The 43,134-nt window shown below is 69.1% G+C and carries 37 protein-coding genes and 2 tRNA genes (1 of these 39 cut by a window edge); 15 read left to right on the top strand and 24 right to left on the bottom strand.

Going from position 1 to position 43,134, the window contains the following annotated elements:
* Nucleotides 1-388 precede the first annotated feature (388 nt).
* Nucleotides 389-461 (bottom strand) — tRNA-Asn (locus BJEO58_RS11145).
* 176 nt (nucleotides 462-637) lie between these two features.
* Between BJEO58_RS11145 and BJEO58_RS11140 the strand changes: the two genes are divergently transcribed.
* Together BJEO58_RS11140 and BJEO58_RS11135 are read left to right on the top strand one after the other, a co-directional pair.
* Entirely contained in the window at nucleotides 638-1,585 is a 948-nt protein-coding gene (locus BJEO58_RS11140; protein ID WP_101589545.1) for a DMT family transporter, read from the top strand.
* The gene (locus BJEO58_RS11135; RefSeq protein ID WP_246075989.1) at nucleotides 1,572-2,753 is read left to right on the top strand and encodes a glycosyltransferase; all 1,182 of its coding nucleotides are present in this window, start codon (nucleotides 1,572-1,574) and stop codon (nucleotides 2,751-2,753) included. The genes BJEO58_RS11140 and BJEO58_RS11135 overlap by 14 nt, the downstream gene beginning before the upstream one ends.
* On the opposite strand, the gene gluQRS is transcribed toward BJEO58_RS11135, so the two are convergent.
* Nucleotides 2,737-3,648, bottom strand: a complete 912-nt coding sequence (gluQRS, locus tag BJEO58_RS11130; protein WP_101589560.1) for a tRNA glutamyl-Q(34) synthetase GluQRS — start codon at nucleotides 3,646-3,648, stop codon at nucleotides 2,737-2,739. The two genes, BJEO58_RS11135 and gluQRS, sit on opposite strands and share 17 nt — an antisense overlap.
* 58 nt (nucleotides 3,649-3,706) lie before the next feature.
* Here gluQRS and BJEO58_RS11125 point away from each other — a divergent pair, with 58 nt between their 5' ends.
* Both BJEO58_RS11125 and BJEO58_RS11120 read left to right on the top strand, forming a co-directional pair.
* Entirely contained in the window at nucleotides 3,707-5,251 is a 1,545-nt protein-coding gene (locus BJEO58_RS11125; protein ID WP_101589543.1) for an MFS transporter, read from the top strand.
* 93 nt (nucleotides 5,252-5,344) lie between these two features.
* Entirely contained in the window at nucleotides 5,345-6,604 is a 1,260-nt protein-coding gene (locus BJEO58_RS11120; protein WP_101589542.1) for an EAL domain-containing protein, read from the top strand.
* A gap of 3 nt (nucleotides 6,605-6,607) precedes the next feature.
* Here the strand turns inward: BJEO58_RS11120 and BJEO58_RS11115 are convergent, their stop codons facing one another.
* Complete coding sequence (locus tag BJEO58_RS11115) at nucleotides 6,608-7,570, bottom strand: Fpg/Nei family DNA glycosylase (RefSeq protein ID WP_101589541.1); 963 nt, start codon at nucleotides 7,568-7,570, stop codon at nucleotides 6,608-6,610.
* A 157-nt stretch (nucleotides 7,571-7,727) separates the two neighbouring features.
* Between BJEO58_RS11115 and BJEO58_RS11110 the strand changes: the two genes are divergently transcribed.
* Nucleotides 7,728-8,525 (top strand): thioesterase family protein, encoded by a 798-nt coding sequence (locus BJEO58_RS11110; RefSeq protein WP_101589559.1) that lies wholly within the window; start codon nucleotides 7,728-7,730, stop codon nucleotides 8,523-8,525.
* 10 nt (nucleotides 8,526-8,535) lie between these two features.
* Here the strand turns inward: BJEO58_RS11110 and BJEO58_RS11105 are convergent, their stop codons facing one another.
* The 3 genes from BJEO58_RS11105 to BJEO58_RS11095 all read right to left on the bottom strand — a co-directional run bounded on the left by BJEO58_RS11105 (nucleotide 8,536) and on the right by BJEO58_RS11095 (nucleotide 11,278).
* On the bottom strand, nucleotides 8,536-10,008 hold the full coding sequence (locus BJEO58_RS11105) for a hypothetical protein (RefSeq protein WP_101589540.1): 1,473 nt from the start codon (nucleotides 10,006-10,008) through the stop codon (nucleotides 8,536-8,538).
* Nucleotides 10,005-10,673 carry an ABC transporter ATP-binding protein gene (locus BJEO58_RS11100; RefSeq protein WP_246075988.1) on the bottom strand — a complete coding sequence of 223 codons (669 nt, stop codon included), beginning with the start codon at nucleotides 10,671-10,673 and terminating at the stop codon, nucleotides 10,005-10,007. Before BJEO58_RS11100 ends, BJEO58_RS11105 begins: the two co-directional genes overlap by 4 nt.
* 113 nt (nucleotides 10,674-10,786) lie before the next feature.
* Nucleotides 10,787-11,278, bottom strand: coding sequence for a DUF3145 domain-containing protein (locus BJEO58_RS11095; protein ID WP_180951922.1), 492 nt, complete (start codon nucleotides 11,276-11,278; stop codon nucleotides 10,787-10,789).
* Nucleotides 11,279-11,424: 146 nt separating this feature from the next.
* Here BJEO58_RS11095 and BJEO58_RS11090 point away from each other — a divergent pair.
* A tRNA-Ile gene (locus BJEO58_RS11090) sits at nucleotides 11,425-11,498 on the top strand.
* A gap of 56 nt (nucleotides 11,499-11,554) precedes the next feature.
* Here BJEO58_RS11090 and BJEO58_RS11085 read toward each other — a convergent pair.
* The 4 genes from BJEO58_RS11085 to BJEO58_RS11070 form a co-directional block, all read right to left on the bottom strand.
* Nucleotides 11,555-12,337, bottom strand: coding sequence for an isoprenyl transferase (locus BJEO58_RS11085; RefSeq protein WP_101589538.1), 783 nt, complete (start codon nucleotides 12,335-12,337; stop codon nucleotides 11,555-11,557).
* Entirely contained in the window at nucleotides 12,334-13,062 is a 729-nt protein-coding gene (recO, locus tag BJEO58_RS11080; protein ID WP_101589537.1) for a DNA repair protein RecO, read from the bottom strand. Before recO ends, BJEO58_RS11085 begins: the two co-directional genes overlap by 4 nt.
* 123 nt (nucleotides 13,063-13,185) lie before the next feature.
* On the bottom strand, nucleotides 13,186-14,946 hold the full coding sequence (gene leuA / locus BJEO58_RS11075) for a 2-isopropylmalate synthase (RefSeq protein ID WP_101589536.1): 1,761 nt from the start codon (nucleotides 14,944-14,946) through the stop codon (nucleotides 13,186-13,188).
* Between the two features lie 190 nt (nucleotides 14,947-15,136).
* Nucleotides 15,137-16,339 (bottom strand): hypothetical protein, encoded by a 1,203-nt coding sequence (locus BJEO58_RS11070; protein WP_101589535.1) that lies wholly within the window; start codon nucleotides 16,337-16,339, stop codon nucleotides 15,137-15,139.
* Between the two features lie 91 nt (nucleotides 16,340-16,430).
* Between BJEO58_RS11070 and BJEO58_RS11065 the strand changes: the two genes are divergently transcribed.
* Together BJEO58_RS11065 and BJEO58_RS11060 are read left to right on the top strand one after the other, a co-directional pair.
* A complete protein-coding gene (locus BJEO58_RS11065) occupies nucleotides 16,431-17,339 on the top strand; it encodes a L,D-transpeptidase family protein (protein WP_101589534.1) in 909 nt (302 codons plus the stop codon).
* A complete protein-coding gene (locus BJEO58_RS11060; protein WP_101589533.1) occupies nucleotides 17,336-18,196 on the top strand; it encodes a dihydrofolate reductase family protein in 861 nt (286 codons plus the stop codon). The genes BJEO58_RS11065 and BJEO58_RS11060 overlap by 4 nt, the downstream gene beginning before the upstream one ends.
* Nucleotides 18,197-18,244: 48 nt before the next feature.
* Here BJEO58_RS11060 and BJEO58_RS11055 read toward each other — a convergent pair whose 3' ends face one another.
* Nucleotides 18,245-19,459, bottom strand: a complete 1,215-nt coding sequence (locus BJEO58_RS11055) for an alpha/beta hydrolase family protein (RefSeq protein WP_101589532.1) — start codon at nucleotides 19,457-19,459, stop codon at nucleotides 18,245-18,247.
* Between the two features lie 192 nt (nucleotides 19,460-19,651).
* Here BJEO58_RS11055 and msrB point away from each other — a divergent pair, with 192 nt between their 5' ends.
* A complete protein-coding gene (gene msrB / locus BJEO58_RS11050; protein ID WP_101589531.1) occupies nucleotides 19,652-20,077 on the top strand; it encodes a peptide-methionine (R)-S-oxide reductase MsrB in 426 nt (141 codons plus the stop codon).
* Complete coding sequence (locus BJEO58_RS11045; RefSeq protein WP_246075987.1) at nucleotides 20,074-20,667, top strand: GNAT family N-acetyltransferase; 594 nt, start codon at nucleotides 20,074-20,076, stop codon at nucleotides 20,665-20,667. Before msrB ends, BJEO58_RS11045 begins: the two co-directional genes overlap by 4 nt.
* Nucleotides 20,668-20,734: 67 nt before the next feature.
* On the opposite strand, the gene hemQ is transcribed toward BJEO58_RS11045, so the two are convergent.
* The 4 genes from hemQ to BJEO58_RS11025 form a co-directional block, all read right to left on the bottom strand.
* Complete coding sequence (gene hemQ, locus BJEO58_RS11040) at nucleotides 20,735-21,445, bottom strand: hydrogen peroxide-dependent heme synthase (RefSeq protein ID WP_101589530.1); 711 nt, start codon at nucleotides 21,443-21,445, stop codon at nucleotides 20,735-20,737.
* Between the two features lie 42 nt (nucleotides 21,446-21,487).
* Nucleotides 21,488-22,930, bottom strand: coding sequence for a protoporphyrinogen oxidase (hemG, locus tag BJEO58_RS11035; protein ID WP_101589529.1), 1,443 nt, complete (start codon nucleotides 22,928-22,930; stop codon nucleotides 21,488-21,490).
* A gap of 5 nt (nucleotides 22,931-22,935) precedes the next feature.
* Nucleotides 22,936-23,985, bottom strand: coding sequence for a uroporphyrinogen decarboxylase (gene hemE / locus BJEO58_RS11030; RefSeq protein ID WP_101589528.1), 1,050 nt, complete (start codon nucleotides 23,983-23,985; stop codon nucleotides 22,936-22,938).
* A 64-nt stretch (nucleotides 23,986-24,049) separates the two neighbouring features.
* A complete protein-coding gene (locus BJEO58_RS11025) occupies nucleotides 24,050-24,484 on the bottom strand; it encodes a flavin reductase family protein (RefSeq protein ID WP_425456996.1) in 435 nt (144 codons plus the stop codon).
* 246 nt (nucleotides 24,485-24,730) lie between these two features.
* Between BJEO58_RS11025 and BJEO58_RS11020 the strand changes: the two genes are divergently transcribed.
* Together BJEO58_RS11020 and BJEO58_RS11015 are read left to right on the top strand one after the other, a co-directional pair.
* Nucleotides 24,731-25,345 (top strand): DUF3000 domain-containing protein, encoded by a 615-nt coding sequence (locus BJEO58_RS11020; protein WP_101589556.1) that lies wholly within the window; start codon nucleotides 24,731-24,733, stop codon nucleotides 25,343-25,345.
* Nucleotides 25,342-26,541, top strand: coding sequence for an HRDC domain-containing protein (locus BJEO58_RS11015; protein WP_101589526.1), 1,200 nt, complete (start codon nucleotides 25,342-25,344; stop codon nucleotides 26,539-26,541). Before BJEO58_RS11020 ends, BJEO58_RS11015 begins: the two co-directional genes overlap by 4 nt.
* Before the next feature lie 45 nt (nucleotides 26,542-26,586).
* Here BJEO58_RS11015 and dxs read toward each other — a convergent pair whose 3' ends face one another.
* The 5 genes from dxs to dut all read right to left on the bottom strand — a co-directional run bounded on the left by dxs (nucleotide 26,587) and on the right by dut (nucleotide 34,338).
* Nucleotides 26,587-28,491 (bottom strand): 1-deoxy-D-xylulose-5-phosphate synthase, encoded by a 1,905-nt coding sequence (gene dxs, locus BJEO58_RS11010; protein ID WP_101589525.1) that lies wholly within the window; start codon nucleotides 28,489-28,491, stop codon nucleotides 26,587-26,589.
* A 262-nt stretch (nucleotides 28,492-28,753) separates the two neighbouring features.
* Nucleotides 28,754-31,438, bottom strand: a complete 2,685-nt coding sequence (acnA, locus tag BJEO58_RS11005) for an aconitate hydratase AcnA (RefSeq protein WP_101589524.1) — start codon at nucleotides 31,436-31,438, stop codon at nucleotides 28,754-28,756.
* Between the two features lie 162 nt (nucleotides 31,439-31,600).
* Nucleotides 31,601-32,944: a class I SAM-dependent RNA methyltransferase gene (locus BJEO58_RS11000; RefSeq protein WP_101589523.1), complete on the bottom strand. Its 1,344-nt coding sequence runs from the start codon at nucleotides 32,942-32,944 to the stop codon at nucleotides 31,601-31,603.
* Nucleotides 32,945-32,967: 23 nt separating this feature from the next.
* Complete coding sequence (locus BJEO58_RS10995) at nucleotides 32,968-33,780, bottom strand: DUF3710 domain-containing protein (protein ID WP_101589522.1); 813 nt, start codon at nucleotides 33,778-33,780, stop codon at nucleotides 32,968-32,970.
* Between the two features lie 78 nt (nucleotides 33,781-33,858).
* Nucleotides 33,859-34,338, bottom strand: coding sequence for a dUTP diphosphatase (gene dut, locus BJEO58_RS10990; protein WP_180951917.1), 480 nt, complete (start codon nucleotides 34,336-34,338; stop codon nucleotides 33,859-33,861).
* A gap of 54 nt (nucleotides 34,339-34,392) precedes the next feature.
* Here dut and BJEO58_RS10985 point away from each other — a divergent pair, with 54 nt between their 5' ends.
* Nucleotides 34,393-34,854 (top strand): DUF3093 domain-containing protein, encoded by a 462-nt coding sequence (locus tag BJEO58_RS10985; protein ID WP_101589521.1) that lies wholly within the window; start codon nucleotides 34,393-34,395, stop codon nucleotides 34,852-34,854.
* A 145-nt stretch (nucleotides 34,855-34,999) separates the two neighbouring features.
* Here BJEO58_RS10985 and BJEO58_RS10980 read toward each other — a convergent pair whose 3' ends face one another.
* The gene (locus BJEO58_RS10980; RefSeq protein ID WP_101589520.1) at nucleotides 35,000-35,293 is read right to left on the bottom strand and encodes a DUF4193 domain-containing protein; all 294 of its coding nucleotides are present in this window, start codon (nucleotides 35,291-35,293) and stop codon (nucleotides 35,000-35,002) included.
* 282 nt (nucleotides 35,294-35,575) lie between these two features.
* On the opposite strand from BJEO58_RS10980, the gene BJEO58_RS10975 reads away from it, so the two are divergent.
* On the top strand, nucleotides 35,576-35,809 hold the full coding sequence (locus tag BJEO58_RS10975; protein WP_101589519.1) for a hypothetical protein: 234 nt from the start codon (nucleotides 35,576-35,578) through the stop codon (nucleotides 35,807-35,809).
* A 69-nt stretch (nucleotides 35,810-35,878) separates the two neighbouring features.
* On the opposite strand, the gene BJEO58_RS10970 is transcribed toward BJEO58_RS10975, so the two are convergent.
* Nucleotides 35,879-36,994, bottom strand: a complete 1,116-nt coding sequence (locus BJEO58_RS10970; protein WP_101589518.1) for a ferrochelatase — start codon at nucleotides 36,992-36,994, stop codon at nucleotides 35,879-35,881.
* Between the two features lie 168 nt (nucleotides 36,995-37,162).
* Here BJEO58_RS10970 and sepH point away from each other — a divergent pair, with 168 nt between their 5' ends.
* Nucleotides 37,163-38,629, top strand: a complete 1,467-nt coding sequence (sepH, locus tag BJEO58_RS10965; RefSeq protein WP_101589517.1) for a septation protein SepH — start codon at nucleotides 37,163-37,165, stop codon at nucleotides 38,627-38,629.
* Here the strand turns inward: sepH and cydC are convergent.
* Together cydC and cydB are read right to left on the bottom strand one after the other, a co-directional pair.
* Nucleotides 38,601-42,146: a thiol reductant ABC exporter subunit CydC gene (gene cydC, locus BJEO58_RS10960; RefSeq protein WP_246075985.1), complete on the bottom strand. Its 3,546-nt coding sequence runs from the start codon at nucleotides 42,144-42,146 to the stop codon at nucleotides 38,601-38,603. The genes sepH and cydC overlap by 29 nt on opposite strands.
* An 18-nt stretch (nucleotides 42,147-42,164) precedes the next feature.
* Nucleotides 42,165-43,134 carry the 3' portion of a cytochrome d ubiquinol oxidase subunit II gene (cydB, locus tag BJEO58_RS10955; protein WP_101589516.1) on the bottom strand. The gene runs 86 nt beyond the window's last position, so only the last 970 of its 1,056 coding nucleotides appear in the window; the start codon falls outside the window, past its right edge; the stop codon is at nucleotides 42,165-42,167.

Raw genomic sequence — 43,134 nt, 5'->3', positions numbered from 1 at the left:
TGAGGAGCGGTCATCGTTGTGACTCCGTTCGAGGATTCTTGGAAGGTTGACTCGAAGGATCACACGGTGGCCGCGTCCACATCCTGACGGATAGGCCGGACCTCCGTGCGCTACACCACTCTATGGGGCTCTACTCATCGCCGAGGAACAAATCGGGCCAGCTGCCTATGACACCGCGTTCAGCCCGGAAGACGGCAACGGGATCCAGCAAGGATTGGGAGGAAGATCCCGGTAGACACGCCCAAGCCAGACACACTTTTTGGCCTTTAACCCACAGCCTCCGAGCACAGCCACGACTGCAGACTCCTCATTGCCTCAGAGCCGAGTGTGGACGGAAAAGAGCCCCACCCCCGCGCTCGTGACGCGGTGGTGGGGCTCTGACCTTCGGCTCCCCCGGCTGGGCTCGAACCAGCGACCCTTCGATTAACAGTCGAATGCTCTGCCAACTGAGCTACGGAGGAATGGTATTCACGCTTGTGAACACGAGATGAAACAATAGCACCCGTGTTCGCGACGACGCAAAACGGGCTGCGCCCCGCTGTCGCGCAAGCAGGCCCGCACGCCGTGCCGGACATCACACACCACTCCGCGCCGGTTCATCAGCAACGCCACAGGGGAGATCAGTATCGTAGAGCCGATGACCATCCTCGCCATCGGCCTGGCGTTCCTGTCGGCCGTGTCTCTCGCGTACGGGGCCCTCCTGCAGCATCGGGGGGTCTCCGGCCTGCGCGCATCCGAAGGAGCTCTGCGGCTGCGCACCCTGGTGCGCCTGTTCCGCTCGTCGCACTGGGTGCTGGGTCTGCTGGTCATGGGCGCGGGCATCGTCGCCAACGTCATCGCCCTGTCCCTCGCTCCGGTGATGGTCGTGCAGCCGGTGGGGGCGTTCTCCCTGGTCATCTCGATACTGCTCGGCATGTTCCACCGGAGCCTCGCCGTCCATCGCTCCATCGTCATCACGGTCATCCTCTGCGTCGTGGGAGTCGCGGGGTTCGTCACAGTATCGGCCCTGGTCGCGACGACATCACCCACGAGACCGGCGGAGGCGCACCTGCTGGCCGCCCTCGCCCTCGCCTTCACAGTGGCGGGCCTGATCATCATCCTCGTCGTCTCCCACCCCCGGCAGCTGCTCCTCATCACCGGCGGCGGAGTCCTGTTCGCGTTCGTCGCGACGAACATGCACGTCGTCAGCTCCCACATCGTCGATGTGGGGCTCGCCGAGGGCCTCGCATCGCTGCCCTGGTCCAACCTGATCGCGCTCGGCGCATCCGGACTGGTCGGCTCGTGGTTCGTGCAGTCGTCGTACGCTTCCGGACCGCCTGAGATGGTGATCGCCGGTCTCACCGTCATCGACCCGATCGTCGCCGTCCTGCTCGGTGCACTGATCCTCGGCGAGGCGGCGGACTCCGGGGTCGTCTCGATCGTGGGCATGGCTGCGTTCGGCGTCCTGGCGTGCGCCTCCGTCGTCCTCCTGTCCCGCCACCACCCGGATGCCGTCGCAGCGGAGCGCCGACGCTCCCATAAGAAGTACGGCGACGCGTCCGGGCCACCGTCGATCGAAGAGGTCTCCGACCGTGTCATCCCCTGATCCGCTGCGAATCCTCATCGCGTCAGAGACCTATCCCCCGGAGATCAACGGCGCCGCCGCGTTCACCACTCGCCTCGCCACCGGCCTGGCCGCTGCGGGTCACGAGGTCCACGTCGTCGCCCCCTCCGCCTCCGGCATCCCCCGCCACGAATGGGAGGACGGAGTGCGCGTGCACCGGCTGCGCTCCCACCACTGGCCGCTGCATCCCACGTGGATGATCTGCATGCCGTGGGAGGTCAAGCCCGATCTGTCCCGGCTGCTCGACGACATCCGTCCCGACGTCGTCCACACCCAGGCTCACTTCGTCATCGGCCGGTACGCGTTCTCACTCTCGAAGTCGCGCGACATCCCGGTCGTCGCGACGAACCATTTCATGCCGGACAACGTGCGCCCCTATGTCCGTGCGCCGCGGCCGCTGCTGAACATCGCCGCTGACACTGCGTGGCGCGATCTGCGCAGTCGCTTCCAGCAGGCGGACCACATCACCGTACCGACCCAGCTCGCGAGCGATCTGCTGACGGAGAACGGCTTCGACCATCCGGTCGAGGCTGTGAGCTGCGGGATCGACCTCGCCCGATTCGATGACCCGGCCCCCGTCGCCGAAGACGGGGCCAGAACTGCGCCCTCCGTCCTCTTCGTCGGAAGACTGTCGCAGGAGAAGCGCCCCCAGGACATCGTGCAGGCTCTCGCCCGGACAGACCCGGCGCTCGGCCTCGAGGCGCGGATCGTGGGCGCCGGCGATCAGGAGACAGCGCTTCCGGCACTGGCGCGGGACCTCGGCGTCGGGGACCGCGTCCACGTGCTGGGGAAGATCGACGACGATCAGTTGGACGCGGAGTACCGGCGCGCGACGTTCTTCTGCATGCCGTCCACCGCCGAACTCCAGTCGATCGCGACCCTCGAAGCACTGGCCTCGGGGCTCCCCGTCGTCCTCGCGGATGCGGTCGCCCTCCCGCACCTGGTCCGCGACGGTGCGAACGGCCATCTGTTCCGTCCGCGCGACGTCGATGATCTGGCACGCGCATTCACGAGCGTCCTCACGGCTTCGGACGCACAGCGGCATGCCATGGGCGAGGAGTCGAGGGACCTCGTCCAGGTCCACGACATCCGCAGGACGATCGCCCGCTTCGACGAGATCTATCGGTCGGTCATCACGCGCCGTCGCTGATCGGGGGCGCGTCGAACACCGCTGCGTCGCGGGTCATACCGGCCGGGTCGAAGCCTGCCACTGCGTCCTCGAGGCTCGTCCACGGGCCGAATCCCAGTGACTCCCCCATCCACCGCCACAGATCGAAGTCGTGCTGCGCCAACTGACTGATCGTCACGGCGCCGTCCCTCTTCGCAAGCCTCGCACCTGTGGGACTCAGCACCAGCGGCACGTGGACGTACTCCGGCACCGGCAGCCCCAGCAGCCGGGCGAGGTGCGCCTGGCGGGGCGCGGACGAGGCGAGATCGTCGCCGCGGACCACCTGATCGATCCCCATGTCCCCGTCGTCCACGACGACCGCGAGGTTGTACGCCCAGACACCGTCGCCGCGGCGCAGGACCAGATCATCGACGTGTGCGGTGACGGTCCCGAGCAGCACGTCCTCGATCGAGCAGTCGCGGGCATCTGCAGCCAGCCGGAGTGCCGGTGCGCGGCCTGAGGCGTGCAGGCGGTCACGGGCGGCCTCCCGCGCAGAATCAGTGAGATCGCGGCACGTCCCCGGGTACGCGCCCGGCGGTGCGTGGGGCGCACTGGGCGCGGCGAGGATGTCCCGGCGCGAGCAGTAGCACTCGTAGACGAGCCCCCGCGCCTCCAGCCGCTCGCACGCGGCCTCGTACAGTCCGGTCCTGGTCGACTGCTGGACGACCGGCCCGTCGATCGTCACACCGAGCGCGCGGAACTGCGCCAGCTGCCGATCCGCAGCCCCCTCCTGCACACGATCGAGGTCCTCGTCCCTCCACCGGAATGCGCGGGACGTCGTGACGGCCCACAGGTAGGCGAGGATCCCGGTGCGCACATTGCCGATGTGGAGGTCGCCGCTGGGCGACGGGGCGAAGCGTCCGGCAGGTGTGAGCATGGACTCCACAGTAGCGGCGGTCATTGCCCCTGACCGCCGGAGGGCATATAAGGGGAGGGTGAGAGATTCCACCCCCGCGTCGACATCGGCGGGCGCGGAGGGCTTCACGACGGAACAGCGGCGCATCCTCCTCGTGTCACTGCTCGTCGCCTTCCTCTCCCTGCTGAGCGTGTCCATCGTCAATGTCGTCCTCCCGTCGATCGAGCAGTCCCTCGCAGCGAGCTCTGCGGCCCTCCAATGGATCCTGTCGGGATACGCACTGGCGTTCGGAGTCGTGCTCGTCGCCGCGGGGCGGGCCGGGGACATCTACGGGCGGGGGAGGATCTTCGTCGCAGGCCTGCTGCTGTTCGGCGCGGGGTCGCTCGTCGCGGGCTTCGCCGCAGACCCACCCACACTGAACATCGCGCGTGTCGTCATGGGCCTGGGCTCCGGCTTCCTCAACCCCCAGGTGACGGGTCTCATCCAGCAGTACTTCTCCGGAGCACAGCGCGGCCGGGCCTTCGGACTGTTCGGCGGGATCATCGGCGTGTCAGTGGCCGTCGGCCCGGTGCTCGGCGGGGTCCTCGTCGCAGCGTTCGGCACAGAGTGGGGGTGGCGCGCATCCTTCCTCGTGAATGTGCCCTTCGTCGTCCTCGCAGTCGTCGGCGCCTGCCTCTGGCTCCCTCCGTCCGCGTGGCGAGCGGCAGTCGGCAGCAGCCCAGCGAACTCGGCAGCGGCGGGCCCGCAGACTGGCGGAGCCGTGTCAGAGGCGCCCCGCGCCTCTCGGGTGACGGTCGGGATGAGCCGGATCGCGGACCTCGATCCCGTGGGTGTCATCCTCCTCGGGGCGGGCACGCTGCTCGTCATGCTGCCCTTCGTCGAACGTGAGGCGGGCACCTGGATCTGGTCGTCCCTGCCCATCGGACTCCTCCTGGTCGTCATGTGGGTGCGGTGGGAGGAACGGTGCAAGCGGAGCGGTCGCGCGCCCATGGTCGACGTGGAGCTCTTCCGCACCCGGTCGTTCTCCAACGGCACGATGCTCGTGAGCATCCATTTCCTCGGGATGACGAGTGTGTGGGTGCTGCTCGCACTCTGGATGCAGTCGGGGCTCGGGCACACGGCGCTCGCGGCGGGCCTCATCGGCCTGCCCTCAGCCCTCGCGAACGCGATCTTCGCACCGATCGCCGGTCGGCACATCACACGGATCGGCAGACCCCTCGTCCTGTGGGGCTTCGCCCTGGCTCTCACCGGTCTGAGCCTCACCGTCACAGCGGTCATCCTGCACTACACGCTGGGCACGAGCGAGTGGTGGCTGCTGTGCACTCTGGGCCTCCTGGGCGCAGGTCAGGCGCTGATCATCAGCCCGAATCAGACCCTCACCCTCTCGGAGATCCCGCTGCGGTATGCCGGATCAGCCGGCGGCGTGCTCCAGACCGGACAGCGAGTGGGCACCTCGATCGGCATCGCGGTCATCACGGGCATCACGTTCACCGTGCTGGCCTCCCAAGGGTGGATGACGGCGTTCGTGGTCGGATTCGCCGTCATCTTCGCAGTGGTCGCCGCCGCGGCAACGGTCGGAGTCGTCGACCTCGTCCAGGGCCGCAGGCAGAATTCCGACAGGTGAGACTGACACGGGCCTGCGACACCCCACAGCGGGTTCGCCGGATGGCCGTGAGAGACTGAACGTCGTTGCAGGACGCTCGAAGGGAACAATGAAGTGGGCACGACCGACGCCTCCATGCGCATCGATTCGGACCTCGACCTCGAAGAGCTCGTCCGTTCCGGACTCGTCACCACCTACTTCGGCCCTGTGGTCGACCTGGAGACGGACACCGTCGTCGCGCATCAGGTGTTCCACGGCAGCGTTGGATCCGCGTGCTTCGGCATCGACGACTTCGTGGCTCTGCGGCGCGCCGTGCGCGAGTCACCGCTGGCCGGCGATCTCGATTCGTCACTGCGATCCCTCGCACTGCGCGAGGCGGAGACGCTCGAGCTGCCCAGGTCGAACCGCCTCCTGCTGACGACGGAGCCGCAGTCGCTGGTCACCGTTGAGGACCGCACGAGCGAACCGGACCGGTCCGCGATCCTCCAGCTCCATCCGGAGCGCGTCGCGATGGCCCCGGCGATGTCGCTGCGCTCCGTCCGGCAGGCTCGTTCCCTGGGGTGGGGCATCGGCATGTCCTCGATCGGTGCCGATCTGAGCACCACGTCGTTCCTGCCGCTGGTGAACCCCTCGGTCGTGACGCTCCATCGCAACGTGCTCGATATCGAGGACACCACCCATATCGCGGATCTCGTCAGACTCCTCCACGCGCACGTCGAGCGGACGGAGGCGATCATCATCGCGGACGGCATCCGCGATGAAGCCGATGTCGTCATGGCACGAGCGATGGGGGCGCGGTTCGGGACGGGACAGCACTTCGGCGCGCCGTCGCACTCCCCGACACCGGTGGACCCGGCCGGAGAGGATCCGCTCGAAGCGCACTACACGCGCAATCTCCCCGCACAGGGCACGCCGTTCACGATCGCTCAGGGGCTGGGCCGTGACCCGATGGTCATGGGAGCGGAGATGCTCGAAGCACAGCTCGCCTCGCTGGAGGAGCGCACCCTCACAGCGGGCAAGTCCGCCGTGGTGATAGGCATCTTCGCCGATCATGAGACGCTGAGCGCCGACACGATCGAACGGTACACGCGGATCGCGGACAGCGCCGGCTACACCGTCATGCTGTCGAACGGATTCGACTCCCCGCCGGTGCCGGCGGCATGGAGCGGCCCCCTCGACACGTCCGATCCCCTCCAGCAGGAGCTCGCCGTCGTGATGGTCGGACCCGATTGGTCCGGCATGACCGTCGGCAAGCGCCGACCCGCTCCCGGCACCGATGGCAGGACCGAGTACGACGTCTTCGTGACGACCGACCGCTACGCCTGCGTCGACGCGGCCAGATCGGTCATGAGCCGCATCCGCGCACTGCGCTGATTCTCACCGGCGCTGGCAGCCGGCGCACCAGTAGAGTTTCCGCCCCTGCAGCTCCGCGAGGCTGATCGGTGTGGCGCACACACGGCACGCCTGTCCTGCCCGGCCGTAGACGTGGTGACGGTTCTCGATCGAGTCGAGCGCGTCCTGCTTCGCACTCCCCCGCAGATCGGTGCGCGTCACGATCACTCCCGTCTCGATGCCGATCGGCAGGAGTCTGCACCAGTCGTCCCAGAGCGTCCTGAGCTGCGACTCAGCCAGATCCGCGGTGCGCATGTAGGGGTCGATGCCCGCGCGGAAGAGCATCTCCGCGCGGTAGATGTTGCCGATGCCCGCGATCATCGTCTGGTCCATCAGCAGGGACCCGATCGGGGTCCTGCGGTGGGCCGCCCTGTCGTGGAACCGCGCCCAGCCGCGGCGCCTGCCGTCGACCGCGGGATCGGGCCCCAGCCTCTCGAGGTGCGCCGCTGCTTCCCCTGGAGTGAGGACCTCGCAGACTGTGGGACCGCGGAGGTCGGCGCAGACGCGCTCGGTGAGCAGCCGCACCCGCACTGCGCCCACCGGCGCGGGAGGCCAGACGGCGACCGTTCCCGAGGCCCCGCCCGCCGTCTCCTCTTCGCCCGCCCGGACGCGGGTCAGGCGGGCGGCGCGCGGCGCTCCCATGGATCCCGCGCCCGCCGCGTACTCGCCGGTCTGTCCTTCGACCGCTCCTGCGTCTCCGACGTCGGGGACCTGCATCGAGAAGTCCCACGCGCCGTAGATTCCCAGGTGGACCCGCAGGTGGAGGTCGCCGTCGAACTGGGTGAACATCTGCTTTCCCACGGCGTAGCACTCCTCCATCACGCGTCCGCTCAGAAGCTCCGCCCCCCGGACGAAGCGGCCCTGTGGAGACGTCGTGTGCATGGCACGACCGACCATCGCCTCCCTGAAGCGGGCAGCGATGCGGTGGACGGAATGACCTTCGGGCACGGACGAGGTCCTCTCTCACTCACGGATGGGCGACACCATCCTAGGTCCGTCCCGGAGTTCGAGGCTCGGCAGTCCCGGGCCTCCGGCCGGCAGCGGGACTGTGGCAGACTCGCAGACGACCGAACAATCGTTCAGACTCTCGACGAGGTGAGTGCACGTGGACCCCTTCTATCGGCAGCTTGATGCAGGACGCTACGAATCAACGGCGGCCACCAGCGGGCCCTGGCGCGCAGACGCCCAGCATGCGGGCCCGCCCTCCGCACTCCTGGCGCGGCAGATGGAGCTCCACGATCCCCGCGACGGGATGCGACTGGCAGACGTGCGGACGGACATCCTGGGTCCTGTGCCCGTCGCGCCGCTCACGGTGACGGTCCAGACCCTGCGGGCGGGCCGCTCCATGGAGCTCCTCGAAGCCACCGCATCGGCCGACGACGGCCGCCCTGCCCTCATCGCTCGCGCCTGGCGGATTCTGCGCGCCCCGGACGACTTCCCGGGACTCGCCGCGTCCGGTGACGCAACGCCGCCTGACAGCCCGGACGACACACCTGCCCGCGCGGGGAGCCCCATCCCGGGGGCGACTGAGAACGGGTACGGACGATCCGTCGAGTGGCGGTTCGTGTCCGGAGGTTCGGGCACGGGCGGATCGTCCATCGTGTGGGGTCGTCAGCTCAACGCACTCGTCGACGACGAAGAGCCCTCCGCCTGGCAGCGGGTCCTCGTGCTCGCCGATTCCGGAGGCGGCGTGACCTTCTCCGTGGACCCCGGACGGCATCGCTTCATCAACTGCGACCTCTATGTGGCGCTCGAACGGGATCTCGAGGGCGAATGGCTGCGCATGGACGTCGCGTCCCGCGCAGCAGGCGGTCACGGCGGCATCGTGCACGACGTCCTCTCCGACGCGCGCGGCAGGATCGGCGTCGGCCTGCAGGCGATGGTGGCGCAGAACGTCGGCTGACGTTCGCCGACTACGAGCGCAGGCGCCTCCTCGTGCGCAGTACGAGCGCGCACCCGACGAGCGGGACAGCTCCCAGTGTCCACAGGCTGGCGGATACCGCGTAGCTGAGCCCGATCGTGATGCCGAGCGAGAGCACGACTGCTTCGACCTGCCACAGGGCCACGGCGGCACCCGCGAAGTCTCCGACCGGGCTCTGGACAGGGGTGAGCAGGCGGACCGGCAGCGGGCCGCGGGCGCTGTCGCACGCCCGCACGAGCCCCAGGAGTGCCAGGCAGGCGGTGGCACCGGGCACCGCGCCGACGGGCGCGCCGGCCAGGATCCCGACCCCAACCCCCACGGCAGCCGCGAGGACGACGAGAAGCGCCGGCAGAGCACCGTGAGCCGCCATCAGGCGCGCCGTGGACACCCCGTGGAGCGGCGGTCGTCCGGCGCCGGCCGCCGCGTATCTGAACCCATCGCTCACGACGCCCAACGATGCGAAGCCCACGATGGCAGCAGCTGCAGCTGCTGCCCACATCACACCGGCGGGCATCGCGAACGACAGGACGATCAGGGCCCCGGATGCGAGGACTCCGGCGAGGCCGACGGCTCCGCGCACCGGTGTGCGCAGGGCGCCGACGATGTCCCGCCGCACGATCGTGAGGATGAACGGGACACGTGCCCGCACCGCGCTCAGACCACGGCCGACCCGCGGGAGCGGACGGAACGTCGACAGAGCGTGGCCGATCTCCCCTGACGTCCCGGCCGCTGCCGCGAGGTCACGGCGCCGGGCGTGGTTCAGGAGGTCATCCCCGCGGAGCCGGACGAGCAGCCGTGGCACCGTGAGTGCCGACAGCAGCGCGCAGACCGTCCAGAGCACTGCCCCGGCGACGGTCGCGCTCCACGGGACCGGAGACAGGGAGACGGGTGGCAGTGACGCGGCAGTCCCCACCACGCCCACGGCAAGCACGAGCGCTGTCCTGGTGCGAGCGGTGCACACCTGTCCGACCAGCCAGAAGACGCTCACGATCCAGGCACCACAGGCGGCAGTCAAGAGGAGCATCACGGCGGATCTCCCGTCGACCGCGTCAGCGCTCCAGAGGGTCCACCCCACCGTCCCTGCGACGAGCAGGCATGCGGATACGAGTACGACCGCGGACAGGAGGAAGGGGCGCAGCAGCGTACGCGCGCGGCTGAGGTGGTTACCGCCCAGGTGGACGGTGAGGAAAGGGCTCAGGACTGCAGGACCGGCGGTCCCGCCCACGACCGTCGCGACTGCGACGATCGCGGCGAACCCCACTGACAGCAGGGCGACGGGCGGGGCCTCCAGGAGCGGGAGAACGGACGGCTGACCCAGGCCCAGTGCGGCGCCCCGCACCAGCGGCATGCCGACGACGGTTCCCACGAGCACGCTCGCGTACACGGCGTACCAGCCGCTGCCCGACGCGGCCTGTGGCCGTGCGGCACGGTGGACGCGTGACGGGAGCGCCGACCGCAGATTCATGGACGTGCCGCGTCGAGGTCCAGGACCTGCGTCGCGAGCGCGTCGACGATCTGGGGGCTGTGCGTGGACACGACGAGGCCGCGCCCCTGCTCGCGCAGCTCCGCCAGCAGTCGGGCGACGACGCCGCGCCGCTCGGCGTCGAGGCGCTGTTCGGGTTCATCGAGCACCAGCAGGCTGGAGGGCCGTGCCAGAGTGAGCGCGAGCCCGGTGAGCTGGAGCTGACCGGACGAGAGTTCGTGGGGGAAGCAATCCGCGAGGTGTGCGATCTGCAGGCGCGTGAGGAGTCCCTGGGCGATGGCATGAGAACCCGTCGGACCTCGGTCAGGAGCGCCCCAGGACACCGTCACGAGTCGGAGCTGCTCCTCGATTGTGAGGTCGCGTGCCAGCGGCGGCAGACCGAGCATGCCGGCGACCGTGCTGCGGAAGACGGGCGAGCGTTCATCGGGTGCGCTGCCGTCGATGAGGACCGTGCCGGCCGTGGGAATGCTCAAGCCGCACAGCAGTGTCAGCAGTGTGGTCTTCCCGGCCCCATTGCCCCCGGTGATCACGAGTGCCTCACCGGTTCCCAGGACCGCCGAGCACGGTCGCAGGAGCACGTTCCCGCCGCGTTCCACGGCTGCCCCGTCCACGGCGACGAGGGACGATGCGCAGGGGTCAGAGATCACGTGAGAAGCCTAGATGAAGTGCGCAGAGCAGCGGTGGACACGCGCAGCGGTGGACACCACGTCATCGAGGTGTCCACCGCTGCGCGTGGCGGAGGAGGAGGCAGCTGAGGGGCTCAGCCGACCTTGGTGAGCCAACGGACGGGAGCCCCGTCACCGGCGTAGCGGAACGATTCGAGCTCGTCGTCCCAGGCCTGCCCGAGTGCGCGCTCCATCTCCATCGACATCTCGATCGGGTCACCTGCCGCACGGACCATGACAGTGCGGATGACGTCTTCGGGCACGACGATGTTGCCGTGCGCATCTGTCACGGCATGGTAGATGCCGAGCGCCGGCGTGTGGCTCCAGCGACCGCCGTCGACGCCTTCACTGGGTTCTTCGGTCACCTCGTAGCGGAGGCCGTCCCAGCCCCGCAGCGCCGAGGCGATGCGGGCACCAGAACCCGCGGGCGCCTTCCAGCAGATCTCTGCACGGAACATGCCCGGTGCGGCAGGCTGCTCAGTCCAATCGAACTTCGCATGCGCGCCGATGGCCCCGCCCGCGGCCCACTCGATGTGAGGGCACAGCGCACGAGGTGCTGAGTGGACGAAAAGTACGCCCTGTGTCATATCCATCTGTTGCCTCCTCTTCGCGGATACGTCTTCCCCAACGATCCGTGCCGAGGCGGCATGCGGCTATTGTACTATAGGCACGGCGATGAAGGACCCTCACGATCCTGGGTCTTTGCTGGTGACACGCACTCGTGGTGCGCCTCGCCCCTGTAGCTCAGCTGGTTAGAGCAGAGGACTCATAATCCTTTTGTCGCGGGTTCAAGTCCCGCCGGGGGCACCGATGTCCTGACATGGTCAGGAGCATGACGATCGACCGCGCCGCGGACGCGCGTGTCACTGCCGGGTGTCCACGCTGTCCACCGCCCCGCCGAACCGCCGATCGCGCTTGGCGTACTCGAGGATCGCGGCCCACAGCGTCCTGCGATCGACATCCGGCCAGAGCACGTCCTGGAAGACCATCTCCGCATAGGCCGACTGCCACAGCAGGAAGTTCGAGGTCCGCTGCTCTCCCGATGACCGCAGGAACAGGTCGACATCGGGGACCTCCGGTGAGTAGAGGCGGGAGGCGACCGATTTCTCCGACAGCTTCTCCGGCGACAGCCGACCGTCAGCGACCTCGCGGGCGATCTCCTTCATCGCGTCGACCAGCTCCGACCGGCCGCCGTAGTTGACGCAGAACTGGAGGACGAGCCCGGTGTTGTCCTTCGTCATCTCCTGCGCGTCCTCGAGCTCGTTGATGACGGACCTCCACAGTCGTCCCGGCCTGCCCGACCACACGATCCGCACACCCAGCTCATTCAGCTCGTCACGGCGTCGCCGGATGACGTCGCGGTTGAAGCCCATGAGGAAGCGCACCTCGGCAGGGGAACGCTTCCAGTTCTCGGTCGAGAACGCGTACGCGCTCAGGTATTCGACCCCCGCTTCGATCGCTCCGTGGATCACGTCGAGCAGAGAGGCTTCTCCCGCCTTGTGCCCCTCTGTGCGCGGCAGACCCCGCTCGTTCGCCCACCGTCCGTTGCCGTCCATGACGACCGCGACGTGGCGCGGTACGAATGTGCGATCGATCGCCGGCGGGCGGGCACCGGAAGGGTGGGGCGGCGGTGCGGGGAAGCTCATGTGCGCTCCAGGACGTTGAGGGAGCGCACGCGGCGCTCCAGATGCCAGTGGACGTAGGACGTGACGAGTCGGGATGCTTCCATGGTCGTGTGGACCGGCGTCGCAGCTGCGCCGACCCAGTCTCCGGTCAGCAGCGCCGCGATGTGGTTGACCGCGGACGTCGAGGTCAGTGCGGTCCCGTGGGGCCGGCAGTCCATGCAGACGGTCCCCCCGAGCGCAGCGGAGAAGCCGCGATGAGGACCGGGCATCCCGCACTGCGCGCAATCGACGAGACTGGGTGCCCAGCCGGCCAGTGACATGGCCCGCAGAAGGTAGGCGTCGAGGCTCTGCCGCGGAGGATGCTCGTGTTTGCACAGCGAGCGGATCGCCGACAGCAGCAGGAGGAACTGGCCCCGTGTCCGCGGCTCGTCCTCCGTGAGCTTCTGCGCCGTCTCCGCCATCACCGTCGCTGCGGAGTACACGTCGTAGTCGGCCATGATCCCCCGGGCGAAGGGCTCCTTCAGCTCGACCTGCGTGACGACGTCCAAGGACTTGCCGATGTGCGCCTGGAGGTCGACGAACATGAACGTCTCCAGCCTCGAACCGAACTTCGACCTGGTCCGCCGGACGCCCTTCGCGACCGCACGGACGAGTCCGTGCTCCCGGGTGAGGAGCACGACGATACGGTCGGCCTCGCCCAGCTTGTGCCCGCCCAGCACGATCGCTTCATCCCGGTAGTACCTCACCGCCTGATTGTCTCACCTCCGGCACCGGCAGCGCGGGAGGCGCCCGCCGGTGCACACGCCGAGGCGGCGGTGACGGACCCATCGGTCGTCACCACCGCCTCGGCGTCCGGGTGGAGAGCAGCGTCAGCGCGCGGCGCGGTTCACCGCAGAGATGATCGCCTTGAGAGTGGCCTTCGTGATGTTGGGGTGCAGGCCCGCACCCCACAGCACGCGGTCTCCCACAGCCAGCTCGACGTAGGCTGCGGCCTTCGTGTCCGCGCCCGTGCCGACAGCGTGCTCGCTGTAGTCCTGGAGACGGATGTCCACGTCGAAGTGATCGTTGAGGATCGTCACCAGAGCGTCGACGGGCCCGTTTCCGCGGCCTTCGTAGATGCGCTCCTGCCCGTCCACCCGGAGGAACGCCTCGATCCGCTCGGAGAGACGACCGGCTTCCTCATCCTCCGCGTGGACCGACTCCGTGCGGAGGCTGAGCAGTTCGAAGCGCCCCCAACCCGTCTCGTCCTCCTCGGAGGGGAGGTACTCGTCCGCGAAGATCCTCCAGATCTCCTTCGCATTCACCTCACCGCCGGATTCGGTGCGCCCCTGGACGACCTTCGAGAACTCCACCTGCATCCGGCGCGGCATGTCGAGTCCGTGCTCGCTCTTGATGAGGTACGTGACGCCGCCCTTGCCCGACTGCGAGTTCACGCGGATCACCGCTTCGTAGGAGCGGCCCAGGTCCTTCGGGTCGACCGGGAGGTAGGGCATGTCCCACTCCATGCGGTCGACCGGCACCCCTGCGTTGTGCGCCTTGATCTCGCGGTCCGCGAAGGCCTTGTTGATCGCGTCCTGGTGCGAACCGGAGAACGAGGTGAAGACGAGGTCGCCGCCGTAGGGGTGGCGCTCGTGGACGCCGATCTGATTGCAGTCCTCGACCGTGTGGATCACTTCGTCGATGTCGGAGAAGTCCAGCTCCGGGTCGATCCCCTGGCTGTAGAGATTCATCGCGACGGTGACGAGGTCGAGATTGCCCGTGCGCTCCCCGTTGCCGAACAGGCAGCCTTCGACACGGTCCGCGCCGGCCATGAGCCCCAGCTCCGCCGCCGCGACACCGGTCCCCCGGTCGTTGTGCGGGTGGAGGGAGACCGCGACGTCCTCCCGATAGGGCATCTGCCGGATGAACCATTCGATCTGATCCGCGTACGCGTTGGGGGTGCCGCGCTCCACCGTCGCCGGCAGATTCACGACGGTCTCGCGTCCTGCGGCGGGCTGCCACATGTCCAGCACGGAGCCGACGATGTCAGCCGCGAACTCCGGTTCGGTGTCCACGAAGATCTCCGGGGAGTACTGGTAGCCGAAGTCCGCGTCGCCCAGCATCGATTCGGCATGCTTCATGACCGCCTGCGTGCCGCGCAGAGCGATGTCGCGAGTCTGGTCGAACCCGTCGCCCTCGAAGCCGAACACGACCTTGCGGAAGACCGGTGCCGTGGCGTTGTACAGGTGGACCGTCGGCTTCTGCGCTCCGCGCAGGCTCTCCACCGTGCGTTCGATGAGGTCTTCGCGCGCCTGCGTGAGAACGCTGATGCGCACGTCGTCCGGGACAGCATCCTCTTCGATGATCTGGCGGATGAAGTCGAAGTCCTGCTGGCTGGCTGCGGGGAAGCCCACCTCGATCTCTTTGAAGCCCAGCTTCACGAGGAGGTCGAACATCCGTCGCTTGCGCTCCGGGGTCATCGGATCGATGAGGGCCTGGTTGCCGTCACGCAGGTCCGTGCTCAGCCAGCGGGGCGCCTTCGTCAGTCGCTGATCGGGCCACGTGCGGTCCCGCATATCGAGCTGGATCCGGTCGTAGAACGACTTGTACTTGCTGAACGGCATCGGGCTGGGCTGCTGCAGATTCGCCATTGCTGCTCTCCTTGTCATGCATGGTGCAAAGGAAGGGGGGCCGACGTACGCGTCGGACACCGCGGCGAGGATACGGCCCTGGTCGGTCAGGCCTCGCCGCGGCGGATAAGGAGGAGCAGTCCCCAGTTCATGGCAGTCACCCTATGCGCCTTCACGTGCCGCGTGCATGTCGGCGTCCGCATGATGGACGTCACTCCGCCTGCTCGAAGGTCGCGTCGGCCCGTGCCACGGAGAATGCCGCTCCAGTCTCCTCCGACGTGCACGACACGCCGGTCTCCTCCGAGGAGCAGATCATCCCGTGGGTCGTGACCGTCTGACCGTAGTCCAGCGTCTCTGCGTCGGTGGGGAAGTCCGCGGGCGTGCAGGAGAATCCCGCACCGTCGCGATTGGCCACGACGATCGAGCCCCACTCCTCCATCTCGCAGGTGTCCGGCGCGTCCGGAGGTGAGTACTCGAAGGACTTCACCACGCAGCGAGCGCGCTCCTCGTCGATGGTGCACCCGATGTTGCCCGACGGCGTGACGAACGATTCCGTGTCCGCGGCGGACGGCGCGGTGGTCCCGTCATCCGACTCATCGACGAGACCGCCTCCTCCCGTGGAGTCGTCCGTCGCGGGAGGGGGCGGCGCAGCCTGCTGGGACTGCCCACCGTCCCGCGTGACGGCGTCGACGAGGATCCACCCGCCGATCCCTGCGACCACCAGTGCCGACAGCACGACGAACGCGATCGCGAGCACAGGCATGCGGCGCCTGCGCCGCGGGGGTTCGGCCTGTCCCCCGTATGCGTAGCCGCCTCCCGCCGCAGGGGGCGGCATCGCGGGTGGCGCAGGGGCTCCGCTCTGCATCGGATACGTCGCCGACGCGGAGTGTCCCGGATGGATGTGGGGTGGAGCGGAGCGGGGCGCTGCGGGAGGAACTCCGGGCGCAGCCGGCGCCGTATAGGGCTGAGCGTGCGCGGAGAACACACCTGGTGGGGCCTGCGCCTGGGCCCGCGCTTCATCCGCTGCACCTGCCGGCGGCGCGTGGCCTGCGGCGCTGCTCCCGTCGCGCGGACCGTCCAGGGCTTCGATCCGCGAGGAGGCGGCCAGCTGGCGCAGCTCCTCCATCGACATCATCTGGGTGGACTCCCCCTCCTCCTCCGCCGCACCACGCCGGGCTCCGACCACGTCGCCGGGGCCCAGTGCCCGTGTGTCCGCATCCTCAGCAGACGGGCTCCGGGGGTCGCGGTCGGCACCGCCGTGGTCGCGGGCATCCGACTGCGCCCGGCCGGCCTCGGCTCGCCCCGAAGCGGAGCGCGCCTGGTCGACGAAGATCTGCGTCGTGAGCGACGGGTCGTCGGACGCGTGGGGCTGACGGCGCGGCGGTGGATGCTGCGGCGGAGGTGGAACAGACATAGTGACGACATCCTACGACGGCGAACCTCCGCGAGTACTCAGCCGGTGAGTCAGCCGTGACTCAGACCTCACCGGGTGGAAGACTGGGACCATGCACGGACTCCGCACCGGTGGCGCTCTCCGCAGGTCCCCCCGCCCTGCGATGGGCGTGCCCGTCGTCCTCGTCAGCGCGTTCACCGCAGCGCTCCTCGCCGCGCCCCCCGCAGCTTCCGCAGCTTCCGCGGCATCCGCGACGGCCGAGGGCGACCGTGCGGACACCCTCACGTTCCCCGCTCCCGCGCAGCAGGCGATCGTCGACTTCACCGCACCGCTCCAGCGAGCTCCGGACCTCCTCGACACCTCCGCCGCCGACTCCTCTGAGGAGGAGACTCCTCCGCCGGGCGGCGGCCCCGCGTCCACGGTCGCTGAGCTGACGGACCCGGCGGCGGGTCTGGGGCCGGTAACGGCCGGACGGATACCGGACGACTCGACGCAGGTCCTCATCGCCTCGGGCGCGGACGACGACTCGAGTCAGACCCGGCTGTCGCTCTGGGAGTGGGCCGATGACGCCTGGACGCGGACCGCGTCGATGGCCGGGCACAACGGCGGGAACGGGTGGAAGGAGGACCGCCGCGAAGGTGACGAGACCTCACCTGCGGGAGTCTTCAGCCTCAGCGATGCGGGCGGGTACCTCACCGACCCCGGATCGCTCCTGCCCTACCACCGCGATGAGGGCCTGCGCAGCGGTGCGGAATCCGTCTACGGCGACGGATACGCCTCCGTCTTCGACTACGTGATCGCGATCGACTACAACCGGAAGACGGGGGTCGCTCCCACGGAGAACACCCGCCCCATGGGCTGGGACGCGGGCGGCAAGATCTGGCTCCACGTCGAGCACGGGAACCCCACACGGGGCTGCGTCGCCCTCCCGGAAGAGGACATGGAGCTCCTCCTCACCACCCTCGACCCCGACAGATCGCCCCACATCGCGATGGGCAGTGAGGAGTACCTCGCACAGTGACGCACCGCATCCAGCTCTCGCAGCTGCACCCGGACCATCAGCCGCTGCCCGCCACCGAGGACGAAGCGGACCTCGTCCGGCTCTATCTCGATCGGAGCGGAGCGCCGCGGAGCAGCCTCCACGAAGCCGACGCCGCACGGCCCTGGGTCCGTGCGAACATGGTCGCCACGGTCGACGGTGCCGTCGCCGGGGCAGACCACCGTTCCGGTTCGATCTCGTCACCCGCGGACAAGAGGGTCTTCTCCGTTCTGCGCTCGCTCGCGGACGCGGTCATCGTGGGGGCCGGCACCGCCCGCGCGGAACGGTACACACGACTGCACGCGAAGCCACGGCATGCAGACCAGCGGGGCGACCGCGGCCAGGGCGCGGCTCCGCTGCTGGTCCTCGTGTCCCGCTCCGGACAGGTGGACCTGGACAGGCTCGACGAAGCAGGCAGCGGCGGAGTCGTCCTGCACGCGTCACGGGAGCGGTGCGGTCCCGCTCGTCGCGCGGAGCTCGTCGAACGGCTGGGCGGGGACGCGGTGGTCCTCCACGACGATGCGGTGGAACCCCGTGCCGTGATCGAGGATCTGCGCCGGCGGGGCTGTCGCGAAGTCGTGCACGAAGGCGGTCCGGCGCTGCTGGGGTCGTGGATCGGCGACGGCGCCGTGGACGAACTCTGCCTCACGACGACTCCCCTGCTCGCCGGCGTCCCCGATCCTGACGCACCCCGCGGCCTGCTCGACGGCCATGCCGGGGACGCACCTGTCCCACTGTCGCTGCTGAGCCTGGTGACGGATGGATCCGCACTCATCCAGCGCTGGGGACTCCCGACCCGACAGGCGGATCCACAGGAGGGCCGGTTCGGAGCCCGGTGAGTTCAGCAGGAGAGGTCGACGCAGACGGTGCCGGCCGGCTGTGAACGCTCACAGCTCCAGCTTGGACTCGAGGAAGTTCGCGACGTCGTCCTCCCAGCGCTCCGGGTCCACGTTCCACTCCTTCGTGTGGGCGGCTGTGTCGTACGTCGGCATCGTCACCAGGTCGAAGCGGACTCGGGCGAGTGCGTGCGACGGTCCCGAGGGGACGAACTGGTCATCATCGGAGTGGATGAGAAGCACGGGCTTGTCCAGCTCCGCTGCCCGCGTCACCCAGTCCAGCCGCTCCAGATCGATGGGAGTCTCCAGACCCGTGATCGACCGTGCCCAGGGCCGCGTGATCATGTCGAGCGTGAGGCGGGCGATGGGGGTCGGCAGGTAGTTCAGACGCGCCTGATTGTCGAGCACGTCGTGCCAGTCGACGACGGGCCCGTCCAGCACGAGACCCGCGATGAAGCCGCGATTGCGTCCCCGGGAGGCCGCCTGGAAGGCGATCGCACCGCCCATCGACCATCCGAAGACGACGACCTGCCGCGCGCCGTTGGCTCGTGCATAGTCGATCGCGACGTCGACGTCGAACCATTCCGTGTCGCCCAGTCCGTAGCGGGAGTGTCCGCCATCGCGCACTTCCGCGTCATTGCGGTAGGACATCGCGATGGAGGGCATGCCGATCGAGTCCAGGACGCGTCCGGCCCTGAGGACCTCCGCCCGCGTCGCACCGCGACCATGCACGAGGACCGCCCAGGTGTCGAGCGGCGCCGGTGCCGCGGTCGGCAGCAGCCAGGCCGGCAGCTCACCGACGTCGGACTGCAGGACGATGTCCTCGTAGGGGACGTCCAGCTGCGACGGATGGGTGAAGACGGTTCCGGTCCACCGGCCCCGGCGCGCTGCCGCGAGGTCGCCGGAGATCACGGAGGCGACCCGGCGGGCGACGGTCCGCGAGACAGGATCGTATTCGAGCACCTCGCCCACCTGGGCGAGACCGCGGCCGTTGTCGAACGCGAGCCCGTAGGTGCCGGGGAGGATCGTGTCCTTCGTGGCCGGGAGATGGACGACCAGTTCGTCATCGAACCCTGACACGTGCAGGATGTCGAGGTCCTCCGGCTGATTCTCCGGAACGACGATCCGCCGTGCGAAGTAGACGGCCAGGCCCGAGGAGGCGACGGACACCAGCACTGCGGCACCGGCGGCCACTCCCGCGGTCGTCACAGCGGCGCGCAGCGCCTTCTCACGCAGTCCGAGATCCCTCGAGGTGTCCTGACCCATGACCCACGATCCTACCGGCGAAGGCTGAGCGGCGGGAGTGCATCCGGCGATCCGTTCGTCCGTTCGGCCGCCGAAGCGTTCGGAGGCGCCCTCGGCAGGGAACACCCGGCGTCTGCTGGCCGTTACGCTGGTGTGCACCCACGCGGGTGAGCACATCATCCGACCCCACCGACGAAGGACGAGGAACCGGACGTGGACGACGACACGACAAGACCGACCGCAGTGCGCACCGAAGCCGATTGGCGAGAGATCCTCACCCCTGAGGAGTACCACGTGCTGCGTGAAGCCGGCACGGAGAGGCCCTTCTCCGGAGAGTACGAGAACGACCCCACGATCGGCGTCTACGCCTGCCGCGCGTGCGGCGCAGAGCTGTTCCGGTCAGAGACGAAGTTCGACGCCGCCTGCGGCTGGCCATCGTTCTACGCACCCCTGGCAGAGGACCGCGTCCGCTACATCAAGGACACGACGATGGGGATGGAGCGCGTAGAGGTCCGCTGTGCGACCTGCGAATCCCACATGGGCCACGTGTTCGGCAGTGAGGGCTTCCCCACCCCCACCGATCTGCGCTACTGCATGAACTCACTGAGCCTCCGCCTGGTCGCGGACTCCGCCGGGTGAGTGGACGACCGGCCGCTCCTCAGCCGATCCCGTCGGTCGCTGACGCGGGCACGCGTACCGTCTCACCCGACGGCTGGGTGCTCACGACCACGAGCGGGCTCACACTGCCGGAGCTCTATGGGATCCTCCAGCTGCGCAGTCGTGTGTTCGTCGTCGAGCAGGAGAGCCTCTACCTCGATTTGGACGGCCTCGACCTCCTGCCCGGAACCCTGCACCTCATGCTCCCCGCACCAGGAGAGGTCCTGCGCCCCGCGAAGGACTCCCACGGAGGCGCATCCGGTCTGAGCGCAGAACCCCGGGGCTACGCGCGGATCCTCCCGGACGGATACGAGGACGGGCCCGCTGCTCGTCCCGGTGCGCGCAGCATCGGCCGAGTCGTCACGTCACCGGAAGCCCGCGGCCGAGGCCTCGGCCGCCTGCTCCTGCAGGAGGCCGTCCGCCTGTTCGGCCAGAAGGACCTGACGCTGAATGCGCAGTCGCATCTGGACGGCTATTACGGCAGCTGCGGCTTCTCCGTGTCCGGCCCGGAATTCCTGGAGGACGGCATCCTCCACGTGCCGATGCACCGTCCCGGCTCCCCTGCAGCCTGAGCCGTCACCCGTGGGCATGCAGAGGGCGGGCGGATCTGAGATCCGCCCGCCCTGCTTCCGTCCCGGGTCAGCGCCAGTCAGAGAGGATGTCGACCAGTTCGCGGCGGGGGCCCGTGAAGAACGGGATCTCTTCGCGCACGTGCAGTCGGGCCTTCGTATCGCGGAGGTCACGCATGAGATCGACGATGCGGTCCAACCGCTCCGCTTCGAACGCGAGGACCCATTCGTAGTCGCCCAGTGCGAATGACGACAAGGTGTTGGCCTTCACATCCTTGTAGCCTGCTGCCGCCATACCGTGGTCGCGCAGCATCTGCGACCGCTCCTCCGGCGGCAGCATGTACCACTCGTAGGACCGGACGAACGGATACACACAGACGTAGTCGCCCGCCTCGTCGTCCGTGAGGAACGCCGGCAGGTGCGACTTGTTGAACTCCGACGGGCGGTGCACGGCCATGGCGGACCACACGGATTCCAGTGCCGCGCCCAGACGAGACCTGCGCACGGCCGCGTAGGCCTTCTGGATGAGCTCCGGGGTCGGTGCATGCCACCAGAACATGATGTCGGCGTCCGCGCGGAAAGCGGACACGTCGTAGATGCCGCGCACCACGAGGCCCTGCTGCTCGATCGGTGCGAGCGCCTCGCGCACTTCGGCCGCGACGGCGGCACGGTCCTCATCGCCCAGGTCGTCGACGGTGGCGAACACCGAATACGCGACGTACCGGATCTCTGCGTTCAGCTGCTCGATCTGCTCCGCCGTGGGCTGTGTGTACTCGCTCAAGGGATCCTCCTCGTAGTGGGGTGTGCTGATTCGACGTGTCTGTCAGGACAGAAGGCGGACGACGGTGCGCCGAGCCCGCCCGATGCACGCGGGGATGCCGACGCCGTCCAGGTAGCTGCCCGTCACGGCGACGCCGGGCAGGTGAGCCGCCGCCGCATCGATCGATCCGACGAGCCGTGCGTGGCCGGGGCGGTACTGGGGCAGCGCGCGCTCCCAACGCCTGATCTCTGCGTGGACGAGGTCGCCATCGTAGCCCGTGTGCTTCCGCCATTCGGCGAACGCTTCGTCCACGAGTGTCCCGTCGTCCTGCCGGGTCCACGCCTCATCCCCCTTGCGCCCGATGCTCACACGCACGACGTGGTCGCCCTGCGGAAGTGCGTCAGCCATCCAGGGCCACTTGTTCGATGAGAACGTCGACGCCTTCACGAGGCCGCCGGCGTCGGGCGGAACCAGGAATCCCGAGCCGTCGAGACCCGCTCCCCTGTCCCGCACGACACCGGTGAGGACGGCAGACGTCGCGTAGTCGACCTGCCGGAGCAGCGCGGTGACCGCGGTGGCGGGGCTGTCACGGGAGGCCGGGGCGCCAGCGGTCAGCACATCGTGAGCGGACCATGCGGGTAGCGCGACGACGACGGCGTCGAACTCCTCGACGCCCGCGTCCGTGGTCACAGCCGGCATTCGGCCCCCTGCTGTCACGGCGCGGACGGGCGTACCCCGCCGGAGGACCGCGCCGCGTGCGGTCAGGACATCGGTGAGTGATGACACGAGGCTGTTGATCCCGCCCGCCAGCGACAGGAAGACGGGCGGCGCTTCGGCTGCACTGCCGGCCGCCGCACGAGTGCCGGCTCCGGGGATGTCCGCGCCCGAGGTCCTGGTGCGTGCCGCCAGCACCTCTGCGACCGCCTCGCGCACGGAGGTGCCGGCGCGGGCTGCCGGGAGGAGCGCAGGCACGGTGGCCTCGAGGGACAGGTCCCGGCACCGGCCGGCGTACACCCCGCCGATGAGCGGATCGAGCACCCTGTCGACGAGCTCGTCACCCAGCCGCGCCGCGAGGAAGTCCCCGCAGGACACGTCCCCCTCGATGGCAGGGGTCAGCACCTCGTCGCGCACCCGGGCGACCCCGTCCTCGCTGAGCACTCCCCGGAGTGACTCCGGGTCTGCGGGCACCCCCATGAGCGTCCCCGCCGGGATCGGCGCAGGACCATGAGGCGTGACGAGTCGCGAACCGTGGGCGCGCGAGGGGAACACCGGACTGAGTCCCAGTTCCTCGATCAGGTCGCGGGCCTCCGGACGACGGTAGAGGGAGGCCTCTGCACCATCGTCCGCACCGATCGGCAGGTGACCACCGAGCTCCGTGCGCGACAGACAGCCTCCCGCGACGTCCGACGCCTCGAAGACCGTGACGGCCGCGCCGCGCTGCACGGCGGTGAATGCAGCCGTGAGGCCGGAGACTCCCCCACCGACGACGGCGATCGACTGCGGCATGCGGATCAGGAGCCCAGGATCTCCGAGGAGACCCTGTGGACCTCCTCGACGACGAGCCCGGGGACGGCCGGATCGGTGTCGGGCAGAACGCCGTGGCCCAGATTGAAGACGTGTCCGCCGTCGTGGGTGAGGCCTGCTCGCACGATCTCCTCGACGCGCGGACGGAGCACGTCCCACGGTGCGAAGAGCATCGCAGGGTCGAGGTTGCCCTGGAGGGCCTGCCCGGGACGGACGCGACGAGAAGCGTCCGCGAGGTCGACGCGGAAATCGACGCCGACCACGTCGCTGCCGACCGTCGCCATATCCGGCAGCAGCTCACCCGTCTGCACTCCGAAGTGGAAGGACGGGACGTCGTGATGGGACAAGGAGGAGAAGACGGCAGCGGAATGCGGGAGGACGAACCGCCGGTAGTCGGCGGCTGACAGGTAGCCGGCCCACGAGTCGAACAGCTGGAAGGCCTGGGCTCCCGCGGTCAGCTGGACGTCGATGAAGGTGGCGGACATGCGTCCGAGCTTCTCGAGGATCGCGGAGAACAGCTCCGGGTCCCCCAGCATCATCGCCTTCGTCTTCTCGTGGTTACGGCTGGGACCGCCCTCGATCAGGTAGCTCGCCACGGTGAAGGGCGCACCGGCGAAACCGATGAGAGCCGTGTCCGGATGCTTCGCGTCGAGCTCTGCACGGACCCGACCGATCGATTCGGCGATGTCCGCGATCGCGTCCGGCGTCAGGTCCTCGAGTCGCTCCAGGTCGGCACGTGTGCGCACCGGATGCTCGATGACCGGGCCGGTGCCCGGCACGATCTCCACCGCGACACCGGCCGCCTCCAGCGGTACGACGATGTCGGAGAAGAAGATCGCGGCGTCGACTCCGTGCCGACGGACCGGCTGCAGCGTGATCTCCGAGACGAGATCCGGGGTGCGGCAGGATTCCAGCATGCTCGTGCCGGCGCGCAGTTCGCGGTATTCGGGGAGCGACCTCCCCGCCTGCCTCATGAACCACACCGGAGTGCGACTGACGGACTCGGACCGAGCGGCGGAGACGAGGGTGTTGTGCATGGGACCCAGTCTCGCAGACCGTCGCGCGCGAGGAGAACACCGCTGCGCCGCGGAACCGCGGGTCTCAGCTGGTGGGCGCCCCGTCGTCCGGCAGCCGGTGGAACGCGCGGTTGCGGTAGACGAGGGCGTCCCCCGGATCACCGCGCTTCACCTCCGTGATCTCCGCCACGACCACGACGGCCTCACCGAGTTCGACGGTGTGGGTGACATGGCCGACGAGTGACGCGGACGCGCCGGTGAGCACCGGCGTGCCGTCCGGCAGGTACTCCCAACCCTCTTCGGGGGTGAAGCGCTCGGACCCGTGCACAGCGAACTTCCGGGCGAGCTCCGCATGCCGAGCATTCACGAGGTTCACACTGAGCACGTCTGCTCCGAGCAGCCCCACTGCGGAACGGCTCGACCGCATGAGCGAGAAGAGGACGGTCGTCGGCGTGACGGACACACTCGCGACGCTGGAGGCGGTCATGCCGACGGGGCCCCCGTCGCCGGAGGCTGCGATGATCGCGATCCCCCCGGGGTGGTGCCTGAAGGCCGTCCTGAATGCGTCGCTCAGATCCTGGTCGGTCGGTCGCGGGTGTCGTCGTGTCCACTGCTGTCATCGCCCTCCGTTCCACCGCTGTGCAGGCCCGCTGACCGGGCCGCAGACGGCTCATGCTCCTCAATGCACGAATGCGTCGGATCTATTCCGGTGCGGCCTCGGCGTGGATCCTGTGTGTCGCACCCCTCAGCCCCTATCGTGGACGACGTGGCATCACCGTCCTCGCTCCATCCAGTCCCCCAGTCGTTCTCCCGCGTGAAGAACGTGCTCGAGGGAGTCGCCGACGTGCCCCATGTCTCCGTCTCCGCGATCAGGGCACCGTCGAAGCTCGCCCCGTTCGCCACCGCGATCGGCGCCGAAGTCCACGCCGACGCCTCGTTCCAGCGGGTGTCCGGCGAAGAGATCGACGAGCTCGCCACCGGACGCGTCGTCGTGCTCCACGATCCGGCTGCCCCCGACGAATGGCAGGGGGACTTCCGCATCGTCTCCTACATCCGCGCAGAGCTGGAGCATGACATGGGGAACGAGGCCATGCTGGGCGCCGTCGCCTGGTCCTGGCTGACCGATGCGCTCGACGCGCACGACTGCGAGGTGCTCGCCGCGGGAGGCACCACGACACGGGTCCTGTCGGAGAGCTTCGGGACGCTCTCCGCGCGCCCGTCGACGATCGATCTCGAACTGCGCGCCTCGTGGACCCCCGTCCTCGCCGAACCCGAAGACATCACCGACCACTTCGACGCCTGGGTGGACCTGCTCACGACGATCGCGGGACTGCCGCCGCTGCCGGCCGGCGTCACCGCACTCCCGGGGCGACGCCGGTGAGCTCAGGGAACACGGATGAGTCGCTGCCCCTGCTCAGCGCGCCGGCCGACGGGGTCCCCGACGTGGTCGACACCCCCGCTGGTCTCGACGAGGCCGCACGCACGCTCGCAGCGGGGACCGGATCGGTCGCGGTCGACGCGGAGAGGGCTTCGGGATACCGCTACGGCCAGCGCGCATTCCTCGTCCAGCTCAAGCGCGAGGGTTCGGGCACGATCCTCATCGATCCCGAACCGTTCGCCGACCTGGGGCCCGTCGACGACGTGCTCCGCGGCACGGAATGGGTCCTGCACGCCTCGACGCAGGACCTCCCCTGCCTCTCGGACCTCGATATGCGGCCCGACGCGCTGTTCGACACCGAGGTGGCGGCGCGATTCCTGGGCTTCGAGCGCTTCGGCCTCGCCGCAGTCGTGGGCGAGACCGTCGGTGTGAGGCTCGCGAAGGAGCATTCCGCCGTCGACTGGTCCACCCGCCCCCTGCCGGAGTCCTGGCTGGCCTACGCCGCCCTCGACGTCGAGGTGCTCCTCGACGTCGCGGACGATCTGGACGCCCGTCTCCATGCCGCGGGGCGTGCCGAGTTCGCCCAGCAGGAGTTCGAGCACCTCCTCGACTTCACACCGACCGTGCACGACGAGCCGTGGCGCCGACTCAACGGGCTGGGCTCTCTCAAAGTGCCCCGCCAGCTCGCCCGCGCCCGCGAGCTGTGGACCTCTCGCGAGAACATCGCCCGCGACGGCGACGTCGCTCCGAGTCGCATCCTGCGTGATCGTGAGATCGTCGCACTCGCATCTGCACGAGTCCGCACCGCCGATGACGTCTTCCGCACCCTGGGAACCGGCCGGCTCACGCGACGGCACGCACGGCGCTGGACGGACGCACTGATGCGAGCCGACTCCCTGCCCGAACCGGAGCTCCCCCGCAGGCTCAGGAGCCCGGGATCGGGCCGGCGATTGGATCGCAGCCTCGTGAAGGAGCGCACCGATGCGCTGAAGGCGGGGATGCGGGAGCTGTCGGACACCACAGGCATCCCCCACGATCTCCTGCTGCAGCCGGCGCTCGTGCGCAGCGCAGCGGCGCTCCCCGAACCGGGAGATCGGGAGGCACTCGCGGAGTTCCTCGTCGACGCCGGCGCCCGTCAGTGGCAGCGAGAGCTGTCCCTGCCGGTGCTGGTCGACGCCGCCCGCTCCGTGAAGGGCTGAACGGGCGCCTTCCCCGGAGCCTGGCTCACCGGGTCCGGGGAAGCCTCACGGGGTCCGGGGAAGCCTCGAGAGGATCTGCTCCGTCATCGCCTCGACCGTGAGGCCCGCGTAGTCGAGTACCTCCTCACGCGTCCCCTGGGGCAGGAACACATCGGGGACGCCCAGCTCGACGACGCCCACAGTGGAGTCGTCCGCACGCAGCTCCTGACGCAGTCGTGATCCGATCCCTCCTGTCCGGATGCCGTCCTCGATCACCGCGGCCAGTCGGTGGACCTGTGCCATCGACTGGACCGATTCCGGGACCGGCAGGGCCCAGCGCGGGTCGACGACAGTCGCTCCGATACCTGCGTCCGCGAGCCGCTGGCGCACGGCCAGCGCACGGTCCGCCAGTGCTCCCACTGACACGATGAGCACATCCGCGGACAGGCCCTCCGGAACCTCCGCGAGCACGTCTGCCCCGTCATCGGTCCGGCGCAGGTGCGAGATCTCAGTGCCGACCTTTCCGCGGGAGAACCGGACCACGGTCGGAGCGTCCTCGACTCCGACCGCCTCGCCCAGCTCCTCGACGAGGCGTTCGGCATCGCGGGGCGCAGCGAGGCGGAGACCCGGCACCGCCTGCAGCAGCGCCATGTCCCAGATGCCGTGGTGGCTCGCGCCGTCCGGCCCTGTCACACCGGCGCGATCCAGAACGAACGTCACGCCCTGACGATGCAGGGCGACGTCCATGAGGACCTGGTCGAAGGCCCGGTTCATGAACGTCGCGTAGAGGCAGACCACCGGGTGCAGCCCTCCGTACGACAGTCCGGCAGCAGAGGCGACCGCGTGCTGCTCCGCAATGCCCACATCGAAGACTCGCTCGGGGAACTCGTCCCGGAAGCCGCTGAGCCCCACCGGATCGAGCATCGCTGCAGTGATCGCGACGATGTCCTCGCGCCCGCGTGCGAGGTCCGTGATCGCGTCGCCGAAGGCGCTGGTCCAGGACCGCCCGGTGCTCGGCTGCGACTTCCCGGTGATCGGGTCGATCACTCCCACTGCATGGAACTGGTCGACCTCGTCCTCGATCGCGGGGCCGTAGCCGAAGCCCTTCCGCGTGACCGTGTGCACGACGACCGGACCGCCCTCGAAGTCCTTCGCGAGCTGCAGTGCCCGTTCGACGGCTTCCTGGTCGTGGCCGTCGACCGGTCCGATGTACTTGAGCCCGAGCTCGTCGAAGATCCCCGTCTGGGCGTCGGCCGTCATATCGCGCAGGCCGCGCTTCACTCCTCGCATGGCCGTGTACGCCGCGCGGCCGGGGGGCCCCGACTGCTGCAGTCGCTCCTTGCCCCATGACAGCAGCTTCTCGTAGCTGTTCGACGCGCGCAGCGAATCGAGGTGCGCAGCCATGCCGCCGACGGTGGGGGCGTAGGACCGTCCGTTGTCATTGATGACGATGACGAGTTTGCGCGGGGGGCGGGAATCATCGGCTGCGATGGTGTTGAGCGCCTCCCACGCGACCCCTCCGGTCAGCGCGCCGTCGCCGATCACGGCGACCACCCACCGGTCGTCCTCGCCGCGCAGCTGATGAGCCTTCGCGATCCCGTCCGCCCACGACAGCGAGGTCGACGCGTGCGAGTTCTCGATGACGTCGTGCTCGCTCTCCTCCCGCGAGGGGTAGCCGGAGAGACCACCGCGCTGGCGCAGCGTCGCGAAGCGATCACGACGCCCCGTCACGTACTTGTGGACGTAGGACTGATGCCCCACGTCCAGGAGGATCGTGTCAGCCGGACTCTCGAACACTCTGTGGAGTGCGAAGGTGAGCTCGACGACCCCCAGATTGGGGCCCAGGTGGCCGCCGGTGCGCGAGATCGTCGCGACGAGGTCCTCGCGGATCTCCTTGGCGTACACCTCGCATTCCGCGAGGGAGAGGGCCCGCAGGTCTGCGGGTGAGGAGACGGACTCCAGGAAAGTCATCGGGGGCGACTCCTATCGGACGGGCGAACGACGTTCCATCCTAACGCCTGCAGACCGCACCGAAGCGCTCGTCCGGCGGCGCACCCACCGGCCGCGGACCATCGAGGGACGGGTTCTGCAGATCGGGGCGGCCCGTTCCGCCGCTGATCCGGGCGGGAGCACAGCGACACGGAGAAGCCCCCACCGATCGGTGGGGGCTTCTCCGTGCTCGGCCGCAGCCGGTGATCATCCGTGGGGATCGCTGACGCCCACGGATCTCAGATCACGCGGTCGCGAGCTGACGCAGGACGTACTGGAGGATGCCGCCGTTGCGGTAGTAGTCCGCCTCGCCGGGGGTGTCGATGCGGAGCACCGCGTCGAACTCGACTGTGGAGCCGTCGTCCTTCGTCGCCGTCACGTGGAGGGTCGACGGAGTCGTGCCCTCGTTGAGCTTCGTGACACCGGAGATGTCGAACGTCTCCGTGCCGTCGAGGCCCAGGGACTCCGCGCTCTCGCCTGCGGGGAACTGCATCGGCAGCACGCCCATGCCGATGAGGTTCGAGCGGTGGATGCGCTCGAAGCTCTCCGTGATGACAGCTGAGACGCCCAGGAGCTTGGTGCCCTTCGCGGCCCAGTCGCGCGACGAGCCGGAGCCGTACTCCTTGCCGCCCAGGACCACCAGCGGGATGCCGGCGGCCTGGTAGTTCTGCGACGCGTCGTAGATCGTCGTCTGGGGTGCGCCCTCCTGCGTGAAGTCGCGGGTGAAGCCGCCCTGCACACCGTCCAGGAGCTGGTTCTGGAGACGGATGTTCGCGAACGTGCCGCGGATCATCACTTCGTGGTTGCCGCGGCGCGAGCCGTAGGAGTTGAAGTCCTTGCGCTCGACGCCGTTCTCCACGAGGTACCTGCCGGCGGGGGTGTCCGCCTTGAAGGAGCCGGCCGGGGAGATGTGGTCGGTCGTGACGGAGTCGCCGAGCTTCGCCAGGACACGGGCACCCTTGACGTCCTCGACAGGGGTCGTCTCGAGGGTCATGCCGTCGAAGTATGGAGGCTTCCGCACGTAGGTGGAGCTGTCCTCCCACTCGAAGACGTTGCCCGACGGGGTGTCGAGCTCCTTCCAGCGGTGGTCACCGTCGAAGATCGTCCCGTACTCGGACGTGAACATGTCCGTGCTGATCGAGGACTGGATGAGCTCCTCGATCTCTTCGGGCGCCGGCCAGATGTCCTTGAGGTAGACATCGTTGCCGTCCGTGTCCTGTCCCAGCGGCTGACCCTCGAAGTCGAAGTCCATCGTGCCGGCCAGTGCGTAGGCGATGACGAGGGGAGGCGACGCGAGGTAGTTCATCTTCACGTCGGGGCTGATGCGGCCCTCGAAGTTGCGGTTGCCGGACAGCACGGCGGAGACGGAGAGGTCGTTGTCCTGGATGGACTGCGAGATCTCCTCCTCGAGCGGGCCCGAGTTGCCGATGCACGTCGTGCAGCCGTAGCCGACGATGTAGAAGTTGAGCGCCTCGAGGTCCGGGATGAGGCCGGCCTTCTCGTAGTACTCCGTGACGACCTTCGACCCGGGGGCGATCGACGTCTTCACCCACGGCTTCGAGCTGAGCCCCTTCTCACGGGCCTTCCGCGCCACCAGACCGGCCGCCATCATGACGGACGGGTTCGAGGTGTTCGTGCAGGACGTGATCGATGCGATCGCGACCGCGCCGTTCGTCAGCTCGAACTCACGACCGTCGGCAGTGGCGACAGGAGCGGACTTCTGCTCATCGCCGGGCTGCGCGTAGTTGTGGATGTCCTTCGCGAACTGCGACTTCGCATCGGACAGCTCGATGCGGTCCTGAGGGCGCTTCGGACCGGAGATCGACGGCACGACCGTCGACAGATCCAGTTCGAGGTACTCGGAGAACTCGATCTCGGCCTCCGGATCGTGCCAGAGGCCCTGCTCCTTCGCGTACGTCTCCACGAGCGCCATCTGGTCCTCGTCACGGCCGGTGAGACGGAGGTAGTCCAGCGTCACCTCGTCGATCGGGAACATCGCGGCGGTGGAGCCGAACTCGGGGCTCATGTTGCCGATCGTCGCGCGGTTCGCGAGCGGGACGGCGGAGACGCCCTTGCCGTAGAACTCGACGAACTTCCCGACGACTCCGTGCTGGCGGAGCATGTCCGTGATCGTGAGGACGACGTCCGTCGCCGTCACGCCGGACGGGATCCCACCGGTGAGCTTGAAGCCCACGACCGGCGGGATCAGCATCGACACCGGCTGACCGAGCATCGCGGCCTCCGCCTCGATGCCGCCCACGCCCCAGCCCAGGACACCCAGGCCGTTCACCATGGTGGTGTGGGAGTCGGTGCCCACGAGGGTATCCGGGTACGCGCGCAGCACACCGTCGACCTCGCGCGGCATGATGACCCGTGCCAGGTACTCGATGTTCACCTGGTGGACGATGCCCATGCCCGGGGGGACGACCTTGAAGTCGTCGAAGGCCGTCTGGCCCCACCGCAGGAACTGGTAGCGCTCGCCGTTGCGCTGATACTCGATGTCCATGTTGCGCTCGATGGCGTTCGTGTTGCCGAACGAATCGATCTGCACGGAGTGGTCGATGACGAGTTCGGCGGGCGCGAGCGGGTTCACCTTGTCGGCGTCCCCGCCCAGCTCCTTGACAGCTTCGCGCATCGTGGCGAGGTCGACGATGCAGGGCACACCCGTGAAGTCCTGCATGACCACGCGTGCGGGGGTGAACTGGATCTCGTGGCTGGGATCGGCCGTCGGATCCCACGACGCCAGTGTGCGGATGTGATCGGCGGTGATGTTCGCGCCGTCCTCCGTCCGCAGGAGGTTTTCGAGCAGCACCTTGAGGCTGAACGGAAGCTTCTGCGAGCCCTCCACCGCGTCGAGGCGGAAGATCTCGTAGTTCTTGCCGTTGACCTCAAGCATGCTCTTGGACGTGAAACTGTCGACGTTGCTCAACGTGTTTCTCCTCTTCTGCAGCTCTCGACACTCGCGGATGACCGCGCCTGCCGAATTAGGCAATGCGGATGTTCCGTAAAGTATCTTGATGTCAAGATACATTCTATCGTGTCCGGATGCCCGCGGCCATTCGCCCCTCGGCTTGCCGCCGGAATCGCAGGGTCAGCGGTCGACGACTGCGACGAACTCCAGGTGCCCGGTGAGGGGGAAGAGGTCGTGCGCGACCACATTCGAGACCCTGCAGCCACCGGCCACGAGCCTCTTCAGGTCTCGCGCGAGGGTGGCGCCGTCACATGACACGTGGACGATCCGCTGCACGGGTGAGGCGAGGAGCGCATCCACCACAGCAGGCCCGGCGCCCGTGCGCGGCGGGTCGAGCACCGCTGTGCGCGCAGCGGCGAATTCCGCCGCGGCCTCCACACGCCCCACGTCGAAGCGTGCATCCAGGCCGCGGGCGTTCGCGACGGCGTCGGCCACCGCCTGCGCGGAGCCTTCGATCCCCGTGATGGAATGCCCCTGCTCCGCGAGCCCGATCCCCAGCAGGCCCGCACCGCAGTACAGGTCGAGCACGCTCCCATCGTCCGGATCGCCGACAGCGGAGCGCACCGACGCCACGAGCACGCCGGCCGCATCGCGGTGCACCTGCCAGAACCCGTCACCCCGAACCCGCAGGTCGCGCTCGACCCCCGGCACCCGTTCCCGGACCCAGCCGTCTCCTCGGACAGCGCGGAGGGGGCGAGCGGATCCACCGCCGCGGTTGCGCGCGCCTCTGCGCCGCGCAGGAGTCCCCGCCTCTGCGAGGACACTCCACTCGCCGGGCTGATCGCGTGCGCGCTCGGCCACCGCGTCGACGTGCTCGCCCGCAGCGGCTCCACGCAGGACGATCGCGCCCGAACTGTGTCCCGCCGCGACTTCGACGCGTGTGACTCCGGGGAGACGGAGGTCGGTGAGTCCCAGCGCATTCACGTCGTCGATCGCCAGCGGGATGACCCCGGCGTCGTAGGGGATCACCGTGTGGCTGCCGGGAGCCAGCATGCCGAGGCGACCGTGCGCATCGACCGCGCTCTGCACCCGCGTGCGCCATGCCGTCCCGTTCAGGCCGGCTTCGCGACTCCGGGGATCCCCCGCGGCCTCCGTCGGCGCCGGCAGGACGCGGAAACCGATGGACGCAGGGTCGAGACCGCCGATGCGCTCCAGCTGATCGGCCGCCGCCTGTTCCTTGAGGACACGGGAGTGATCCAGCGCGACATGCGCGAACTCGAGGCCCCCCGCCCCCGGTACGCCGAGCGCCGCGCGGCGGTCGGCGATGCGGTGGGGCGAGGGCTCGAGCACATCCACCGTCCTCGCACGGAGCACACGGCGGGAGTCCCCGGTGATCTCCGCGCAGACGGTCTCTCCGGGGATCGCCCCGGAGACGAAGACCGTGCGGCCGTCGTGGTGCGCGAGGGACTCACCGCCGGCGGCGGGCCTGAGGATCTCGAGGGTCACACGGTCGCGTCCACTCATCTGCGCTCCCTGCGATATCCCGGTCAGCGGACTTCCGCGATCTCCGGACCGCGCTCGAACGGGTTCAGGTCGTCTGCGTCTCCGGGCTCGGCATCCGACTGTTCGGCCCCCGCCGTCGCCGAAGCCGTGATGTTCGGCGGCGTGAGAGCGATCAGCTCGCGCGGAGGCATCGCCTCACTGCCCCGATCGACGACGACGCCGCGGAGCAGGTCGACCAGTTCCGCCCGCGACTCCTTCTCCGTGACTGCGGTGCCGGAGAAGACGGCGCGGAGGAACCAGCGCGGGCCGTCGATGCCCGCGAAGCGCGTCACGCGGACGCCCGTGCGTCCGTCCTTGGCACGCACGGGCACCTGACAGACGAGCTCGTTCCCGAGGTCGGTGTAGAGCTCGTCGGCCTTCCCCCGGCGACGACGCACACCGTCCGCGATCTCCTCGCGGATCGACTTCCAGATGCCCTCGCCGCGCGGAGCGGCGAAGACCTGCAGCTGCATCGCCGCCTTGCCGTGCACCATGGTGACACCGAGCACGCGGTCCGTCTTGTCTTCCGTCTCGAGTCGGATCTGCATGCCGTCCAGCACCGGCACTGCGAGAGCACCCATCGTCAGACGGTGGCGTTCAGGCACCGCGTCGTCGACGTCGAAGGGGCCCGCCTCCGCGCGATCCCGGGGGGCCTCCTTGGGGTCGACGACGATCTCGTCGTCCTCAGCAGGCGCATCCGCACTCGCGGCGTCGGCGTCCCCCGGAGCGTCGACGTCCTCCGTGACATCGGGCACGTCGTCAGCGTCCGCAGACGTGACGTCCGGACGCTCCTTCTTGAATCGGTCGAAAAGTCCCATGGATCCTTCCTTCGGCAGTGCACTCACGAGTCTAGTGCCGCCGCGACGCGCGTCACGGCCGGCGGTGGCGACGTACAGTCACTCCGACGTGGAGAAGCCGCCGGTCGAGCCGAACCCGCCGGCGCCCCGGCCGGTGTCCTCGAGTGCGTCGACGGTGCGGAAGCGCGCGTGTGCGACGGCCTGGACCACGAGCTGGGCGATGCGGTCTCCCCGCGCCACGGTATAGGTCGTGTGCGGGTCGAGGTTGATGAGCGGCACCTTGATCTCGCCGCGATATCCGGCATCGATCGTGCCGGGAGCGTTCACCACCGTGACTCCGTGCTTCGAGGAGAGCCCCGAGCGGGGGTGGATGAAACCCGCGTGGCCGGCCGGCAGCGCGATCGCCACTCCGGTCGCGACGACTGCCCGCGCGAAGGGCGCCAGCTCGACGCCCTCTGCCGCATACAGATCGGCCCCGGCGTCGCCCTCGTGCGCGTATGCGGGTACGACCGCATCCGCACTCAGCACCTTCACACGCACGTCGGGCCTCTCGCCCTGGTCGTCTCTCTCATCAGTCACGGCGCCACTCTACACAGCGCCTGACCGCCTGCAGCCGTATGGGAAGATGAGGCCATGACCGCCACCTCGACGACTGTGTACAGCGAACGCCTCTCCCCCAGCGCCGGCTGGTGGATCGCGCTGATGCTCCTGTCCGCGATGACATCCCTCCTGGCACTTCCGATCTCGCAGGTGGGAGCCGTCGTTCTGCCGCTCCTCGTGGCCGCGGGCGTGATCGTCTGGATGCGATCGCTGTCCGCACGTGTCGTCGTGACCGAGGATTCGCTCGTCGCGGGACCTGCACGGATCGAGAGGAGCTTCATCAGCGACGTCACCGGCTTCGACGCCTCGGGATCCTTCGCTCAGCGCGGTCATCTGCTGGACGTGCGGGCCTTCCTGATGCTGCGTCCGTGGGTCAAGACCGTCGTGCGCATCGAGATCGCCGACCCGTCCGATCCCACTCCGTACTGGCTGGTCTCCACCCGGCACCCGCAGTCGTTGGCCGCGCTCCTGTCGCCGTCGCCCCGCACAGTCTGAGTCCGGATGCTGTGTCCACGTGCGCATGGACACAGCAGGAAGGGGGAGGGACCGCGATCGCGGTCCCTCCCCCTTCACACAGCAGTCCCGGGAGTCGCCTCCGCCTGAGAAAGTGTCGGATCGGTCACCCGATCCGGTCGGAGCGTCACCCCGCGCAGTCGGTGCAGATCATCTCGTCGGCGTCCGCCAGCTGCGAACGGTGCCGGACCAGGAAGCACTCCATGCAGGTGAACTCGTCGTTCTGCTTCGGGAGCACGCGCACGGACAGCTCTTCATTCGAGAGGTCTGCGCCAGGCAGCTCGAATCCTTCAGCAACGGCGGCCTCGTCCTCGTCAACCTGGCTCGCCATCTGCTGGTTTCGCTGCGCCTTCAGCTCTTCGAGCGAGTCGTTGCTGAGTTCCTCGTCCTGCTTCTTCGGCGCATCGTAGTCGGTTGCCATCTGGCGTGATCACTCTCCGGGAATTCGGGGCTGTCGGGAGGTGGTTGAAACCCGCCTCCGGCTGTGTCCCCTGCATTCTGCACGGACACCCCTGACCGCGCAAGAGGAGAAGCGAAGAATCTTGTGTGATTCACGTCCGATTCACGAGTGGACCGGTTCGCCACCAGGATCCACCAAGGGTCGCATGGGAGGATTCCGGGGAGAAGGCTCTGCGACTCCCTGTTCGCAGGAGCTGACCGCGCGGGCCTCCGACCGTGCGGTCGCCGCATGGAAGGAGTAGTCATGAGCAGGTTCCGAAGCGGTCTCGACGAACGCATCGCCGAACTGCGGCACCGGCTCGCCGCAGCACGCGAAGACGAGGACCAGCACGAGGAGGAGCTGCTGCTCGGCGACCTCGAGACACTCGTCGACATCGCCGGCCGCAGTGATGTGGACACCACAGAACTGGAGGCCGTCCTCGCAGTGGAGACGGGCGCGATCCCGATCATCCCCTCCCCTGACGACAGCACTGCCTGAGCAGACGGAGGGCCCCACCCGGATGATCATCCGGGTGGGTCCCTCCGTCCGCTCAGGGGAGAGCGACCCTCAGGAGGCCCAGGACGGGTGGGTGGGCCTGTCGACGGCGCCCAGGCAGCAGTCGATCGCACACGTACCGGAGCCGGGGACCAGAGGTCCCTCCGCTGTGACGGCCGGGGCGTCCACATCGTCTCCGCGGACCTGCGCTGCCCTCTCCTGCAGGAGGTCGACGAGCCCCGCGACGAAGTCGGGCCGCACACCGACGGTCCCTGCGCGGACGAAATCCATCCCCAGCCTCCGGGCAGTCTCCTTCGCTTCCGTGTCGAGGTCGTACTTGACCTCCATGTGATCGGACACGAAGCCCATAGGCACCAGCATCACGCCGGTGATGCCCTGCTCTGCAAGCTCCTCCATCCGGTCATTCACGTCCGGCTCCGACCACGGAATATGGGGGGCTCCGGACCGTGAGCAGAAGACGAGCTCCGATTCGAGCACTGCGCGCTCGCCCAGCCCACCCGTCACCCACTCGATGAGCTGGCGGTGCTGTGCCTCGTATCCCGCAGTCCGCCTCTGCGACGCGGTCTCCATGGCATCGGGGATCGAGTGCGTCACGTAGAGGATCTTCTGGCGCTGTGCGTCGAGCCCGCCGGTGAGCTGTTCGAGCTGATCGAGCCCCTCCCGCACGCAGGCGAGTTCCGCCTGTGCGAATCCGGGGTGGTTGTAGTACTGGCGGATCTTGTCGAACTCGACCTTCAGACCCTCGTCGGCCAGAGTCCTCACCGTCCCCGCGAAGTCCTCGCGGTACTGCCGGCAGGACGAATAGCTCGAGTAGGCGGATGTATCGATCGCGAGCAGGCGCGCTCGGCCGCTGTCCTGCGCCAGCGCACGTGCCGCATCGGTCAGGTACGGCTCCCAGTTGCGGTTGCCCCACACGATCGGTGTGCGCAGGCCGCGTCCCGCCATCTCCTGCTCGAGCGCTGCGAGCAGCGCACGGTTCTGATCGTTGATCGGCGATCGTCCGCCGAATCCGTAGTAGTGCTCGCCGACCTCGACGAGTCGTTCGTCCGGTATGCCGCGGCCCGCTGTGACGTTCTGGAGGAACGGGAGCACGTCCTCGTCCTTCTCCGGCCCGCCGAAGGACATGAGGACGACCGCGTCGAATGGTTCAAGGTGTGTGTCAGTCACAGGCACCAGGGTATCCGCTCGCAGCGGGGCGGCGGGCCGGGCTCGGTTCGCAGGAGGACAGGTCTCACACCGTGGTCCGATCTGCGACTCGCGGACGCAGATCCGGCCCGCAGGTGCGAGTCCGTGACACGATCGGAGCCAGCCGTGACGTGCGAGGAGGAACCCACGATGACCCAGTTGACCCTGCGCGGGCTGACGGATGACGAGGATGCACTGGTCCTCGTCGACCCGACGGGCGCGGAGCATCGACTGCCCGTGGACGACGCTGTCATCGGCGCCGTCCGACGCGCTCGCCGCGCGTACGCGTCCGAGTCCCCCCGCGGAGACGCACTGCGCCCCCGCGCGATCCAGGCGATGGTCCGCTCCGGCCTGACGGCGGAGGACATCGCCGCAGAGACGGGTGAGGACATCGAACACATCCGGCGCTACGAGCGCCCGGTGCTCGACGAGCGCCGCCACACCGCACAGCAGGCGGGACGCGTGCTCGTCTATCCGGACACGGACACGGGCTCGCCCACCCCGCTCGCAGAGCTCGCTCTCGAACGGCTCGGACTCCGCGAGGTCGACCCCGAGTCGATGGAGTGGGATGCGTGGAAGCGCCAGGACGGCACGTGGTACGTCGAGCTCTCCTTCGTGGCCGGGTCTCGCCCGCGTGCCGCAGGGTGGACCTACACGCGCGGCTCCGTCGTCGCCCAGGACGATGAGGCCCGCTGGCTCTCCGACTCCGGCCCCACCGACTCCGGGCCGATCCCCGACTTCGGCTCCGGGTCGGAGAGGCGCTGGAGCACGAGCGACCCGCTCCCACCGGCTTCACCGCGCAGCGGCCCGTCCCGCGACCAGCAGACCGAGACGGGACGGATCCTCGAGAGTCTGCGCCGTCGACGCGGCGTCGCGCCGGCCCCGGCGGACGAACCGGCCCCTGCCCCCTCCCCCATCAGGCATGCCGCCCCTCCCCCTGACGGCATGCCCGCAGACGACGCCTCACCGACTGCAGCACCCGTGGGCCAGGACGCTCCGCACGTCGGTTCCGGTGGCCTCCGCCTGGTCGGCGATGCGGATGACCGGACCATCGACGGAGCACACAGCGCGCCCAGCCGCCCGGATGAGGCACAGGACGCGAGCATCGTCGCGCTGCCGTCGTCCGACGGCGACGCCGGGGCGTCGTCGCACGACCAGCACCGGGACCAGCACACGGAGCCGATCGGCACGCCCCGTTCCGGTCCTCCCGCGCCCGAGGCCCCGCCGGCTTCCGGCGGATCCGGCCACGCCTCTCCCGCCGGCCCGTCTCCCGCCGAATCCTCATCCCCGGAGACCGTGACCGGACCGGGCGATGATCATCCCTCCCTGCTCGACGACCCCGCAGTGTCCGGATGGGAGGACAGTTCGGCAGGAGCATCGGACGACGCACTCTCCTCCGCCTCCGCGAAGGTCTTCCCCGGTACCGTCCCGAGCACCGCGGATCCTGTTGGGAGCGACGACGTCCCCGAGCGGGGCGAGGAGTCCGCCGCAGGATACTCGGCGGAGGACGCTGATGCGCAGGACCTCACACCGCCGGACGCCGCCAAGCGTCGCCGCGGACGCGCCTCGGTCCCCAGCTGGGACGAGATCATGTTCGGCGGTCGCGGGAAGGACTGAGGAGGCGAATCCGTCCTTCCCGGTCGGCCGCTGCCGACTCGTCATGGGAGACGAGGATCATGCCGACGTCCGCGAGAACCTCGTCGAGATCATTCAGCAGAGTGTGCGCCGTGGGCGGATCCAAGTGCGCGGTGGGTTCGTCGAGCACGACGACGTCGGCCCCCACCAGCAGCGTCCGTGCAACGGCCAGCCTCTGACGCTGACCTCCGGACAGGCGGGACCCCGACGCCCCGACCCGTGCGTCCAGTCCCACTTCTGACACCAGAGTGCCCAGACCAGCGCGGGTGAGCGCGTCTGTGAGCTCCTCGTCACCCGGTGCCTCATCACGCGATCGGGCGATGAGCAGGTTGCCCCGCAGGGTCGAGTCGAACACGTGAGCCTCCTGGGGACACCATGCGATGCACCCCGCGACGTCTGCAGGCCCCAGTCCCTCTGCACTCTCCCCGTTCACGATTACACGGCCTCCGGACGGTTCGAGGAACCGCAGAAGAGCACTCACGAGCGTCGTCTTCCCCGACCCTGACGGCCCTGTCACGACAGTGGCGCCCGGGATCGGGAAGTCCGCGGTGAGTCCGCTCAGGACCGGTTCGACCGTGTCCGGCCACCGCAGTTCGAGGTCCTCGACCGCGAGGGTCCGGATCGACTGCGGTGCATTCGCAGAGGCAGCGCTGTCGGCAGTACCCGGACTCTGGTGGTCATCGAGGTCGTCGATCCCCGACAGCACCGTCCGCAGCGCCGGCCACCGCTGGACTGCTGCGAGCGAATCGAGGAGCGCGTCGGTGAGCCCCAGCGGCAGAAGCACGGCCACCGCGAGCATCTCCGGGCTGAGTCCGCCGCCGGCCACCGTGGGACCGAGCAGGGCGAGGATCGCCAGGGCTGCGGACGTGCAGGCGGCGATGACGACCGCCTCACCCGCGCCCGTCGCGCGGAGTGCTCGCCGCTCACTCGCGGCCGCTCTTCCGTCCTGCTCGACGAAGGCGGCGGCGGGAACCCTCCACGCACCGTCCGGGATGAGGTCGTCGCGAGCGGAGAGGAGCCCCACGACGCCGGACAGCACGGCTGCGCGGGCGTCCACCCGCACCGCGCTCGCCCTCCCGTCAGCCACGAGCGCGGCCCACGAGGCCGGCCCCAGAGCGACGCCCAGGCCGATCAGCCCGACTGCTCCTGCCACCGGATCGATGGCGAAGAGGACATGGATCGCGGCGGCGCTGACCAGCACTGCGACGAGGGGAGGCAGCACGACGCGGGGAACCATGTCGCGGATGTCGTCGACGTCCGCGATGAGAGAGCGCAGCGCTCCTCCACCGCGTGCGATCCGTCGGTCCGCAGTCCCGCGGTGTGCGAAGCGGTTCCACAGACGCACCCGCAGCAGGGTGAGCGCGTCGAGGACCGCGTCGTGCAGCCACAGCCTCTGCGCGTAGGCGAAGACCGCACGGGACAGGCCGAAGAAGCGGACCCCGACGATCGCGACGAGCAGATACATGATCGGCGGCTGGGCCGACGCGCGGACGATGAGCCATGCGGACACGCCCGTCAGAGCTGCACCCGCCGCCGTGGACAGGACACCGAAGAGGACGGCGAAGAGGAACTTCGGGGTGAAGGGGTTCACCGCGCGCACCAGCCGGGTGAACAGGCGACCGCTCGATGGAGGCGTCGGCGCGTCCGCCGCCGTGAGGGGCGCGTGCTCATGCGGACGTCCCTCGACGTCAGGGCCCACGGCGACATCAGTGACAGCCGGGACAGTGGTGACAGCCGGGGCAGCGGGTCGGAGTGCTGCGCGATCGGAGGGCAGGGGCAGGCTCGCCCGCGCCGTGGCGACCTGCTCGACATCGACCTGATCGACGCTGACCCGCCCGGCCGCCACATGGGCCTGTCGATCGGCGCGAGCGGCGAGTGCCGCGTCGTGGGTCGCCGCGATGACCGGTACAGCAGCGGCGAGGTCCGCGATCTGTGCACGGACCTGCGCCGCGATCGCCCCGTCGAGGTGCGCGGTGGGCTCGTCGAGGAGGACCACGCCCGCTCCCGCCATGACCGATGCACGGACGCGCGCCAGCGACAGCCTCCGCTGCTGTCCGGGGCTCAGCGCTGTGCACGGCATCTCCGTATCCACCGGGAGGCATGCGAATCGCAGACAGGCGGCCAGTGCCGCCCTGCGTGCCGGGAGTTCGTCCGCAGCGGTGCGCAGATCATCCGGGAGGCGCAGCGCGATCTCCTCTCCCACCGTGCGGGCGAAGGTGACCGGTCGCTGCGCGGCGAATGCCACGCGGTCGGGGACCCGGACGTCTCCGGATGCCTCTATCCCCTCCTCACTGCGCAGCAGCCCTGCGAGAGCGGAGAGCAGCGTCGACTTCCCCGCTCCGGAGGTCCCGGTGAGGACGGTGAGTCCCCGCGCTCCGAGATCCGCGCTCACACGATCGAGCACCGGGACCGGCCGTCCCTCGTAGCGGACCGTGAGGTCGGAGACCGCGATGCTGCTCTTCGCAGTGGTAGTGAGCGACGGCGCAACGGGTCGATCGATGATGCTCCGCATGCGGTCGTAGGCGGCCAGACCGTTCTCCGTCGAGTGGAAGGCGGCTCCCAGCCTGCGCAGCGGCAGGTAGCATTCGGGCGCGAGGACCAGTGCGAGCAGCCCCTCTTCGAGTCCCATGTGCCCGTAGACCAGTCGTACGCCCACGAACACCGCGACGACAGCGACGGACAGCGTCGCGATGAGTTCGAGCGCCAGGGCGGACAGGAATGCCACCCGCAGGGTCGTCATGGTCGTGTCGCGATACGTGGTCGACACATCGCGCAGGGCGGCAGCTTGGGCAGGCAGACGGCCCAGACCCACGAGGACGGGCACCCCGCGGGCCAGTTCCACGAGGTGCCCCGACAGCCTGTCGAGGGACTTCGTCGCGTCCTCGACGCGTTCGGCCGTGTACTGGCCGATGAGGATCATGAAGAGCGGGACGAGCGGCAGAGTCAGGACCACGATGAGAGCGCTCACCCAGTCCGCCCACAGGATGCGCGCGCCCACGACGAGCGGGACGACCGCACTGGCGGTGAGCGCCGGCACCACCGCAGTGAAGTAGTCGTCGACCTCGTCGAGCGATCGGGTCGCCAGCAGTGCGAGTGCTCCGTCCGTCCCCTGCACGTCGCGTCCTGTGCCGCCGAAGACCCGTGAGATGAACCGCCGGCGCAGACCGGTCTTCGCCCCCGCCGAACTCATGGCGCCGGCAGCCTTCCCCGCCCAGGCGGCGATCGCCTGGCACAGCACGCCGACGATGCCGATCACGATCGGTTCTCTGAGTGCACCTCCCTCCATCGCGCGCACGATGCCGCGCGCGATCGCATCGGCGACGAGCACGAGCCCCGCTGCCTGGAGCGCCGCCACGGCGCTGGACGCCCAGAGGCCGAATCGTCCCGACGGAGAGTCGAGTGCGAGTCGCAGCGGGGAACGGGCGCCGGAGGGGGCCTCGGCGGCGGTGCCCGCAGTCGCCGCGCGAGCGGACTGCCGGACGTGGGCGGAGACTGTCATGGAGGCAGTGCCCCTTCCTCAGGACGTGAGCGACGCGTGGCCGCGGATCGCGACGGGCACGGTGTGCGCGGGCGGGACGTGATCGACCGTGAGGCGCTTCGCGAAGACCGAGTAGCTCCAGACCTGGTACGCGAGCACGGCGGGGACACCGACCACGGCGACGCCGAACATGACCCCCAAGGTGTACTCGGAGGACGAAGCGGTGCGGATCGTGAGATCGAATGCGGGGTCCAGCGTCGACGGCAGCACGACGGGGAACGCAGTGGTGAAGATCCCACCGACACCGGCCGCGAGGAATGCGGACTGCCCCAGGAATGCTGACGTCTCCCCGCCCGCACGCAGGCGCATCCGCCCATAGACCGCAGCGACGGCGGCGACGCCTGTCAGCGACCAGCCGATGACTCCCCCGTCGGACTGCACCTGCACGAGCACGGCCCACCCGAAGAGCGGCAGGAGGAGCACGGGGCTCCACCGGGCCGCGAGCGCGTGCGCACGACGACGCACGTCCCCGTCGGTCTTGAGCGTGAGGAACAGGAGCCCGTGGAGCACGGAGAAGCACACGGTCCCGACCCCGCCGATGAGCGCTGGCAGCGTGAGCCATGCGAACGCGCCGCCCGTGTTGTCGCCGTTCGCGTCGACCGGCAGGCCCGTCGTCGTGAGAGCGAGCATCACTCCCACGCAGAACGCCGTCATGAGCGAACCGCCCGACAGGCACCACGTCCAACCGTCGACCCAGCGCTGCGAGTATCCGCGCTTTCCCCGGTACTCGATCGCCACGGCGCGGAGGATCAGTGCCAGGAGCATGACGGTGAGCGGCAGGTAGAGAGCGGAGAACAGGCTCGCGTACCAGAGCGGGAACGCTGCGAACATCGCCCCGGCCGCGGTGACGAGCCATACCTCGTTCCCGTCCCACACCGGACCGATGGTGTTGAGGAGCAGTCGCCGCTCCCTCTCGTCCCGGGCGAAGGTCTTCATGAGGATGCCGACG

Origin of the sequence: Brevibacterium jeotgali, from assembly GCF_900169175.1 — a bacterium.
GTDB classification, from domain to species: Bacteria; Actinomycetota; Actinomycetes; order Actinomycetales; family Brevibacteriaceae; genus Brevibacterium; species Brevibacterium jeotgali.
Note: the sequence above shows the minus strand (reverse complement) of the source record. Positions and strands in the feature narration are given on the sequence as shown.

Bases quoted from the DNA above. Each gene is read 5' to 3' on its own strand.
- BJEO58_RS10985 (WP_101589521.1), top strand. From the start codon at position 34,393: ATGACCGCCACCTCGACGACTGTGTACAGCGAACGCCTCTCCCCCAGC.
- BJEO58_RS10995 (WP_101589522.1), bottom strand. From the start codon at position 33,780: ATGGGACTTTTCGACCGATTCAAGAAGGAGCGTCCGGACGTCACGTCT.
- BJEO58_RS11085 (WP_101589538.1), bottom strand. From the start codon at position 12,337: ATGAGCTTCCCCGCACCGCCGCCCCACCCTTCCGGTGCCCGCCCGCCG.
- BJEO58_RS10980 (WP_101589520.1), bottom strand. From the start codon at position 35,293: ATGGCAACCGACTACGATGCGCCGAAGAAGCAGGACGAGGAACTCAGC.
- gluQRS (WP_101589560.1), bottom strand. From the start codon at position 3,648: ATGCTCACACCTGCCGGACGCTTCGCCCCGTCGCCCAGCGGCGACCTC.
- BJEO58_RS11140 (WP_101589545.1), top strand. From the start codon at position 638: ATGACCATCCTCGCCATCGGCCTGGCGTTCCTGTCGGCCGTGTCTCTC.
- hemG (WP_101589529.1), bottom strand. From the start codon at position 22,930: ATGCCGCAGTCGATCGCCGTCGTCGGTGGGGGAGTCTCCGGCCTCACG.
- hemE (WP_101589528.1), bottom strand. From the start codon at position 23,985: ATGCACAACACCCTCGTCTCCGCCGCTCGGTCCGAGTCCGTCAGTCGC.
- BJEO58_RS11055 (WP_101589532.1), bottom strand. From the start codon at position 19,459: ATGGGTCAGGACACCTCGAGGGATCTCGGACTGCGTGAGAAGGCGCTG.
- BJEO58_RS11065 (WP_101589534.1), top strand. From the start codon at position 16,431: ATGCACGGACTCCGCACCGGTGGCGCTCTCCGCAGGTCCCCCCGCCCT.
- BJEO58_RS11070 (WP_101589535.1), bottom strand. From the start codon at position 16,339: ATGTCTGTTCCACCTCCGCCGCAGCATCCACCGCCGCGCCGTCAGCCC.
- BJEO58_RS11095 (WP_180951922.1), bottom strand. From the start codon at position 11,278: ATGACACAGGGCGTACTTTTCGTCCACTCAGCACCTCGTGCGCTGTGC.
- BJEO58_RS10975 (WP_101589519.1), top strand. From the start codon at position 35,576: ATGAGCAGGTTCCGAAGCGGTCTCGACGAACGCATCGCCGAACTGCGG.
- BJEO58_RS11105 (WP_101589540.1), bottom strand. From the start codon at position 10,008: ATGAATCTGCGGTCGGCGCTCCCGTCACGCGTCCACCGTGCCGCACGG.
- leuA (WP_101589536.1), bottom strand. From the start codon at position 14,946: ATGGCGAATCTGCAGCAGCCCAGCCCGATGCCGTTCAGCAAGTACAAG.
- sepH (WP_101589517.1), top strand. From the start codon at position 37,163: ATGACCCAGTTGACCCTGCGCGGGCTGACGGATGACGAGGATGCACTG.
- cydC (WP_246075985.1), bottom strand. From the start codon at position 42,146: ATGACAGTCTCCGCCCACGTCCGGCAGTCCGCTCGCGCGGCGACTGCG.
- BJEO58_RS11000 (WP_101589523.1), bottom strand. From the start codon at position 32,944: ATGAGTGGACGCGACCGTGTGACCCTCGAGATCCTCAGGCCCGCCGCC.
- dxs (WP_101589525.1), bottom strand. From the start codon at position 28,491: ATGACTTTCCTGGAGTCCGTCTCCTCACCCGCAGACCTGCGGGCCCTC.